The organism is Microbispora sp. H10836 (genome assembly GCF_012999525.1).
Lineage (GTDB): Bacteria > Actinomycetota > Actinomycetes > Streptosporangiales > Streptosporangiaceae > Microbispora.
The window spans coordinates 1-57,671 of the sequence record NZ_JABBWU010000009.1 but is presented as its reverse complement, the minus strand read 5'-3'; the positions used below and the strand labels follow the sequence as shown (position 1 = coordinate 57,671).

Here is a 57,671-nt window from a genome sequence, read left to right as displayed (position 1 = left end):
AAGGAGGCCGCCGCCGCCAAGGCCGCCCGTACGGCCAAGGAGCCCGTCTCCGCCGGCTCGCAGAACGTCACGGCTCAGGCGACGGACAAGCGCAAGAAGCGCTGATCGCGCTCGCCGCAGGCGCCCCCGGAACCTGTCAGGTTCCGGGGGCGTCTTCGTGTTCTCCGAGCCCGCCGGGGGCCCGCTAGGGTGAGCGTCGTGACTGACTGGACCGCTCTCATCAGGGATGTTCCCGACTACCCCAAGCCGGGCATCCTCTTCAAGGACATCACGCCGCTTCTGGCGGACCACGGCGCCTTCACCCGGGTCGTGGGCGAACTCGGGGACGGCCTGGAGTTCGACAAGGTGGTCGGCATCGAGGCCCGGGGCTTCATCCTGGCCGCGCCGGTGGCCTACCGCAGCGGCGCGGGGTTCGTACCAGTGCGCAAAAAGGGCAAATTGCCTGCCGACACGTTCGAGGCCTCCTATGATCTCGAGTACGGCTCCGCGACGATCGAGGTACACGCCGACGCGTTCGACCCCGGAGACCGGGTCCTGATCGTGGACGACGTCCTCGCCACGGGCGGCACGGCCCGGGCGGCCGTGGAGCTGGTCAGGAGGACGGGCGCGGAGGTCGTGGCCGTCTCCTTCCTGATGGAGCTGTCCTTCCTCTCCGGCCGCGACCGGCTGCCGGGCCTGGACGTCCGGACCCTGCTCACCGTCTGAGCGGAGCCGCCGCCCGGGGGGTACGTGGCCGAGAGTGCTGTGGCAGCACGGATACACTGTGGAATCTGGACTCGACGTGAGGAGTCTGTGTGCCCCGTGATGTGGTCGTGCCCGGCAGCGCGCGGGTCGATCGCGGAGTGATCTCCCGCGACGCCCCCGAGCCCGTCGCCGATGTGCCCCCTGACGCGGCGCGCGACCCGGCGGAGAGCCCGGAGGACAGGCCGGCTACGGCCACGCGACGAAGGCTCGCCCGGTTCGGGGGGCAGTGGGGTGCTATGAATCCGGTGTTGGAACCGCTCTTCAAGACGGTCCGTGCCACCCATCCCAAGGCCGACCTGCGGCTGATCGAGCGGGCGTACGACGTCGCGGCCTACCATCACCGCGACCAGAAGCGCAAGAGCGGCGACCCCTACATCACCCACCCGCTCGCGGTGGCGACGATCCTGGCGGAGCTGGGCACGGACGACGAGACGCTGTGCGCCGCCCTGCTGCACGACACCGTCGAGGACACCGCCTACAGCCTCGACGAGTTACGAGCCGACTTCGGCGACAACATCGCGTTGCTCGTCGACGGCGTGACCAAGCTCGACAAGGTGAAGTTCGGCGACGCGGCGCAGGCTGAGACCGTGCGCAAGATGGTCGTCGCGATGTCGCGCGACATCCGCGTGCTGGTGATCAAGCTGGCCGACCGGCTGCACAACATGCGGACCATGCGCTACATGCCCGAGCACAAGCGCCAGCAGAAGTCCCGGGAGACGCTGGAGATCTTCGCGCCGCTGGCCCACCGGCTCGGCATGAACACCATCAAGTGGGAGCTGGAGGACCTCGCGTTCGCCATGCTCTACCCGAAGCGGTACGACGAGATCGCCCGGATGGTGTCGGAGCGCGCGCCCCGCCGCGACCTGTTCCTGCACGAGGTCATCGAGAAGGTCTCCGCCGACCTGCGCGAGGCGAAGATCAAGGCGACCGTGCGCGGCCGGCCCAAGCACTACTACTCGATCTACCAGAAGATGATCGCCAAGGGCGTGGCCTTCGACGACATCTACGACCTGGTGGGCATCCGCGTCCTGGTCGACACGGTCCGCGACTGCTACGCGGCGCTCGGAACGATCCACGCCCAGTGGAAGCCGGTGCCGGGGCGGTTCAAGGACTACATCGCCATGCCCAAGTTCAACATGTACCAGTCGCTCCACACGACGGTCATGGGACCCGAGGGCAAGGCCATCGAGCTGCAGATCCGCACGCGGGCCATGCACAACCGCGCCGAGTACGGCGTGGCCGCCCACTGGAAGTACAAAGAGGAGATGACCGGGGCAGGGCCCGGCAAGGTCAAGCAGGTCAACGACATGGCCTGGCTCCGCCAGCTGCTGGACTGGCAGAAGGAGACCTCCGACCCCGGGGAGTTCCTGGAGTCGCTGCGCTTCGACCTGTCGGTGTCGGAGGTGTTCGTCTTCACCCCGCGCGGCCAGGTGATCGCCCTGCCCGAGGGCGCCACTCCGGTCGACTTCGCGTACGCCGTGCACACCGAGGTCGGTCACCGATGTATCGGCGCGCGGGTGAACGGCAGGCTGGTGCCGCTGGAGTCCCGCCTGGGCAACGGCGACACCGTCGAGATCTTCACGTCGAAGTCCCCGGACGCGGGCCCGTCGAGGGACTGGCTCAAGTTCGTGAAGAGCGGCCGGGCCCGCAACAAGATCCGCCAGTGGTTCACCAAGGAGCGCCGCGAGACCGCCATCGAGGCGGGCAAGGAGGCGATCGGGCGGGCCATGCGCAAGCAGGGCCTGCCGCTGCAGCGGCTGATGTCCGGTGAGGCGCTGCTGGCCCTGGCCAGGGACCTGCGTTACGCGGACGTGTCCGCGCTGTACGCGGCCGTCGGCGAGGGGCACATCACGGCCCAGGCGGTGGTGGACAAGCTCGTACAGGCCCTGGGCGGCGTCGAGGGGGCCGAGGAGGACATCGCCGAGGCCCAGGTCCCGACGCGGCTGAAAGGCCGTCTGAGGGCCAACTCGAACGCCGGTGTCATGGTCGCGGGCGATCCGGACGTGTGGGTCCGGCTGTCCCGTTGCTGCACTCCGGTGCCGGGAGACGAGATCGTGGGGTTCGTCACGCGGGGGCACGGCGTCTCGGTGCACCGCACCAACTGCCCCAACGTGGAGCAGCTCAGCGCCCACGCCGACCGGCTGGTGGAGGTCGCCTGGTCGCCAGGGGACGACTCGGTCTTCCTCGTCGCCATCCAGGTGGAGGCGCTCGACCGGCCCCGGCTGCTGTCGGACGTCACGCGGACCCTGTCCGACCAGCACGTGAACATCCTGTCGGCGTCGGTGACGACCAGCCGCGACCGGGTGGCCATCAGCAAGTTCACGTTCGAGATGGGCGACCCGAAGCACCTCGGCCACGTGCTCAAGGCGGTGCGCAACGTCGCGGGCGTCTACGACGTCTACCGCGTGACCAGCTGACCCCTCCACGGGCGTGATCGCGCGGTTTGCCGCAGCCACGGCGCGCGACGCGCACACTCCGTGATCTCGCACTGGACGTGGTCACAGCATGAACGAGCTGCGAACACACCGTGCGTGATCATGCGATCAACGGGCGCCTCGACCTCACCGCGTGATCACGAAGGCTGTCCGCCCAGGTCGGAGCGGGGTAGGGCCGAATTCCTGCACGATCACGGGCCGTGTCCGCCCGGCTCGGCCCCTCGGCGTGCGACAAACCGCACGATCACGCCGAGGGGGGAGCGGGAGGGAGGCGGTCAGGAGAACTCGGCGAGCGTGCGCTCGGCCTCCTGGAGCCAGGAGCGGCGGGCGGACAGGGCCTCCTCCGCCTCCTTGACGTCCTTGTCCCGTCCTGCCGCCTGGGCCTTGGCCAGCCGGGTCTCCAGCTGGCCGATGGACTTGAGGAGCTGGTTGACCGTGTCCTGGGCGCGGGCCCGGGCCTCGGGGTTGGAGCGCTTCCACTCGGCCTCCTCGGCCCTGCGGACCGCGTCGTCGACCTTGCGCAGCCCGCCCTCCAGGCGGTCGCGCTGGTCGCGCGGCACCGGGCCGGCGGCCTCCCAGCGCTCCAGGACGCCCCGCAGCGTCGAACGCGCGGAGCGGGCGTCGGTGACCGGCAGCAGCTTCTCGGCCTCGGCCAGCAGGGCCTCCTTCACCTCCGCGTTGGCGGCGAAGGAGGCGTCCCGCTCGGCGAAGACCGCCGAGCGGGCCTGGAAGAACTGGTCCTGGGCGCCCTTGAAGCGCGCCCACAGCTCGTCCTCGACCTCGCGGGAGGCGCGGCCCGCGGCCTTCCACTCGCGCATCAGCTCCCGGTAGGCCGCCGCGGTGGTGTTCCAGTCCGTGGAGCCCGCCAGCGCCTCCGCCTCGCCCACGATGCGCTCCTTGGTGCCGCGCACCGCGTCGCGCTGCTGGTCGAGCGAGGAGAAGTACGCCTTGCGCCGCTTGGCGAAGGCCGTACGCGCCGTGGACAGCCTCTTCCACAGCGTCGCCTCGGTGGCCCGGTCGACCCGCTCGGCGGCCTTCCACTCCTCGACGAGCTGCCGCAGCCGCTCGCCGCCGGACTTCCAGTGCGTCGTCTCCTCGGCGATGCGCTCGGCCTCGGCGACGATGCGCTCCTTCACCTCGCGCGCGTGCGCCCGGGCCTGGTCGCGCGCCGCCCGCAGCTCCTCGCGCCGCTTGCCGACCAGCTCGCTCAGCGCCGTCAGCCGGTCCTGCAGCGAGCCGAGGTCGCCGACCGCGTGCGCATCGGTCACCGACTCGCGCAGCTTGGCGATGCTCGCCTCGGCCTGGGCCGGCGCGAGGTCGGTGCCGCGCACCCGCTGCTCCAGGAGCTGCACCTGGCCCGCCAGCTCGTCGAACTTCCGGCGGTAGTAGGCCAGCGCCTCCTCCGGCTCGCCGGCCTGCCAGGACCCGACGGCCCGTTCTCCCTCAGCCGTACGCACGTAGACGGTGCCGTCCTCGTCTACCCGGCCCCACGGGTCGGTGCTCACCGTGTCCTCCCGCACTTGAATCAGCCTCCAGGGCTCGATGTGCCCTTGGTTGTATTACGTCAGCTCTTGCTGGTGATTGTCACGTCTTTGATGACCACAGGCTGCTTCGGGGCACCGGTGCCGTCCCCGCCGGCACTGGCGATGACGCCCTTCTTGGCGACCTTGTCCACGATTTCGAGTCCTTTGGTCACCGTACCGAAAGGCGTGTAGTCGGGCGTCAGCCCGGTGTCCCCGAACACGATGAAGAACTGGCTCCCGTTCGTGTTCGGGCCGCTGTTGGCCATCGCGAGCACGCCGCGCGTGTACTTCGCGCCCGCCAGGTTCTCGTTGACGAACCGGTAGCCCGGCCCGCCCTGGCCGTCGGTCGGGTTCTCGCCGTCGGCCTTGGCCAGCGGGTCGCCGCACTGCAGGATCGGGAAGTCCGTGCCCATCCGGTGGCACTTCGTGTCGTCGAAGTAGTCCTTGGAGGCCAGGAACCTGAACGAGTTGACCGTGCAGGGCGCCTTCTCGCTGTCCAGCCGCGCGACGATGTCGCCGAGGTTGGTCTTGATCGTCATCGTCGCCGGGGCGGTGCTCACCTTCTCCGGCGGCGTGCCGACGTTCTTGACCTGGCCGCTGCCCTCGTCGGCCACGTAGCCGCAGGTGCCCTTCGCCGGGTCGTACGGTTTGGGGTCGGCCACGGCGGGCTTGATGCTCGCCGACGGCTTCGCCGACGCCGTGGCGTCGTCGTCGCCGCGGCCGAGCAGAGTCGTGGCCGCCACGACGCCGCCGATCACCACCACCACGGCCGCGGTGGTGCCGATGATGGCGTTGCGCCGCGCCTTCTGCTCGTGTTCCGCGCGTGCCTGCAGTTGCCGCTGGTAGTGCTCCCGGGCCAGCTGCTTCTGCCGGTCCTTGCCGGTGACCACTTCGACCTCCCGACTCGTCCTGTTTCCCATGGTCGTACGCCCGGACGCGATCTCGCCGGCGCGTGCCCGCCACGCCCGGAGGTGCTCCGGGAATGGCGGCCCGTTCTATAGCATCCGGCTCGACTGCTCCAAGAATGACTATTGAGGTGGGCGAATCGTATCGGCTGACGGGTATTGGTTCGCAGCCTGCCGACCCGCACCGGTACCCTTCGGTTACATTCGCTCGCGCAATCCTTGATTGATCCGTAGAGACGCAGAGGCCGCTTCCGTGCTCGTCGCCGGGTTCCCCGCAGGGTCGTTCCAGACCAACTGTTATGTCGTCGCTCCCGCAGCAGGCGAGGAGTGCGTGGTCATCGACCCAGGTCAGGACGCCGTGGAGGATCTCGACGCGCTGCTGCGCGAGCACCGGCTGAAGCCGGTCGCGGTGCTGCTCACCCACGGCCACATCGACCACGTGTGGTCGGTGGCGCCGGTGTGCGGCGCCCGCGACGTGCCCGCGTGGATCCATCCCGAGGACCGCGACCTGCTGTCGGATCCGGCGAAGGGGTTCCCGCCGCAGGCGGGCCAGGTGTTCGGCGGGCTGAAACTTTCCGAGCCCGACGACGTGCGGGAGCTGGCCGACGGGGCCGTGCTGTCGCTGGCCGGGCTGGAGCTCACGGTCGAGCACAGGCCGGGCCATACCTGGGGGTCGGTGACGTTCCGGACGCCCTTCGAGGACTCCGAGGTCCTGTTCGCGGGCGACCTGCTGTTCGCCGGCTCCATCGGCCGTACCGACCTGCCCGGCGGCGACTACGCCGCCATCCTGCGCAGCCTCGCCAAGACGCTGACGCTGCCGGACGAGACCACCGTCCTGCCCGGCCACGGACCTCAGACGACCATCGGCCGCGAGCGCGCGACCAACCCCTTCCTCAGGGACGTCGCGCCGCACGCAGGCCCGACCAGGGGATTGTGATGACCTTTCAGGCGCCCAAGGGCACCTTCGACTGGATGCCCCCGCGTTCGGAGTGGGCTCTCGCCGTACGGGACGCCCTCGCCGCGCCGGCCCGCCGCGCCGGCTACGGCTACGTCGAGACGCCGGCCTTCGAGGACACGGCGCTGTTCGCCCGCGGCGTCGGCGAGTCGACCGACATCGTGACCAAGGAGATGTACACGTTCACCAGCCGGGGCGGGCAGTCGCTGACGCTGCGCCCCGAGGGCACCGCGAGCGTGATGCGGGCCGTGCTCGAACACGGCCTGTACGGCGGGCCGCTGCCGATCAAGCTCTGGTACTCGGGCAGCTACTTCCGCTACGAGCGGGCCCAGGCGGGCCGCTATCGCCACTTCTCCCAGGTGGGAGCGGAGGCCCTGGGGGCCGAGGACCCGGCGCTCGACGCCGAGCTCATCGTCCTCGCGATGGACGGCTACGCCTCGCTGGGCCTGCGCGGCGTCCGGCTGCTGCTGAACTCGCTCGGCTGCAAGGAATGCCGGCCGGCCTACCGCGCCGCGCTCCAGGACTTCCTGCGCGGCCTGGACCTCGACGAGGCCACCCGCACCCGGATCGAGATCAACCCGCTGCGCGTGCTCGACGACAAGCGCCCCGAGGTGCGCGCACAACTGGACGGCGCGCCGCTGGTCACCGACCACCTGTGCGGGGCCTGCAAGGCCTACCACGAGGAGGTCAGGGGCCTGCTGACGGCCGCCGGCGTGGCGTACGAGGACGACCCCCGGCTCGTGCGCGGCCTCGACTACTACACGCGCACGACCTTCGAGTTCCTGCACGACGGCCTGGGCGCCCAGTCGGCGGTCGGCGGGGGAGGGCGTTACGACGGGCTGAGCGAGCAGATCGGCGGCCCGGCGCTGCCCAGCGTGGGCTGGGCCCTCGGGGTGGACCGCACGGTGCTCGCGATGGAGGCCGAGGGCCTGCTCGCCGAGCGGCCCCGCGGCGTCGAGGTGTTCGCCGTACCGCTCGGCGAGGAGGCCAGGCGGCGGGTGTTCCCGCTCGTGAGCGAGCTGCGCCGGGCCGGCCTCGCCGTCGACATGGCATTCGGCGGCCGTGGCGTCAAGGGCGCGATGAAGGCCGCCGACCGCAGCGGCGCGCGGTACGCGCTCATCCTCGGCGACCGAGATATCGAGGCGGGAGCCGTGCAAGTGAAGGACCTGACCACAGCCGACCAGACCGCGGTTCCGCTCGCGGAGGTCGTCGAGTTCTTGAAGGGGAAACTCTCGTGATCCGCACCCACGAGGCAGGCACGCTCCGCAAGGAGCACGCGGGCCAGAAGGTGACGCTCGCCGGATGGGTGGCGCGCCGGCGCGACCACGGCGGCGTGGTCTTCATCGACCTGCGCGACGCCTCCGGCTCGGCCCAGGTGGTCTTCCGCGAGGAGGACCACGCCCACGACCTGCGCGCGGAATACTGCGTGAAGGTCACAGGCGAGGTACGCCAGCGCCCGGCCGGCAACGAGAACCCCGATCTGCCCACGGGCGAGATCGAGGTCGTCGCCTCCGAGGTGGAGGTGCTGAGCGAGTCGGCCCCGCTGCCGTTCCCGATCGAGGGCAGCTCGGGCGTGTCGGAGGAGGCGCGGCTGAAGTACCGCTACCTCGACATCCGCCGCCAGAAGATCGCCGAGGCCCTGCGTATCCGCTCGCAGGCGACCTACCTCGCCAACGAGGTCATGCGCGAGCGCGGGTTCGTCTACGTCGAGACCCCGAACCTGACCCGTTCGACGCCCGAGGGCGCCCGCGACTTCCTGGTGCCCGTACGGCTCCAGCCGGGCAGCTGGTACGCGCTGCCGCAGTCGCCGCAGCTGTTCAAGCAGCTGCTCATGGTCTCCGGCCTGGAGCGCTACTACCAGCTCGCCCGTTGCTTCCGCGACGAGGACCTGCGGGCCGACCGGCAGCCCGAGTTCACCCAGATCGACATCGAGATGTCGTTCGTGGACCAGGACGACGTCATCGAGCTGGGCGAGGCGCTCATCGGGCGGATCTGGAAGGAGACGATCGGCTACGAGCTGCCGGCGCCGCTGCCCCGGATGACGTACGCCGAGGCGATGGCGCGCTACGGCTCCGACAAGCCGGACCTGCGCTTCGGCGTCGAGCTGACCGACCTCACGGACTACTTCTCCGGCACCTCGTTCCGCGTCTTCCAGGCGCCGTACGTGGGCGCGGTCGTCATGCCGGGCGGCGCCTCGCAGACCCGCAAGGAGCTCGACGCCTGGCAGGAGTGGGCCAAGTCGCGCGGCGCGCGCGGCCTGGCGTACGTGCTGGTGCAGGAGGACGGCACGCTGGGCGGCCCGGTGGCCAAGAACCTGTCGGACAGCGAGCTGGGCGGCCTCGCCGGGGCGACCGGCGCCAAGCCCGGCGACGCGATCTTCTTCGCGGCCGGCGCGCGCGCTGCCTCCCGCGACCTGCTCGGCGCGGCCCGCCTGGAGATCGGCCGCCGCTGCGACCTGATCGACGAGTCGCAGTGGTCGTTCCTGTGGATCGTCGACGCCCCGATGTTCGAGGAGGACGGCGAGGGCGGCTGGACCCCGGTCCACCACCCGTTCACCTCTCCCAAGCCGGAGTGGGCCGACAACTTCCAGGACAACCCCGGCGAGGCCCTGGCGTACGCGTACGACATGGTCTGCAACGGCATGGAGATCGGCGGCGGCTCGATCCGTATCCACCGCGCGGAGATGCAGCAGCGCGTGTTCGACGTGCTCGGCATCTCCAAGGAGGAGGCCGAGAGCAAGTTCGGCTGGCTGCTGGAGGCGTTCAAGTACGGCCCGCCGCCGCACGGCGGCATCGCCTACGGCTGGGACCGCGTCTGCATGCTGCTGGCGGGCGGCGAGTCGATCCGGGACGTGATCGCGTTCCCGAAGACGGCGTCCGGCTTCGACCCGCTGAGCGGGGCGCCCACCCCGATCAGCCCGGACCAGCGCAAGGAGGCCGGCGTGGACGCCACGCCGAAGGCCGACAAGCCCGAGTCCGCGCAGTAGTAGAAGCGAGACGGCCCCCGCGACACCGGTCGCGGGGGCCGTCGTGCGTCCGGGGCCGCTCAGACGATGGCCACGTCCTTGATCACGACCTTCTTCTTGGGGGCGTTGGAGCCCTCGCCCCGCACGTCGGCGGTGGGGTCGCCGTTGAACGGGATGATCCCGCCTCTGGCGATCTTGTCGATCACGTTCATACCCTTGCTCACCACACCGATCATGGTGAACGCGCCGCCGGCGGCGGTCAGCTGGCTGTTCTCGTCGCTGAAGGAGATGAAGAACTGGCTGCCGTTGGAGTTGGCGTCCTCCGTGTTCTGCGCCAGTCCGACGGTGCCCCGGATGAGCGGCATGCCGCCGAGGTTCTCGTCGTCGAACAGGTAGCCGGGGCCGCCCGAGCCGTCCTCCTTGCGCTTGCCGTCGCCCGTGGCCAGGGGGTCGCCGCACTGCAGCATGCCCAGGCCGACGGTCTCCACGGTGGCGAGGCGGTGACAGACGGTGTTGTCGTAGAAGTTCTTACTCGCCAGGAACGCGAGCGAGTTCACCGCGCACGGCACGTCCTTGGTGGCCAGGTCGATGACGATCTCACCCTGGTTGGTCGTGATGATCATCTGCTTGGCCAGGATGACCCTCCTGGTCAGCTTGCCCGGCGGCGTGCCCACGGACTTCGTCGGGCTGCCCGAGTCGTCCTTACGGTACGTGCAGGAGATCTGACGCAGGTCGGTGGGCCTGGCCGTCGGCGCGTCCGGCGCGAGCGTGGTCTCGGTCACGGTGGGGCCGTCCGAGGGGGTCGCAGAAGAGCCGGCCGAGGCTGTGGCCTTGGCCTCGTTGGCCGTGCCGTCACTGCAGGCCACCAGGCCGCCCGCCAGCGCGAGGAGCCCGAGCCCGGCACCGAGGGTGCTCCCCAGGCGGCGACGTGCAGTGGTCGCGCGCCCGGCCGTGCTCACGCGCGAAGCCGGTTGCTTCTGCCGATCAGTGTCGGTCACCGCTATGCCTTCCCTTTTCCCATTTATTACGACTGGTGCGCCACTCTATCCGTGATCCCGTCGGCTTCGTGTAAAGCACGCGTCCCTTGGGTATCACCATGGTTTGCGCCGGCTGCGCTCATCTTGCTCTCAGATCTCCCTGGGAACCTCCTGACGATCGAATCCGTATACCGGGAGCGGCCCGCGATCCGCGCCCCCGGTAGCCGTGACAGGAGCGATGCACGATGTTCGACCAGGTCTTCGGACTCCCGGCCCATGCTCTGATCGTCCACGCGGCGGTGATCTTCGCGCCGCTGCTCGCGGCGCTGTCCATCGCGTACGCCGCGCTGCCCCGCCTGCGGCACAAGCTCGACTGGGCCCTGGTGGCGACCGCCGTGGTGGCGCTCGGCGCGGTGTTCGCGGCCGAGGAGAGCGGGGAGGCGCTGGAGCACCGGATGTTCCAGGGACGGCCCTCCGACGCGATCGAGGTCCACTCCGGGCTCGCCGAGGTCCTCGTTCCTGTGACCGCGCTCCTGACCGTCGCGTCCCTGGTGATGGTGTGGCTCACCCGGGCCCGCCGCGCTCCGCAGGGCGCCGGATCGCGGGCGGGCCTCCTGGTCGTGTCCGCCGCCGCCGTGATCCTCGCCGTGGTCGTCGGCTACTACGCCGTACGGACCGGGCACACGGGCGCGACGGCCGTGTGGGGCGGCTGACGGTAGTGTCGGCGACGTGGAGAGCCTGTTCGATTCGGCCGCGGAGGAGGCGCACCGGGGCCAGGAGCCGCTGGCCGTGCGCATGCGGCCGCGCTCGCTGGAGGAGGTGATCGGCCAGCGGCACCTGCTGGGACCCGGCACGCCGCTGCGCCGTCTGGTGGAGAGCGACGCCCCGATGTCGCTGTTCCTGTGGGGGCCCCCGGGCACCGGCAAGACCACGCTGGCGTACGTCGTGGCGGGCGCCACCAAGCGGAGGTTCGTCGAGATCTCGGCCGTCTCCGCCGGGGTCAAGGACGTGCGCGCCGCCATCGACCAGGCGCGCCGCGAGCTCGGCATGTCCGGCAGGCAGACCGTGCTCTTCGTGGACGAGGTCCACCGGTTCAACAAGGCGCAGCAGGACGCGCTGCTGCCCGCCGTGGAGAACCGCTGGGTCACCTTCATCGGCGCGACCACCGAGAACCCGTTCTTCTCGGTCATCTCCCCGCTGCTGTCCCGCTCGCTGCTGCTCACGCTCGAGCCGCTGACCGAAGACGACGTCCGCGCCGTCCTGGAGCGCGCGGTCGCCGACCCGCGCGGCCTCGGCGGGCGCGTCACGCTGCATCCCGACGCCCTCGACCAGCTCGTACGGCTGGCCGGCGGCGACGCGCGGCGCTCGCTGACCTACCTGGAGGCGGCCGCGATGCTGACCGACGGGGCCGCGGCCGAGGTCACGATCGAGGTCGTGGAGAAGGCCGTCGACAAGGCGGCCGTGCGCTACGACCGGCAGGGCGACCAGCACTACGACGTCGTCAGCGCGTTCATCAAGAGCATGCGGGGTTCGGACGCCGACGCGGCGCTGCACTACCTCGCCCGGATGGTGGAGGCGGGGGAGGACCCGCGGTTCATCGCCCGCCGGATCGTGATCTTCGCCAGTGAGGACGTGGGCATGGCCGACCCCACGTGCCTGCAGGTCGCGGTGGCCGCCGCGCAGGCCGTGGAGTTCATCGGCCTGCCCGAGGGCAGGATCAACCTCGCCCAGGCCGTCATCCACTGCGCGCTCGCGCCCAAGTCGAACGCGGTCGTGAAGGCGATCGGCGCGGCCTCCGACGACGTGCGGCGCGGCATGGTGGGGCGCGTCCCCGGCCACCTGCGCGACGCCCACTACCCGGGCGCGAAGAAGCTCGGCCACGGCAGGGGCTACCAGTACCCGCACGACTTCGAGCACGGCCTCGTCCGCCAGGACTACGCGCCGGAGGAGCTGCGGGAGCGCCGCTACTACGAGCCGACCACGCACGGCGCGGAGGCGCGGTTCGCCGAGCGCTGGGCGAAGATCCGGAGCTTCCTGCGCGGAGGCTGACCCCGCGGGCGTGGAATGCGGAGCGGCCGGTGTGTGGCGCGGAGCGCCCCCGTGTGCGTGGCGCGGAGCGCCCCCGTGTGTGTGGTGCGGAACGGCGGGCAGGTCGTTCGCGATAAGGTCTTGCCATTCCAGCTCCGTTGATCTAGGGAGATCGGCACATGCTTACCGCGGGAGAGCTGGCGGGCCTCGTGGTCGCCATTTTCTGGGTGATCCTGGTCTGCTTCATGGTCGTCGTGCTGGTCAGGCTGGCCAGACTGCTGACCGAGACCCGCAAGTCGGTGGCCGAGCTGAGCGACCGCATCGCCCCGCTCCTCGACGACATGAGCCAGACCGTCTCCGAGGCCAACCGGCGGCTGGTGGCGGCCGAGGAGATCACGGACAACATGCGCGACGTCAGCGGCAACATGGTGAGGATCACCGGGGTGGCGTCCACGCTGTTCGCCGGTCCGGTGCTCAAGATCTCCGCCTTCCGCGACGGCTTCCGCCTGGCGCTGGCCCGGCGCGGCGCCCGCAGGGTCCCGGCCCGCAGGGTCGCCCGCGGCGGCCCTCGAACCGGGGACAGGATCAGCGAGCGGCACGCGGCCGAGCGGGCCGCGGAGCGCCGGGCGATCGGAAGGGGACGCGGATGATCCGGCGGCTCTTCTACATGTCCCTGGGCGCGTTTGTGACGGTCTGGACGATGCGTAAGCTTCAGTCGTTGCGGCCCGACCACGTGGCCAGGCGCACCGCCGATCGCGCGGTGACCCTCGCCGACCAGCTCAGGGACTTCGCCGGCGAGGTGCGCCGCCTGTCGGCGAGCAGGGAAACCGAGTTGCGCGCCGAGTTCGGACTCGGCACGGTTGCTGGAACCACCACAGGCAAGAACAGAATCTACGACGTAAAGGACGGCCGCTGAAATGGAGTCGGCAGAGATCGCGCGCCGCTTCCTGCGCTTCTTCGAGGAGCGCGGGCACACAGTCGTGCCCTCGGCCAGCCTGGTCGCCGAGGACCCGACACTGCTTCTGGTGAACGCGGGGATGGTCCCGTTCAAGCCCTTCTTCCTGGCGCAGCAGACGCCGCCGTTCCGGCGGGCGACCAGCGCGCAGAAGGTCATGCGGACCCTCGACATCGACGAGGTCGGCAAGACCACCCGGCACGCCAGCTTCTTCCAGATGCTCGGCAACTTCTCCTTCGGCGACTACTTCAAGGAGCAGGCGATCCCGTTCGCCTGGGAGTTGCTGACGCGGCCCGAGTCCGACGGCGGCTTCGGCTTCCCGGAGGACCGCCTGTGGGCGACCGTCTACCTGGACGACGACGAGGCCCAGGACATCTGGCACCGCAAGGTGGGGCTGCCGCTCGACCGCATCCAGCGCCGTGACCTGGCCGACAACTACTGGCACATGGGCGTCCCCGGGCCGGGTGGCCCCTGCTCGGAGATCTACTACGACCGCGGCCCGGAGTACGGCCGCGAGGGCGGGCCGATCGCCGACGAGAACCGCTACCTCGAGGTGTGGAACCTCGTCTTCATGCAGTTCCAGCTCAGCAAGGTCCGCAGCAAGATCGACTTCGACGTGGCGGGCGAGCTGCCGGCCAAGAACATCGACACCGGCATGGGCCTGGAGCGCATGGCGGCCATCCTCCAGGGCGTCGACAACATCTACGAGATCGACACGACGTACAAGATCCTCGACACGGCGGCCGACCTCACCCGGTCCCGCTACGGGCGCGACAAGCGCGCCGACGTGTCGCTGCGGGTGATCGCCGACCACATGCGGGCGGGCGTCATGCTCGTCGGCGACGGCGTGCTCCCGTCCAACGAGGGCCGCGGTTACGTGCTGCGCCGCATGCTGCGCCGCGCGATCCGCAACCTCCGCCTGCTCGGCGCGGGCGAGGAGCGGCACATGCACGCGCTCACCGCCGTGACCATCGACGTGATGGGCCAGCAGTACCCCGAGCTCAGGGCCGACGCCGCCAACATCCACACGGTCATCGACGCCGAGGAGGCGTCGTTCCTCGGCACGCTCCGCACCGGAACGGCGATCTTCGACGTCGCGGTGGAGGAGAGCAAGCGCAAGGGCGCCTCGACGCTCAGCGGCGACCAGGCGTTCCAGCTCCACGACACCTACGGCTTCCCGATCGACCTCACCCTGGAGATGGCGGCCGAGCAGGGCCTCCAGGTGGACGAGGAGGGCTTCCGCCGGCTCATGAAGGAGCAGCGGGACCGCGCCAAGGCCGACGCCGCGGCGAAGAAGACCGGCAACGCCGACATCTCGGTGTTCACCGGCATCCTGGAGAAGGCCGGGAAGGTCGACTTCCTCGGCTACGACCACACCACCGCCGAGGGATCCGTCATCGGCCTGCTCGTCGACGGCGCGTCCGTCCCGGCGGCCGGCGCGGGGACCACGCTGGAGGTCGTGCTCGACCGCACCCCGTTCTACGCCGAGGGCGGCGGCCAGCTCTCCGACCAGGGCGTGATCCGCACCGGCGGTGCGGAGATCGACATCGTGGACGTCCAGTCGCCGGTGGCCGGCCTGGTCGTGCACCGCGGCAAGGTGCGCGTCGGCGAGGTGCGCGTCGGCGACCAGGCGCAGGCCGACATCGACCTGGAGCGGCGCCGGGCGATCTCCCGCAGCCACACCGCGACCCACCTGGTGCACCGCGGGTTCCGCAACGCGCTCGGCGAGTCGGCGGCCCAGGCGGGCTCGGAGAACTCCCCGGGCCGCTTCCGCTTCGACTTCACCGCGGCCGGGGCCGTCTCCCCGTCGATGCTGCGCGACGTCGAGGACGAGGTGAACGCCGTCCTGATCAACGACCTCAAGGTCAACGCCTTCTACACCAGCCAGGCGCAGGCCCGCGCGATGGGCGCGCTCGCGCTGTTCGGCGAGAAGTACGGCGACGAGGTGCGGGTGGTCGAGGTCGGCGACTACTCCCGAGAGCTGTGCGGCGGCACGCACGTGGCCAGCTCCGGCCAGCTCGGCCTGGTGAAGGTGCTGGGCGAGTCGTCCATCGGCGCGGGCGTGCGCCGCGTGGAGGCGCTCGTCGGCATCGACGCGTTCCGGTTCCTGGCCCGCGAGAGCGTGCTGGTCGCCCAGCTCAGCGAGCAGCTGAAGACCCGCCGCGAGGAGCTGCCCGAGCGCATCGAGGGCATCGTCACCCGGCTGCGGACGGCGGAGAAGGAGCTGGAGAAGCTGCGCTCGGCCCAGGTGCTCGCGGTGGCCGGCGAGCTCGCCGCGCAGGCCCGCGACGTCCAGGGCGTCTCCGTGGTGACCCACCGCGCGCCTGATGGCACCACCCCCGACGACCTGCGTAAACTCGCCCTCGATGTGCGCGGCAGGTTCCCTGGCGACCGCGCCGCGGTCGTCGTCGTCTCGGGCGTCCCCTCCGACCGGCCGGTCGTCGTCGCCGCGGTCAACGAGGCGGGACGCGAGCGCGGCCTGAAGGCGGGCCGGCTCGTCGGCGTAGCCGCCAAGGCACTCGGGGGTGGCGGTGGCGGCAAGGACGACGTGGCCCAGGGCGGCGGCACGCGGCCCGAGGCGATCGGCGACGCGCTTCGCGCGGTCGAGGAGGCCATCTCCTCCGTGGTGGCGTGAGCGGCCGATGAGGCACGGCGTCAGGATCGGGGTCGACGTCGGCTCCGTCCGCATCGGCGTGGCCCGCAGCGACCCGTCGGGTCTGCTGGCCACGCCGGTGGAGACCGTACGGCGTGGCCGGGGCGACCTGACGAGGATCGCGGAGATCGCCGCCGAGCACGAGGCGATCGAGATCGTGGTCGGCCTGCCCACGTCGTTGTCGGGTAGGGAGAGCCACGCCGCCGAGGCGGCACGGGCCTTCGCCACGCGGTTGGCCGCCCGGATGGCTCCGGTACCGATCCGGCTGGTGGACGAACGGCTCACCACGGTCAGCGCCCAGCAGGGCCTGCGTTCCAGCGGCGTGAAGGCCCGCAACCAGCGCGACGTGATCGACCAGGCGGCGGCCGTCGTGCTGCTGCAGGCCGCGCTCGACGGTGAGCGGGCCACCGGCAATCCCCCCGGCAGACCTCTCGAACCACCGCGGCCCGGCACCGGGCCCGGTGAGGAAGCGAGCGGCGGGACCGCACGGTGAGGCGGACCGCGGCCGTCGTGGCCGGGGCGCTCGCCCTGGTCGCGGCGGCGGTGGCGTACGGCGTGCACGAGGTCGTCGGGCAGCCCGACAAGGCCCCCGACTACTCCGGCGGCGGGTCGGGGACGGTCACGGTCGAGATCACGCCGGGCACGAGCGCCGGAGAGATCGGCAAGACGCTGGAGAGCGCCGGCGTGGTGGCCAGCGCCCAGTCGTTCATCGAGCAGGTGATCACGCGCTCCAAGGAGAGCAGCCTGCGCCCGGGCCGCTACGTCCTGCGGCGCCGTATGGCCGCCGCCGATGCCCTCGACCTGCTGCTCGCGCCCGCCAGCAAGGTCGTGCGCAAGGTCACCGTGCCCGAGGGGCTGCGCACGAGCGAGGTGCTCCGCACCCTCGCGGACGGGACCGGCATCCCGCTGAAGGACTTCACCGAGGCCGTCGCCGAGCCCGGGCGGCTGCGCCTGCCCGCGTACGCCGAGGGGACGGCCGAGGGGTTCCTGTTCCCCGCGACGTACGAGATCGAGCCGGGGATGACCGCCGTCGACCTGCTCGGGAAGATGGTGGCCCGGTTCCGCGTCGCCGCGCGGAAGGTGCGGCTGGAGGAGCTGGCGCCGCGCGTGCGGCTCACGCCCAAGCAGGCGGTGACGGTGGCGAGCATCGTCCAGGCCGAGGGCGGCGTCCCCGCCGACTACCCCAAGATCGCCAGAGTGGTGTACAACCGTCTCGCGCGCGGAGCGAAGCTGGAGATGGACAGCACGGTCAACTACGCGCTGGACCGCCACACGCTCAAAGTCAGCAACGAGGACACGCGGGTCGACTCGCCGTACAACACCTACGCGCGGACGGGCCTGCCGCCGGGACCCATCGGCAACCCGGGAGAGAGCGCGCTCGTCGCCGCCCTCCATCCTGCCGAAGGCACGTGGTACTGGTTCGTGACCACTGATCCTCGTCGTAAAATCACCAAATTCACTGACAAAGAGGCTGAGTTCAGGAAATATCGGGAGGAGCTGAACAGGTATCTCGGGACGAACTGATCGCCTCCCGGGGCATCCGCGCGGCGCCGTCCCGCGGGGTTCCGGAGCGCGCCCGGTGCGTCCGCACGGCCCCGCCGCCTCCGGGCGGGGCTCCATATATCGGGAACGCCCCCCGCGGAACCCCCTGTCCCGAACCCCCTCGGTTTGGCACACTCGCTTGACGGGAGGCCTCTCGTACCGAGAGATTGGCCAGCGCACTATGAATGATCTGGACATGGACTTCCTGCTCGGCGCCGAGGACGACGACGGTCCGCCCCGGCGCCGGCCCTCTGGCAGCCGCACCCAGCAGCGGCGCAGCCGCAGACGCCGCAAGAAACAGCGGCGCAAGGGCAGGGTCGCGACGCTGTTCGCCGTTGTGATCATCGTCGGCGTCCTCGGCGGCCTCGGCTACTTCGGATTCACCTGGGCGCGCAGCGTGATGATCCCCAAGGACTACACCGGGGAGGGGCGCGGGGAGGTCGTCGTCGAGATCGAGGAGGGCGCGAGCGCCACCGACGTCGCCCAGTTGCTGGAGGACGAGGGCGTAGTGGCCAGCGCGCGGGCGTTCATCAACGCCATCGGCGCCGCCGGGAAGAGCTCCTCGCTCCAGCCGGGCCAGTACGAGATGCGCAAGGGCATGTCCGCCGAGTCCGCCCTGGCCCTGCTCGACCCCAAGAACCGGATGCTCAACCGGCTGACCATCCGCGAGGGGCTGCGGCTGAGCAAGATCTACGAGGAGCTGTCCACCGCCACGGGCAAGCCGGTCGAGGACTTCAAGAAGGCCGCCCGCACCGACATCGGGCTCCCCGCGTACGCCAAGGGCCGCCTGGAGGGCTACGCGTTCCCGGCCACGTACGAGATCAGCAGCAAGCTCACCCCGGAGCAGATCCTCACCAAGATGGTCGACCGGTTCAACCAGACCGCGGACCGGGTCGACCTGGACGGCCAGGCGAAGCAGCTCGGCTTCACCGCCAGGCAGATCATCATCATCGCCAGCATCGTGCAGGCGGAGTCCGGCAGCGCCGAGGACATGCCGAAGGTCGCCCGGGTCATCTACAACCGGCTGGGCTCCAACCCCCAGATGAAGCTGGGCATGGACAGCACGGTCATGTACGGGCTCAACAAGTACGGCATCGCGGCCTCGCACGCCGACCTGGAGAGCACCTCGCGGTACAACACGTACAAGTACTTCGGCCTGCCGCCCGGCCCGATCGCCAACCCCGGCGACCACGCGATCGAGGCCGCGCTGCACCCGGCGGACGGCAACTGGCTGTACTTCGTGACGGTCGACCCCAAGCGGGGCATCACCAAGTTCACCGACAAGGAGTCGGAGTTCTGGAAGCTGCGCGACGAGTTCAACCGGAACAACAAATGACCGAGACCGGCGAGGGGACCGGCCGCCGGGCCGCCGTCCTCGGGTCCCCGATCGCCCACTCGCTGTCCCCGGTCCTGCACCGGGCGGCGTACGCGGAGATGGGCCTGGACGACTGGCGCTACGACGCGATCGAGTGCGCCGAGGACGGGCTGGCCGGCCTGATCGGCGGGCTCGGCCCGGAGTGGGCGGGACTGTCGCTCACGATGCCGCTCAAGCGTGCCGTGCTCCCCCTGCTGGACACCGTCTCCGACCTCGCGCTGGCTGTCGGCGGCGCCAACACGGTGGTCTTCCGTGAGGACGGCGCGCGGCACGGCGAGAACACCGACGTGTACGGCATCGTGCGGGCGCTCGCGGAGGCGGGCGTGCCCGCACCTGCCTCCGCGGTCGTCCTCGGCGGCGGCGCCACCGCGGCCTCGGCCGTCGCCGCCCTGCGGGAGACGGGGCTCGCGGAGGTCACGCTCGTCGTGCGCGACCCGGCCCGCGCGGGGGAGACCCTGCGGGTCGCCGAGCGCCTCGGCACGAGGGTGACCGTGCGCTCCTTCGACGACTTCGACCCCGCGGCCGATCTGGTCGTCTCCACGCTGCCGTCCGGCGCGGCCGACGCGCTGGCCGAGCGGGTCGCGGCCCGCCTGCCCGAGAAGGCGGCGCTGTTCGACGTCGTCTACGCGCCCTGGCCGACCGCGCTGGCCGCGGCCGTACGCGCGCGGGGATGTGCCGTGGTCGGGGGCTTCCCGATGCTGCTGCACCAGGCGGTGCGGCAGGTCGAGCTGATGACCGGGCGTGCGGACGTGCCGGTGGAGGCGATGCGCGCCGCCGGCGAGGCCGAGATCGCACGCCGGGCGGCCTCCTGAGCGGCGTCGCGCCGGGGCAGGAATACGTCGAGAGGCTGTCGGGTTTGTGGTAGCGTAGGAACTCGATCGGTCCGGCATGAGCTGGACGCGCAAGCGGAGGTCCACCTCCCACCTGCTCCGCCGAAAGGCGGACGGGTTCAGGATCACACCGGAGTTTTCGGCAGGAGAGCTCAGTGACCCCGCATGCGTGACGTGCGGGGTTTTTGTTTTGCCCCGCACGGTCGAGACAAGCGGAAGTCTTTTGGAGGTCCCATCAGCACCGAGCCCCGCATCAACGACCGTATTCGTGTGCCCGAGGTGCGCCTCGTCGGCCCGAACGGCGAACAGGTCGGCATCGTCTCCATCGGCGACGCGCTGAAGCTGGCCCAGGAGAGCGATCTCGACCTGGTGGAGGTCGCGGCCACGGCCCGCCCGCCCGTCTGCAAGCTCATGGACTACGGCAAGTTCAAGTACGAGTCGGCCATGAAGGCGCGTGAGGCCCGCCGTAACCAGGCGCACACGATCATCAAGGAGATCAAGCTCCGGCCGAAGATCGACCCGCACGACTACGAGACCAAGAAGGGTCACGTCGTGCGCTTCCTGAAGGCGGGAGACAAGGTCAAGGTCACGATCATGTTCCGGGGCCGCGAGCAGTCCCGGCCAGAGCTGGGCTTCCGGCTCCTGCAACGCCTCGCTGAGGACGTCACCGACCTGGGGTTCGTCGAGTCGCAGCCGAAGCAGGACGGTCGCAACATGATCATGGTGATCGGGCCGCACAAGAAGAAGGCCGAGGCGAAGGCCGAGAAGGCCGCCGCCAAGGCCCGCGGCACCGGCCAGCCGGAGGCGGAGCCCGCCGAGGAGCAGGCCGCGCAGCCGCAGTGACACCCGCCTGAACCACCAGGCGGGGCGCCGCAGACGTACACGGAAACCGAGACCGGGGCGGTCTCGCGGAGTAAGGCAGGCCGCCGGCCCGGGTCACCGGCCCGGGCCGTCGGCACGGACGAAAGAGGAGAGACGGCTGACATGCCGAAGATGAAGACGCACAGCGGTGCGAAGAAGCGGTTCCGGCTCACCGGATCCGGCAAGGTTGTCCGCCGCCGCGCCAACCGGCAGCACCTGTTCGAGCACAAGCCGTCCACTCGCACGCGCCGTCTCGAGGGAGTCGTCGTCATGTCCGACGCCGACACCAAGAAGATCAAGAAGCTGCTCGCGAAGTAACGACCCGGGGAGATAGAACAACATGGCACGCGTGAAGCGGGCGCTCAACGCCAAGAAGAAGCGCCGGGTCGTCCTCGAGCGGGCGAGCGGTTACCGGGGGCAGCGGTCGCGCCTCTACCGCAAGGCCAAGGAGCAGATGCTCCACTCGATGACCTATGCGTACCGGGACCGCAAGGACAAGAAGGGTACGTTCCGCCGGCTGTGGATCCAGCGGATCAACGCCGCGGCCCGGGCCAACGGCATCACCTACAACCGGTTCATCCAGGGCCTGCGCCTGGCCGGCATCGAGGTGGACCGCAAGATCCTCGCGGACCTCGCGGTGAACGACGCCCAGACCTTCGCCACGCTGGTCGAGTCCGCCAAGAAGGCGCTCCCGTCCGACGTGAACGCGCCGGTCGCCTGACACCTGCTTCGACGAGGGCCCGCCGCCTGCGGCGGGCCCTCGTCCACGTCGAGGGGGGAATGAGCGGGCATGGCGGAGCTCACCAACATCAAGTCGCCGCGCGTCAAGGCGGCCCGCAGGCTGACCAAGCGCGCGTTCCGGGATCGTGACCGGGCGTTCCTCGCCGAGGGGCCGCAGGCCGTCCGCGAGGCTCTCGCGATCAAGGACGTCACGGTCGAACTGTTCGTGACGGTCGAGGCGGAGACGCGGCACGCCGACATCGTGGCCGACGCCGTGGCGGCGGGCGTCCCCGTCCACCGTGCGAGCGGCGAGGTCATGTCGGAGCTGACCCAGACCGTCACCCCGCAGGGCCTGCTGGCCGTGTGCCGCTTCGTGCACGTCCCGCTGGCCGAGGCGGTGCCGCGGGGGACGCGGCTGGTGGCGATCCTCGCCCACGTGCGCGATCCCGGCAACGCCGGCACGGTCCTGCGCACGGCCGACGCCGCGGGCGCCGACTCGGTGGTGTTCACCGACGCGTCGGTGGATCCGTACAACGGCAAGTGCGTGCGGGCCAGCGCGGGAAGCCTGTTCCACCTGCCGGTCGTGACCGGCACTCCCGTCGCGGACGCCGTACGGCACGCCAGGGAGGCGGGGCTGCGCGTGCTCGCGGCCGACGGCGCGGGCACCCGGACGCTCGACGAGGTCGCCCTCGACGCGCCCACCGCCTGGCTGTTCGGCAACGAGGCGTGGGGGCTGCCGCCCGAGCTCCTCGCGCTGGCCGACGAGGTCGTCCGCGTCCCGATCTACGGACGGGCGGAAAGCCTGAATCTCGCCACCGCCGCGGCGGTCTGCCTGTACGCCTCCGCACGCGTTCAGCGGCAGACCTTACATTCCGTGGAAGATCCCACTACCCCCGCGCCCTGAGGCTGCTGCCGGGTCCGGGAAACCCGCTATTGTCGGCGAAGGAGTCGCGCAGAACCCGGCGGCGCGCGCAGTTCCGGAGCTCGAGGAGGCGGTCTCGTGCGAGGTGACGACACCCCCGGCGGCGCCCTTGAGGGGGACCCCGGAGGGCGGGCGCACATCGACGCCGACGACCTTCCAGACGGCCTCGTCGCCACCGACGCCGACGGCGTCATCCTCGTGGTCAACCGGGCCGCCGAGTGGCTCACCGGCGTGACCCGCGAGGCGGCCGTGGGCAGGCTCATCGGCGACGTGCTGCCGCTGCGCGACCAGGACGGCCGTGACTGGTGGAAGTGGCTCGACCCGCAGGGCGGGCTGTCCACGCGCAGCCGCCAGCCGGAACGGCCGCTGCACCTGCCCGGCCGCCAGGAGATGCTCGTCGCCGCGCGCTTCGTCCGCACCCCGCGGCGCGGCGGGCGGGTGGAACGCGTGGTCATCACGCTGCGCGACGCCTCGGCGCGCGCCCGGATCGAGCGCAGCCGCGCCGATCTCGTCTCGACCGTGGCCCACGAGCTGCGCTCACCGCTGACCAGCGTCAAGGGGTTCACCGCGACGCTGCTCGCCAAGTGGGACCGCTTCACCGACGCTCAGAAGCGCGTGATGCTGGAGACCGTCAACGCGGACGCCGACCGGGTGACGCGGCTTATCACCGAGCTGCTCGACGTCTCGCGCATCGAGTCGGGCAGGGTGGAGATCCACCGCCAGATCGTGGACGTGCCGGCCCGGGCCCGCAGGATCGTCGCGGGCCGGGTGGCGGCGGGGGAGCCGGAGGACCGCTTCCGGCTGGAGGTTCTCGGCGAGCTGCCCGAGATGTGGCTCGACCAGGACAAGATTGACCAGGTTCTCGCGAACCTGGTGGAAAACGCGGTGCGTCACGGACGCGGTACGGTGACCATAGTGGTGGAGCCGGTCGAATGGGGAGTGGCGGTGTCGGTGCGGGACCAGGGTGAGGGCGTGGCGCCCGAGCTGGTCGGCCGTGTGTTCCGCCAGTTCTGGCGGGGCAACGGCCGTCGCCGCGGGGGGACCGGTCTCGGCCTGTTCATCGTCAAGGGCCTCATCGAGGCTCACGGCGGCACGATCAGCGTGCAGCGCGCGCCCGGCGGCGGCGCGGAGTTCCGATTTACGTTGCCCACCGGCACCCCTGACTTCGCCTGAGCCTTTTCCACAGGCTCCCCGCGCGGAGGACGGCCCGGTGGGCTGATCGGACTAGACTCGTTGCCGCTGAGCGCAGGGCGCTCGCAGGCCCCTGGATACGGAGCTCTCTCTTGTCGAACACCTATGACCCGGTCGAGGTGACGCCGCTGCACGCCGACGAGGTCGCGCGGGCGCAGGCCGACGCTCTCGCCGCCATCGCCGCGGCGCGCGACCTCGACGATCTGAAGCAGGCCAGGCTCGCGCACGCGGGCGACCGCTCGCCGATCGCGCTGGCCAACCGTGAGATCGGCGCACTGCCGCCCGCCGCGCGCGCCGAGGCGGGCAAGCGGATCGGCACCGCGCGCAAGGCCGTCGGCGAGGCGCTCGCCGCCCGCCAGGCCGAGCTGGAGGCCGAGCGGGACGCGCGGGTCCTCATCGAGGAGACCGTCGACGTCACGCTGCCCTGGGACCGCGCGCCGCGCGGTGCCCGGCACCCGTTGACCACCCTTCAGGAGCGCATCGCCGACGCCTTCGTCGCGATGGGCTACGAGGTGGCCGAGGGGCCCGAGCTCGAAGGCGAGTGGTTCAACTTCGACGCGCTGAACATCGCCACCGACCACCCGGCCAGGTCCGATCACGACACCTTCTTCGTGGAGAGCGTCGAGTCGGGGAAGGTGCTGCGCACCCAGACGTCGCCGGTGCAGATCAGGGCCCTGCTGTCGCGCCCGCTGCCCGTGTACGTCGTGTCGCCGGGCAAGACCTTCCGCACCGACGAACTCGACGCCACGCACACACCGGTCTTCCACCAGGTCGAGGGCCTGGCGGTGGACAAGGGGCTGACGATGGCCCACCTGAAGGGCACGCTCGACCGGTTCGCCGAGGTGATGTTCGGTGCCGGGATCACCACCCGCTTCCGGCCGCACTACTTCCCCTTCACCGAGCCGTCCGCCGAGCTCGACCTGCGCTGCTTCGTCTGCCGCGGCTCCTCGGCGGTGCCCGGCAACCCGCCCTGCCGCACCTGCAAGTCGGAGGGCTGGATCGAGTGGGGCGGCTGCGGCATGGTCAACCCGCGCGTGCTGATCGCCTGCGGCGTCGACCCCGCCGTCTACTCGGGATTCGCCTTCGGCATGGGCGTGGAGCGGACGCTGATGTTCCGCCACAACGCCGAGGACATGCGTGACATGGTCGAGGGCGACATCCGGTTCACCCTGCCGTTCGGGATGGAGGTCTGATGAAGGTCCCGCTTTCATGGCTGCGGGAGTACGTCGATCTCCCCGCGGTCACCGCCCAGGAGGTGGCCGACCGGCTCACCGCCGCCGGCCTCAAGCTGGAGGCCATCCACTCGCACGGCCACGAGCTCAAGAACGTCGTGGTCGGCCGGGTCCTCGAGATCGAGGAGCTGACCGGGTTCAAGAAGCCGATCCGGCACTGCAAGGTCGAGGTGGGGGAGGCGACGCCGCGCGAGATCGTGTGCGGCGCGACGAACTTCTCCGAGGGCGCGGTGGTTCCGGTCGCGCTGCCCGGCGCGGTGCTCCCCGGCGGCTTCGAGATCGGCTCCCGCAAGACCTACGGGCGTCTGTCCGACGGCATGATCTGCTCGGAGGCCGAGCTCGGCATCGCCGAGTCCTCCCCGGGCATCCTGCTGCTGCCGCAGGACACCCCGATCGGCGCGGACGTGGTCGAGCTGCTCGGCCTGCGTGACGACGTGCTCGAACTCGAGGTCGCCACCGACCGCGGATACGCCCTGTCGATCCGCGGCGTCGCGCGTGAGGCGGCCGTCGCGTTCGGTGTCCCGTTCCGCGACCCCGCCACGGTCCCGGCGCCGGCGGACGGCGGCGAGTCCTGGCCGGCGGCGATCGCCGACCCGACCGCCTGCGACCGGTTCGTGCTGCGCTCGGTCACCGGGTTCGACCCGGCCGCCGAGTCCCCGCTGTGGATGCGGGTGCGGCTGGCCCGCGCCGGCATGCGCTCGGTCTCGCTGGCCGTCGACGTCACCAACTACGTGATGCTGGAGCTCGGCCAGCCGCTGCACGCCTTCGACCGGTCGCGCCTGTCCGGCCCGATCGTCGTACGGCGAGCCCGGCCGGGCGAGAAGCTCGAGACGCTCGACCACGTGGTGCGCACGCTCCACGAGGAGGACATCCTCATCACCGACGACTCGGGCCCGATCTCGATGGCGGGCACGATGGGCGGCCTGCACACGGAGATCTCCGGCACCTCCACCGACATCGTCATCGAGGCGGCGCACTTCTCCGCCACCGGCATCGCCCGCGAGTCGCGGCGGCACAACCTGGTCAGCGAGGCGTCCAAGCGGTTCGAGCGCGGCGTCGACCGGGAGCTGCCGCTGGCCGCGTCGTGGCGGGCCGTCCAGCTCCTGGCCGAGCTGGGCGGGGCCGTCGCCGACCCGGGAGTGACCCACGCCCAGGCGGAGGTGTCCCCGGTGCGGATCACCATCCCGGCCGACCACCCCAGCCGCGTGGCGGGCGTGACGTACGAGCGGGAGACCGTGATCCGCAGGCTGGAGCAGATCGGCTGCACGGTGACCGAGGGCGCCGCGCCCGCGGCCGCCGCCGGGACCGGCGTCGCGGCCACCGGCGTGCTCGCCTCCGGCGACCTCGCCGGCCGGCTTGCCGTCAACGGCGACGACCTGATCACCGTCACGCCGCCGACGTGGCGCCCCGACCTGACCGACCCGAACGACCTCGCGGAGGAGGTCATCCGGCTGGAGGGGTACGACCGCATCCCGTCGGTCCTGCCGCCCGCTCCCGCCGGCGGCGGGCTGACGGAGGAGCAGCGGCTGCGCCGCCGGGTGGGCCGGGCCCTGGCCCACGCGGGATACGTGGAGGTGCTCGCCTACCCGTTCATGGGACCGCGCGACCTCGACAACCTGCTGCTGGCCGAGCAGGACCCCCGCAGGCGGGCGACCCGGCTGGTCAACCCGCTCAGCGAGGACGAGCCGTACATGCGGACCACGCTGCTGCCCGGGCTGCTGAAGACCCTGGTGCGCAACGTTGGCCGCGGCTTCGCTGACGTGGCGCTGTTCGAGTCCGGCCTGGTCTACCGGCCCGAGCCGGACGCCCCCGCCACGGCTCCGGTCCTCGCGGTCGACCGCAGGCCCGCGGAGGAGGAGCTCGCGGCGATCGAGACGGCGCTGCCGAGGCAGCCGCTCAGGGTGGCCGTGGTGCTCGCGGGAGAGTTCGAGCGCTCCGGCTGGTGGGGCCAGGGGCGGCAGGCGTCCTGGGCGGACGCCGTCGAGGCGGCCCGCACGGTCGCACGTGCGGCGGGCGTGGAGCTCGGCGTCCGGGCCGACCAGCACGAGCCGTGGCACCCCGGGCGGTGCGCCGCGCTGACCGTGACCGACGTGGAGACCGGTGAGCAGGTCCTGGCCGGTCACGCCGGCGAGCTGCACCCCCGGGTCGTCGAGGCCTACGGGCTGCCGCCGCGCACCTGCGCGATGGAGCTGGAGCTGTCGCTGCTGGTCCCCGCAGGGCCGGTGGAGACGCCCGCGGTCTCGGCCTATCCGGTGGCGACGCAGGACGTCGCCCTGACCGTCTCCGCCTCGGTCCCGGTCGCCGAGGTCGAGGCCGCCCTCCGGGAGGGCGCGGGCGAGCTGCTCGAGTCGATCAGGCTGTTCGACGTCTACACGGGCCCGCAGGTGGGCGAGGGGAACAAGTCCCTGGCCTACACGCTGCGGTTCCGGGCCCCCGACCGCACGCTCACGGTCGAGGAGACCACGGCGGCGCGGGACGCCGCCGTCGCCGTCGCGGCGCAGCACACCGGAGCCCAGCTCCGCGGCGCCTGAGCACGATCATCGGCGGGTGCCGGCCCGGTGTGCGCAAGCACCGGGCCGGCACCCGCCGCCACGTCGCCCTCGGTGCCGGGGAGAACGCGGTGCCAGGGAGAACGCGGCGCCGGGCAGTCGGGCGCGGACGCCGGGGGAGCGATCGATTTCCGGAGGAGCGGTGCGTCACCTGCTGGTGTTCCCCGAGCGGGACAGCGCGGAGGAGTCCGCCGAGGCCGTGGCCGAGCTGTTCCCGGCACTGGGCGTTCCCACCGTCGTCCGTGAGCTGCTCGCCGGCGAGGACGACGCCGAGGACGCCCAGTGGGTGGTCGTGGTGGACGACCCGGACGGCGCACTCGGCCCGGCCGGCCTCGCCCGGCTCGACGCCCTCGCCGAGGAGGGCGAGGGCTGGCGCGAGCCGGGCTGACCGTCCTATCTTCCGTACACCTCGAAGGAGTACAGCGAGTAGCCGTAGCCGATGCCCCGCTTGACCCCCTGCATCCGCACGTGGCGCGCGCTGCCCGGCGCGAACGTGACGGTGTCCACGCCGCCGTCGCCCGAGGTCGTCTGCGCGACGGTGGTCCACGTCGCGCCGTCCGCCGAGGTCTGGATCCGGTACGACGAGGCGTACGCCGCCTCCCAGCGCAGGATCACCCGGCTCACGGTCTTCGCCGAGCCGAGATCGACCTGGATGTACTGGTTGTCGCTCCACGCGCTGGCCCATCGGCTCGCGGGGTCTCCGTCGACGGCCTTGGCGGGGCTGTAGGAGCCCTGCGTGCTCGACGCGCTCGCCGTACGGCCCAGGGCGAGGTCGGTCACGTCGTCGCCGCGGTGCGCGGGGAACGAGACCACCTGCTGGTAGGTCGGCCGGTTCTGCCACGAGATCAGCGAGTGTTTGACGCCGCCGAGCGGTGACTGCCGGACGGCGTCGGCGCACCACTGGTCGCCCGCGGAGCAGGAGTCGTCACCCGGGTAGGTCGTCGCCGCCGGTTCCGCCAGCGCGGCCGCCAGGCTGTCCAGCAGGACCGTACGGCAGGCCGCCACGGTGGCCCCGCAGTACTTCGCCGGGAGCGGAGCGGCCACCGGGTCGCCCAGCACGGCCCGGATGTCCTTGTCCACGTAGCCCCACCAGCCGTACTGGAACGACGAGCCCTTGTGGGGCTGCGTCTCGTTGGCCGAGCCGGGCAGCGAGGAGACGTCGCCCTGCTGGTGCCCGGAGGGCGACTCGTTGACCTGCAGCGCGTTGACAAGCGCCTGGTAGAGCCCGTCGCCCAGTCCGGGCCGGAACTGTGCCCGGACCAGCTTCGGCCACCACGCGTCGAAGATCCGGATGGCGTCGGCGTGGGCGTACGTCTTGCTGCCCTTCGAGGTCTCCTGCCGCGTGGCGCCCGCGGCGGCCCAGGCGGACAGCTTGGCGACGGCCGAGGCCAGAGCGGGATCGGAGACGGAGGCGCTGTTCACGACGCGCAGCAGCTTGGGCAGCACCTTCCACCCACGCAGGTCGGTGGTCGCGGCCGACGCCATGATCTTCACGACGCCGGCGCGGTCGAGGGTGCCCGAGGACAGGGCCGCTCTCACCGGGGCGTCGAGCAGGTCGCCCCGGTGGACCGCGCCGAAGCTGAAGTTGCCGTCCGACGCGCCGAAGTCCTTGGCCTGCTTGTTGTTCCAGCTCACGAAGTAGTCCTGGTTGACCGCCTGCGGATGCGCCGAGGGCGGGACGTAGGACGCCGTGTTGGCCGCCGGGTCGAAGCCGCTCCACTCGTGCGCGGCGTCACCCGCCATGGGCAGGTTCGGGTCGGACACCGCCGACCGTACGGGGACGTTGCCGGACATGAAGTACGCCGCGTCGGCGGAGTTCACGTAGAACCAGTTGAACGCGAAGCCGATGGTGGAGGCCGAGTCGCGGAACGCGGCCGCCGACCCCATCTCGGCCGGGTCGTTGAACATCTGGAACCCGATCGCGGAGTCCGCCTCGTGCTGGTAGGTGGAGCGCAGCGTGGTGAACGCCGTCGGCACGCCGCCGACCGTGCCCCGCCAGGTCACCAGGCCATACTTGGTGCGCTTGACGACCAGGTCGTACGACCCGGCGGCGGTGGAGTCGGCCGTGTTGGGCTTCCAGGAGTTGGTCTTCTTCAGCGTCTCCATCGCGGTGCAGGCGCCGTGGTAGAGGTAGTGGTCCGACGAGACCGTGGGCGTGCCGCCGTTCGGATCGCACAACGTCACCGCGTACGTGTCGGTGATGTCCTCGGCGGCGGAGGTGGCGCTCCAGGCGTAGTCGGTTCCGCGTCCGAGCAGCACGTAGAGGTTGAGCCCGGCGAAGGCCGCGCCGCGTGCCCGGATGCCGGGGCCGGACAGCTCCTCCAGCATGAGCAGTTGCGGCGCGAAGTAGCCGGTCTGCGGGCCGAACACGGCGATCGGGTGACCGCCGGTCGCCTTGGCGGCCGAGACCACGATGGCGTTGGACATGCCGGGTTTGGAGTTGTCGACCGTGAGCCCGGTCAGCGCGCTTTCGACCTGTGTGGTCGCGGAGGTGGCGGTGCCGGTCTCGTTGGCCGTGATGTCGACCGGCGCGGTCGTGCCGGCGTCGGGCAGCACCACTCCGGTCGCGCCGGCCGGGGCCGCCCCGAAGGGGAAGCTCTGCCCGTCGTGCAGGGTCAGTACGGTCTCCGGGTCGTTCTGGGCGCGCAAGGCCGTCCAGACCCTGTCCCCCTCGGCGGCCCCGTACTTCGCCCGCGCGGCCACGCGTACGAGGGCGGACTGCATCTCGGCGCCGCCGCCACCGCCGAACAGGCCGCCGATCACGCCGGAGATCGCGATCAGGTCGGTCATCCGGAAGTCCTCCGGGCCGCCCTTGTTCGTGATCGCGTCGAGGTGGCCGGTCAGCACGTACTCACCCGGGCAGTCGCGGTCGGCCATGCAGCGGTCGATGTACGCGTTGATGCCGGCGACGTAGTTCTGCACGTCCGCGTACAGCTGGGCCCCCCGGGGGCCGGCGGTCCGCAACCGGTCGATCTGCGCCTGGAGATCGGTCTCCGTGTAGGGGGAGTTGCGCCAGACGCTCTGCTCCAGCTCCCTGTTGCCGGCCGCACCGCCGGCGAACGGCGTCAGCTCGCCCCGGCCGACGTGGCGCATGAGGTCCATCAGCCACAGGCGGTCCTGCGCGCCGGCGTATCCGGCGCCGAACATGGTGCCCTCTCGGGTGGTGCCGGTGATGTGCGGGACGCCGGTCGACTTGTCGCGGACGATGGTGACGTCCGAACGAGGGCGCACGGTGCTGTCGACCTGGTTCGCCGGCACGCCGAAGCCGCTGTCGTTGAAGAACGCGGAGATCTGCTCGTCGGTGAGGCCGGTGTAGCCGGAGACGAGGTCGGCGTACCTGCCGAGCTGGTCCTTGCTGTGGGCGGGGTAGGTGCCGAGGGCCTGGTTGCCCAGGATGTCGACGAGCGTGGCGTTGCCGTTCTGGCCGGGCGGCAGGATGTCCGCGCACTGGCCCAGGCAGTAGTCGTCGGGCGGGTAGTAGGGGGCGGCGGCGGCCGGTGCCGCGGGCAGGCCGACGGCGACCAGGGCCAGCGCGGCGGCAGCGGTGATCGCCCGTCGAAGGCGCGCGTGCATGGGGGATCTTCCCTTCGCGGTGTCGGGGGGTGAAGGGACCGTGGTGGTGCTGTTCACGCGCGTGAATGTGAGCCAGGCTCAACTCCGGACGATACGCGCGGGTAACCGGACGGGCAATGCCCACTTCGTGGTCATCGTGCGCCCGCCTCATCCGCGGCCGGTGTGCCGGGTGCCGTGAGGCCGGGGAAGGTGGCCGCTCCCCGCGTGTGCCGCGTGCCATTTCGGCCGTGTCTTCTAGACGAAGTCTAGAGAAAAGGCGCATTTCCTATATGGCCCAGATCACGTCATTTCCGGGTGGACGCTGGTTATTTTGCGCCGATATATTCCGGTCGGTTATGTGAATCACACCGGTCTGGCGGACGGAATTCTCGGGGCGCTGGAACGGGAGTTTGGACTTTCTCGTTTTTCGGGCCGTATCGCAGGGGGACCAGTGCGCCTTTTCCGCCGTGCGCGTTTCGTGTCGGTGACGGTGTCGTCGGAGCGCGGGTCACCCGGGCGCCCGGCTCCGGCACGGCCAGGATCTCGACGCGGCCGGTGGTACGCCCGGGTCCGGATGCTGGCTCTGGCGGTGGCCCTGCCGGGGATCGTGCAGCTCACGCCCTCTCCCGCCGCGGCGCAGGCACTGTGGACGACGCTCGAGGCGCCCGCTTCCCCGGCCGGCTCTGTGGAGAAGCCGCCCGTCCAGCTGCCCGGTTCCGCCGCGGGGTTGCCGCACCTCGTCGACTCCGCCGCCACCCGGGCGTCGGGCGTGTCCCCGTCGCAGGAGAAGGCGGAGCGCCCGAAGGGCGGTCTGCCGCTCGACGAGCGCCACACGACGTCCGATGAGCCGGCCAAGGGCGGGCTGGCCTCCCCTCCGCCGTTACCCACGGAGCTGAATCCGTCGCCTACCCCGGACGCCGGGAAGCCCGCGAAGAAGACGGCGCCGGAGGGGGAGAAGGCGGAGGTCGCCGCCGCGCTGGAGACCGCGCGGCGCACCAAGTCTCAGGTGCTGGTCGAGAGCGCCACCACCGAGACCTCCCGGACCTACGCCAACAGCAACGGGACGCTCACCACCCAGGTGGCCGCCCCCGTCAGCGCGGACACCTACGTGGAGACCACGGTCTACCAGGACGGCACCTACCAGCTCGGGTCCGGTCACCCCTCCTCCTCCTCACTCGTGGTGGGGACGTCCGCCAACTACTACGAAAGTCCCACCAGCTATGTGCGCGACCGCGCGTTCGTGCGGTTCAACCTGTCGGCCGTCCCCGCGGGCGCCACGGTGACCGGCGCGGAACTGCAGCTGTGGAATTCGAGGAACACCGCGTGCAGCACCATGGCGGTGACGGCCGCGCGGGTCACATCGTCGTGGTCGTCGAGCGTCGCCTGGTACGACCAGCCGCCGGCCGACCGGTCGCAGATCGCGGGGACCAACGTCTCCCCGTCCTCGGGCTCGTGCGGCAGCTCCAGTCCCAAGGGCATGAAATGGGACGTCACCACGATGGCGAAGGGATGGGTCTCCGGTTCCTCCGGCAACTACGGCGTGCGGCTGATGGGCACGGAGGGGACCGGCACCGCGGTGCGGGAGTTCGCGTCCGCCGAGGCGTCCGACAAACCCGTCCTGACCCTGACCTACACCCCGCCGAACACCGCGCCGACGGTGGCGGCCCCGACGGCTGCCCCCACCGTGGCGGCGGAGACCGGGGGAGTGGTCACCTCGCTGACACCGGTGCTGTCGGCCGTGCTGTCGGACGTGAACGGCGACAGCCTCAGCGGGGAGTTCCAGGTGCAGGTGGGCAGCTCTCTGGTGTGGAGCGGCACCGCCACCGGGGTCGCGGCCGGCGGCAAGGCGACGGTGGCGGTCCCCGCCGGGAAACTGTCGGACGGGCAGACGATCCAGTACCGGGCCCGGGCCAACGACGGCTCGGCCTACTCGGCCTGGTCGGACTGGCAGACCGCGCGGGTGACCGCCATGCCGCTGGACACCGTGACCTTCCAGCAGTTCACCCCCGCCGACAACACCCAGGTCGGATCGCTCACGCCGGCCCTGTCCGCGTACGCGCAGGCGCCCGGCGAGGCGGCGACGTCGTACTGGTACCAGGTCTGCGCGGGCCCCAAGGACGACTGGACCTGGTGTGAGTCGTCGACATGGGTGAAGGGCGCGTGGACGGTCCCGGCCGGCAAGCTGCAGTGGGGCAAGACCTACTGGTGGTACGCGCAGGCGGCGACCAGTGCGGCGACGGCGACGTCGTCCTGGCGCAGCTTCACCGCGGTCCCGGAGCAGGACTCGATCAACGCTCTGCTCGCCGCGGGCACGGACGGCCGTGAGTTCAACCACGTGACCGGCAACTACACCCACACCGAGACCGATCTGGCGGTCGCCGCGGTGGGGCCGCCGCTGTCGGTGGTGCGCACCTACAACAGCCTCGATCCCCGCACCGACGGGGCGTTCGGGGCGGGCTGGACCACGCGCTGGGACACCCGGCTGGAGAACGAGCCGCTCAGGTCCACCGTGCTGATCACCTATCCCGACGGGCGGCAGTGGCGGTTCGCCGAGAAGGGGGACGGCACCTACGCGTCCCCGGCCGGGACATACGCCACATTGGCCACGCAGAGCGGGGGCGGCTGGCGGCTGATGGACAAGGAGTCCACCTCCTACTGGTTCGACTCCGCGGGACGGCTGGTCAAGGTCACCGACAGCCGGGGCCGTACGCAGACCCTCCAGTATGGGAGCAACGGGAAGCTGGCCACGGTCACCGCGACCGGCGGCCGGTCGCTCAGCTTCACCTGGGGCGGCGGGCACGTAACCGGCGTCGCCTCGGACGCGGTGAACGGCGCCCCGATCACCTGGACCTACGCCTACGACGGCGACCACCTCGTCAAGGTCTGCCCGCCGTCGTCGGGTAACGCCTGCGTCCGCTACGAGTACGGCGACCGCTCCCAGTACCGCAGCTCGGTCCTCGACGGCAGGCCCGTCGGATACTGGCGGCTGAACGAGACCGGCACCGGGATCGGTGGCGTGATCACCAACGCCATGAAGTCGATCTCCGGGATCGGCGACGCGAGGCTCGCCGGGAGCACCGCGGACGCGACCGGCGGCACTCCGGCTCCGCTGGACGGCTCGTCCGACACCGCGATGACCTTCAAGGGCGCGACCGGCTCCGCGTACGTCGCCCTGCCGGCAGGTGTGATCAACGGACTGGGCGGCGACACCACGATCGAGGCGTGGTTCAAGACCACCGGTTCCGGCACCATCCTCGGCTACCAGAACTCCGCGACCGACGCGCCGAGCGTGTACACCCCGGCGATCTACGTTGGCACCGACGGCAGACTGCGCGGCCAGTTCTGGACGGGAACGGCCGCCCCGATCACCAGTGCCACGGCCGTCAACGACGGAAACTGGCACCACGTCGCGCTGTCGGGAGCCGGGACCACCCAGACCCTCTACCTGGACGGCGGGCAGGTGGGCAGCCTCTCCCAGCAGATCACGCACCTGGGCCAGTGGGACGCCCGAATCGGGTACGGCTTCGCGTCCTCCAGCTGGCCGGGCACCGTGACCTCCAGCCGGCCCTTCCCCTTCGCCGGCTCCATCGACGAGGTCGCCGTCTACAACAAGCCGCTGCGTCTGGAGCAGATCCTCACCCACTACCGCACCCGGCAGGTCCGCCACCAGCTCACGAAGATCACCAAGGCGTCGGGCCGGGTCGCGGCGGTGAACACCTACGCCGCCGACGGCGGCCGCCTGATGACCCACACCGACGCGAACGGCGGCCTGTGGAAACTGTCGACCCCGGCATACGCCAAGGACGCCACCGGCGCGTCCCTCGCGACCATCACGGTCACCGACCCGCACAACGGCGCGCTCACCTACGTCAGCGACGCCTCACGCGACGACCGGCTCGTCTCCTCCGCCGACCAACTCGGCAAGAAGACGAGCTTCGACTACGACACCGGTGGTTTCGTCGCCAAGGTCACCGACCCCAACGGCAACGTACGGCAGTCGGTCAACGACGGACGAGGAAACGTGCTGGCGAAGACCGCCTGCAGGACGGCAGGGTCGTGCGGCACGGAGTACCGCACGTACCACGTGGACGGCGACGACCTGTTCGATCCCCGCAACGACCAGCCGGTCGAGATCCGCGACGCCCGGTCGTCGGGCTCCGCCGACGACACCTACCTGACGAGGATCGAGTACGACGAGCACGGTGAAAGGATCAAGCTGACCGGGCCGGCGACCCCCGGATTCCCCTCGGGACGGTCGGCGAGCTGGACGTACACCGACGGCACCGAGGCGGCCGTGGGCGGCGGTACAACCCCGGCCGGGCTGCTCAAGACGCAGACCGACCGCAAGGGCAACACGACGACTCTCGCCTACACCTCGGCCGGCGACCTCGCGACGACGACACAGCCGTCCGGGCTGGTCCTGAAGTTCGCCCATGACTCCGTCGGCAGGGTGACGGCCACGACGAAGGTCTCGTCGGCGGTTCCCGGCGGGGCGACCACCTCGTACGGCTACGACCCCGTCGGACGGCTGGTCCGCACCACCGGAGCCGGTGTCAGGAACGAGGTCACCGGAACGACCCACACCAGCGAGCAGCGCACGACCTACGACGCCGACGGGAACAAACTCACCGAGGTGTCGGCCGACCTCACCGGCGGCGACCCCGACCGGACGACGACCTATACCTACGACGACTACGGGCGCGTCGAAACCGTCACCGGGCCCGAGGGCGGTGTCAAGCGGTACGCCTACGACCACAAGGGCCGCAGGACGAGCTTCACCGACGAACGTGGCAGCGTCTATCACTACGCCTACACGGCCCGCGACGAGCTCGCCACCACGACCCTGGCCGGCTGGACCGGCAGCCCGGTCGATCCGGCCGCTGCCGAGGACGTCGTCGTCGAGTCCCTCGCGTACGACCCGGCGGGAAGGCTGGCGGGCAGGACCGACGCCATGGGACGGACCACCGTGTTCACCTACTACGCCGACGACAGCCAGGCCCAGAAGATCGCCAAGGGTGCGCGGCTCAACGGAGCCGCGACCGGTGCCGACGTGGTGCTCGAAGAGGACGTCTACGACGCGGTCGGCAACCTGATCAGGCAGGTCACCGACGGCGGCCTCACCCGGGTTGACGCGACCTACGACGCGGCCGGCCGGCTGGTCGCCAAGACCCTCGACCCCGCGAAGCTGGCCCGGACCACCACCTACGAGTACGACGCCAACGACAACATCACCGAGATCGCCCAGACCGCGGCCGGAGCGGGCCGTGCCGAGGTCACCGAGTTCGAGTACAACAAGCTCGACAAGCCGGTACGCAAGACGGTCCGGGGCGACGACGAGGACCTGGTGACCACCTACGCGGTCGACGACCGCGGCCTGATCGTGGGCATCACCGATCCTCGCGGCAACCGGCCCGGGACGGACGCGGACGACTACACCACGACCATTCGCTACGACCTTGCCGAGCGGGCGGTGGAAGCCGTCTACCCGCCCGTCATGGTGGAACGGGGCGGTGGCGCGCCGGCCCGCACCCGGCCCACGGCCACGATGGGCTACGACACCGCCGGGGAGCTCACGAACGTCGTGGACCCGGAGGGCCGCGCCTCGCTCGCGACGTACGACAGGGCGGGGCGGCTGACCTCCGCGTCAAAGCCCGCCTACACGCCGCCGGGAGGAGCGGCGATCACTCCGATCGTCAGGTACGGCTACGACGCGGCCGGTCAGCAGGTCAGCACCACCGACGAACGCGGTCAGGTCACCACGGCGGTGTTCGACGGACTCGGCCGCCGCGTTCGGGTCACTGATCCGAAGGCCGGTTCCGCGGCCGCCGGTCAATGGACCTACACCTACGACCTGGCGGGAGAGTTGCTGTCGACGACCGACCCGACGGGTGCGCGTACCGAGTCGACCTACGACGACCTGGGACGCGAGATCACCAAGACGGTCATCGAGCGGCGGCCGAGCCCGGCCGTCTACGTCACGCGGCTGGAGTACGACGCCGCCGGCCGGGTCACCAAGCAGACCCGGCCCGCGGGAGACGTCCTGACGCGCGATTACGACGCGGCCGGCGCAGTGACGGCCGAGACCGACGCGATGGGCGACACGAGCACCATCGCTTACGACTTCGCCGGGCGACCGGCCAAGGCCACGACGCCTACCGGGGCGAGCACGGTCAACGAGTACGACCGGGCGGGCCGCAAGGTGGCGATCAAGGAGTTCTCATCCTCCGGGGACCTGCTCCGCACCCAGGCGCTCGGCTATGACGCCGCGGGCAACCTGATCAGCCGGACGACCCCCGAAGGCCACACCCTGCGCCAGACGTACGACGCGGGCAACCGCCTTATCGAGGTCAATGAGCCGGTCTCGGCCGACGAGACGATCCTCACCCGTTTCGGTTACGACGCGATCGGATCGCGCACCCGGCTCACCGACGGGCGCGGAAACTCCACGATCTTCACCTACAACGCGCTCAACCTGGTGGAATCGGTGGTCGAGCCCTCGACCGCGGCACACCCCGGCGCCGCGGACCGCACCTGGACCACGATCTACGACAGCGCCGGCAACCCGGTCGTGGAGATCGAGCCCGGCGGAGTCCGGGTGAATCGCACCTTCGACGAGCTGAACCGGCTCACGAAGCAGACCGGCGGCGGCGCCGAGGCGGCGACCGCCGACAAGACCTTCGGGTACGACCTCGCGGGCCACCTCACCAGCGCGGGCGACCTCGCATTCGCCTACAACGACCGGGGTCTGCTGCTCAAGGTGACCGGCCCGGGCGGCGACCTCAACGCCTACGGCTACGACGCGAACGGCCGGCTGGTTCAGCGCCTCGGGGCGGCCGGTACGGCGTCCTTCTCCTGGGACGGCGACGACCGGCTCACCCAGGCCACCGACCCGGTGACCGGGACGACGGTCAGCTACGGGTACGACCGCGCCTCACGACTGACCAGCCTGGGCTACGGCGAGGGCGGCGCGAGCCGCACCTTCTCCTACGACCCCCTGAACCGGCTCATGAAGGACGAGCTGAAGTCGCCCTCGGGGGGTCAGATCGCGACCACCGAGTACGGCTACGACCGCGACGACAACGTGGTCTCCAAGACCACCAGCGGCACGGCCGGCGCGGGCGCCAACACCTACACCTACGACTGGGCCGGGCGGCTCACCTCGTGGACCGCCCCGGACGGAAAGAGCACCGAGTACGGCTGGGACGCGGCCGGCAACCGGATCCGGGCCGGTGACGAGACCTACACCTACGACGAGCGCAACCGCCTCGTCTCAGGGGGCGGTAGCACCTACACCTACACCGCACGAGGCACGCTCGCGGAGAAGAACACCGACGGCCGCGTCTCGATCACCAAGTTCGACGCCTTCGACCGGCTGGTGCAGGACGAGGACGTGCAATACGGCTACGACGCGCTGGACCGGATGACCACCCGCACAAAGGGCCAGGACACCGAGCGGTTCACCTACGACGGGCTGACCGACAGTCTGCTGACCGTCACCGGCGCCGACGGCGCCACGAAGCAGGCGTTCGGGCGCGACGCCCTGGGCAACCTGCTCGGTGTCTCCGGTGCCGGCGGGCCCCAGATGGCCCTGACCGATCTGCACGGCGACCTGGTCGGCACCTTCGCCGCCCAGGGGACGAGCCTGGCGGACTCCACCGCCTACGACCCCTTCGGGCAGGTCGTCGCCCGGACCGGAACCACCCGCGACCTGGGCTACCAGGGCGGCTACACCGACCCGGCGACCGGCAAGGTGAACATGGCGGCCCGCTGGTACCGGCCCGGCAGCGGCACCTTCGCTTCCCGCGACACCATGACCCTGGATCCGGTCCCCTCCGTCCGGGCCAACCGCTACACCTACGGCGACGCCACGCCTCTCACCAGCGTCGACCCCACTGGGCACTACGGTGTCGAGGTCTGCCTCGCCGGCTACGCCTGCGGCGGGGAAATCTGCAGCAACGGCACGTGCCACGTGACCGACTCCGCCTGGAACTGGTGGATCAACTACATGTACTCCCCGGAATTCCAGGACCGGCAGCCGAAGTTCACCGACGAGCGGGCCAGGGAGCTCGGCGTCATGCCCAACGGCCGGGAGGCGCCCAAGGGCTATTGGGACGCGTCGAAGGTACGGCGAGACGCCTACATGGCGGCGTACGACCCGAGGCTCAGCTACGACGAGCTCGACCTCATGTGGAAGATCGTCAAAAACGTGAGGATCTCCAAGGACGGCACGATCGACCCTGAGGCCATCCTGCCTTCGGGTAAGGCCGACGCCTTCATGGCCAAGCTCAAGGCGGCCTTCTCGAAGAAGGGCTGGAGCGAGGTCAAGGAGGCGTTCTGCAAGGTCATCACCGGCAGGGCGGGCAGTTGCGGCATGCTCGAAAGTGCGTCAAAGGCGATTTTCCAGAAGTACAAATACGGCCTCGGCAAGGCGGCGGAAATCCTCATGCGGGGCTTCGTGTCCCTGGCGGGCGCGGGGCTGAATTTCGGGTCCGAATATCAGCTCGCGGTCGTCGAGTCGAAACTCATCGATTGGGCGTCGAAGTACTTCGGGAGTCCCTGTGCACCCGCTTCCGGCCTGTTCGTCTGCGGAGGCCTGCCCGACTTCCTGTTTCCGGAGGGCCGTATCGGCTACACGATCGGCAGGGTGTTCCTGACGAAGCTTCCAATGAAGGTCGCTCTGGACAGTGATCACCGCGCACTGCTGCACCATGAATATCGTCACGCTCAGCAGTGGTATCACTATGCGGACATGACGGGTATCTGGTTCGCATTCGCTATCCTGTACTTTCTGGAGGGCGCAGATCCCTGCGGCAACGCGTTCGAGGAGCAAGCCGGCTGGAAGGACGGGAACTACACGCAATGTCTCTGACCAGGATCGTGCTTGTCGTCGCGACAGCCAGCACGCTGGTAGCCGTGCTCACCGCTTGCTCCCAGCGTGAAGGAGGCGCGGTCCGCGTGATGCGCTCGCAGGACGACGCGCCCTCCGTCGCCGTCACCTGGTGCGACGACTCCCCGCCCCGGCAGATCACGGTTTTCATCGAGGAGAAGGAGTCGGAGAAGCTGGTGGCGAAGTTCACCACCACGAAAGGCGGCGACCACTTCGCGACGCTGAACCTGAAGTCACCGGGATCAGACTGGACCCTTCTCTCCGGCGACCCCCGGTTGACGCCCGGCATCACCTACCGCCTCATGGCCTGGCCCGGTTCGGGTAAGGAAATTAACTTCGGGCAGTCGTCCTTCACATTGGAGAAATTGAACGAGCTGAAGCCGGGTCAGATCGCCGGCGGATATCCGGGGGAGACTCTCACGGAAAGTCAGTTCGTGGATTACGCGAGAAGCATCTGCGGCTGACGCTGCAGCCTGTACCCTCCGGCCGTACGACGACTCGGCTGCCGGGGGGCCAGGCCGGTCCTGCTCAGAGAGCGTCGACCTCCGTGAGGTCGATGTCGACCTCGAACGGCACCGACAGCTTGAGCCGGTCGTGGTAGATCCCGGTCAGCGCGTACGACGTGGTGGCCGGGTCGAGCCCGTAGACGTAGACCGTGGGCCGCCCGGTCTGGTTCTCGATACGCCAGAAGTGCGCGATACCGGCCTCAGCGTAGAGCTGCGGTTTGCGCTTGCGGTCCCGCTCCTCCGAGTCCGGCGAGACGACCTCGACGACCAGAAGCACGTCGCCCGCCTCGTACGCCGTCTGGTCCGGTCCGTGATCCGCCTCCACCTGAATGACACACACGTCGGGCTCGGGCCGTTCCGAGACGGTGCCGGGGCCATGGAGGAGACCTGGACAGCGGGAAGGTGCGGCGCTCCCGGAGAGCGCCGCACCGTTCCTGGCGGTCAGCCCACGCGGCAGGAGACCGACGGCCAGGTTCATACGACAAGGAGGCGGCCGGGTCGTGGCCCGCGGGGTGTTCCGCACCGCGGGCCACAGGTGCGGGCTACCTGTTCCAGGTCCACTTCTGGTTGTTGCCGCCGTGGCAGGAATACAGCTGGAGCTGGGTGCCGTTGCCGGTGCCGGCGCCGGCGGCGTCGAGGCACAGCCCGGACTGGACGCCCTGGATGGAGCCGTCGGAGTTGACGCGCCACTTCTGGTTGTCGCCGCCCCAGCAGCTGTAGATCTGCACCTTCGCGCCGTTGCCGGTGCCGGCCGCGTCCAGGCACTTGTTGCCGTACACCCGGATCTCACCGGTAGAGGTGGAGCTCCAGATCTGGTTGGTCTGGCCGTTGCAGTCCCACAGCTGTACCTGGGTGCCGTCCGAGGTGCTCGCGTTCGGCACGTCCAGGCAGCGGCCGGAGGCCACCCCCCTGATCGCCCCGCTGCCGCCACCGGAGGTGGGAGTCGCGCTGGGGGACTGGGGGATCGTCGGGGACGGGGAGACGGGGGTGCCGCCGTCGGGGGCGACCGCGCGGCCGGTCGTGGGGGAGATCATGCCGGCGCAGAGGTTGCGGCTGCGGAGGTTGGCGGCGATCTGGGGGATGGCCTGCACGGTGGTGGAGTACTGGTCGTGCATGAGGATGATCTGGCCGTTCTGGAGGCGGCCGGCGGCTTGGACGATGGCCGAGGTGCTGGCGCCGTTCCAGTCCTGGGAGTCGACGTCCCAGATGATCTCCCTGAGGCCGAGCTGCTGCTCGACGGACTTCAGCGTGGAGTTGGTCTCGCCGTACGGCGGGCGGAACAGCTTGGGCGCGGAGCCGGTGGCCTGCTGGATGGCCTGCTGGGTGCGCTGCAGTTCGGACTGGATCTGGGAGCTGCTCAGCTGGGTGAGGTGCGGGTGGGTGTAGCTGTGGTTGCCGACCCACATGCCCGCGTCCACCTGCGCTCGGACCAGGGACTGGTTGTTCTGGGCATTCTGGCCGATGTTGAAGAACGTGGCCCGCAGGCCGTTGGCCTTCAGCGTGTTGAGCAGGTTGGTGGTGTTGCTCGGATTGGGCCCGTCGTCGTATGTGAGGCCCACGTACCCGGCGCTGCAGTCGGCCGCCTCGGCGGCCGTGGCGGACAGGGTCACGGTCGCGAGCGCCGCGGTCAGGACGCCCGCGAGCGCGGTGGCGAGGGTTGTGCGTAAGCGTGCTCGTCGGGTGACGGGCGCGGCGCTGTCGGCCATGTGTGCTCCTCCAGTAGGGGGTGAGGGCTGGACGGCGCGGTTCGCCGGTTGGGGAGTGCCGCCCGGCCCCCGGGGTTCGCCGAGGATCATTGTGGGAAACGGCTCCGAAACATGTCAAAGGTTCAATAGAAACATTTCAGTATGTGAACCGATAAAGTAGGCCCTGTAGTGCTGAAAGTTCGGATGAACTTTTCATGCCGCCCCGGAATCCGGCTGCCGGAGGGCGAGCGCGTGCTCGTCGGTCCTCGCGTCATACCGGCGGAACCCTCGGCAGCGCGGCCGCCATCAGCCCGACCGCGGCCAGGCAGAGCAGTCCGCCCGCCCCCAGGGAGAAGCGGGTGCCGCCCAGCCGGGCCATGAACCCAGCCCGTGCGTCGCCCAGCATCGGCCCGGTCGAGTACGACAGCAGTTCGATCCCCGCCAGCCGTCCGCGATGGGAGTCGGGAATCGTCTGGGTCCAGATGGTGACGCGGAACAGGCCGCTCACCATGTCGGCGCCGCCGGCGACGGCGAGGAACAGGAAGACCAGCCAGACGTCCGGCATCAGGGCCGCGAGCGCCACGGCGACGCCCCACAGGGCGGCCGAGGCGATGACGGCGAGCTCGTGCCGATGGACGTGGGCCGTCCAGCCCGAGGTGAGTGAGGCGATCACCGCGCCCACGCCGCCCGCCGCGTACAGCACTCCGACGGCCTTGGACGCGCCGAGGTCCTCGGCCAGGAAGGGGAACAGCGCCGTGGAGCTGGCGAAGGCCATCGCGGCGATGTCCACGAGATAGGTGCCCATCAGGTCGGGGCGCCGCAGCGCGTACCGCACGCCTTCCAGCAGGGAGCGCAGCGACGCGGGAGTGGGTTCATCGGCACGGGCGACGGCGCCGACCCTGACCAGCAGCGCGAGGGACAGCAGGAATGTGGCGACGTCGACGCCGTAGGACGCGGCCGGGCCGAGTGAGGCCACGACGAGACCGCCCGCCGCCGGTCCGACGATCATGGCGGCGTTGCGGAACAGGCCCTGCAGGGCGAACGCGGCGGGCATCCGGTCCAACGGCAGCACACGGTTGATCATCGCCTGCTCGCTGGGCGCGCGTACGCTGCCGAGCCCGGCGGCCAGCGCCCCGGCGGCGTACAGCACCCCACACCTGCGGCCGGGGCAGCAGCGCGTTGACGAGCAGGAGTCCCGAGGAGAGGCACAACCCCAGCTCACTCAGGATCACTATCGAGCGCCGGTCGTGGGCGTCGGCGATGGCGCCGCCCCACAGGCCGCAGACCACCATCGGTACGAACTCGGCCATGCCCACCAGGCCCACCGCGACATAGGACTCGGTGAGCTGCTTCATCTGGTACGGCACGGCCACGGTCGTGACGATCGTGCCGAGCGTTGTGATCAGCTTGGAGCCGAGCAGCAGGCGGAAGTCGCGCAACTCGCGCAGTGGGCTGAGATCCAGCCGCAACCGGCGGGCGAGGGACACGAGGGAACGGGTGGGAGCGTCCGGTACGACGAGCCATCTCATCCGCTCGGGCCGGGAGAGGCAACCCGTTTTCCGGGCTCCCCCGGCCGGTCCGTTCCGGCCCTCCACGCCGTGTGAGGGTGCGGGCGTGGCGGGAATGCTGGTCCTGCGGCTCGGCCGGCGCGCCCCCGGAGGGACGCCCGGCCCCGGCGGAGGGAGTCGGCATGGGCGTCACCTGGTGCAGGACGATCATGCTTCGCTTCCTGACCGTGCCGGCTCTCGTCCTGGGCGCTGCACCCGTCGCTCCCGTGCCGGGAACGGCCGGCCCCGGATGGCGGCCGCGTGACGCGGAGGCGGCGCTGGGCGCCGTCCTCGACAGGGCGGTGAGCGAGGGATCTCCGGGCGCCCTGGCCCAGGTGTCCAGGGCCGGCCGTACGACGACGGTCACGCGCGGGTTCGCGGACACCGGAACCCGGCGCAGGCCCCGGGCGGACATGCGGTTCAGGATCGGCAGCACGACCAAGACGTTCGTCGCCACCGTCGTCCTGCAGCTGGTCGCCGAGGGCCGTCTCCGCCTGGACGACACGGTCGAACGGTGGCTGCCGGGGCTGGTCGCCGGCAACGGCAACGACGGACGGGCCGTCACTGTCCGGATGCTGCTCAACCACACCAGCGGGCTGTTCAACTACACGAAGGACGGCCGTGTGCCGGAGGGGCTCGAACGCGATCCGCTCACGACCTTCACGTCACGCCGGCTGGTGGCGTTCGCGCTCAGCCACCCTCCGGTGTTCCCGCCCGGGACGTCCTGGGAGTACTCGAACACCAACTACGCGCTGCTCGGCATGATCATCCAGCGGGTGACCGGGCACACGTACGCCGAGGAGATCACCAGGCGCGTGCTGGGTCCGCTGGGCCTGCGGGCGACCTACTTGCCCGGCACCTCGCCGGACGTCCGCGCCCCCTTCATCCACGCGTACAGCAAGGACGGCATCGAGCGCTTCAACCCCTCCTGGGCCGGAGCCGCGGGGGAGATGATCTCCACGGTCGGCGACCTGAACCGGTTCGACTCGGCGTTGCTGTCCGGGCGCCTGCTGCCTGCGCCCCTGTTGCGGGAGATGCTCACCCCGACGCCGAAGTCGGACGTCTTCCACGGGCCGGGCCCCTACCGCTACGGGCTCGGCGTCATGATGGTCACGCTGCCCTGCGGCGTCACCGTGTACGGGCACGGCGGCACCATCTTCGGCTCGCTCACCTGGATGGCCGGCACCCGTGACGGCCGCCACACGCTGTCCTTCGACCTGAACGGCGACAAGGTGAACCAGGGGGAGCTCACCACCGCGGCGAACGTCGCGGAGTTCTGCCCGGCGACCCTGGTCCCCTCGCAGCCGTCGGCTCCGAGGGGGACCGGGCTCCGAGAGGCACCGCGATCCGGGGCGGCCGATCAGGCGGGGACCTTGTCGAGGAAGCCGTACACGTCCCTGATCCGGCCGTCCTCGGTGAGCGTCACGACGTCGAAGCCGATCACGACCGGCTCGGCCGCCCCGCCGGGGCTTTCCGGGCCGAGGTGCCAGGTGAAGCGCGCGATGTCGTGATGGCCGTCCACGGGCCCGCCGAGGGTGAACACGAACCCGGGGAACATGTCCTGCGCACCGGCGATCACCGCGGCGATACCGTCGTGTCCGGTGACGGCGGCCAGCGGGTCGGTGTAGCCGCCGTCCTCGGCCCACAGCTCCGCCACCGCCTTCGCCCTGGCCTCGGCGTCGCGCTCGTTCCAGGCGGCGACATAACGCTCGGCCAGGGCGGTGTAGTCGGTCATCTTCCACTCCTTCGGGGATGTCTTCCGTGACGACACGTGAACGGTGTCACGGACCCCCGAGGAGGGGCGATTACGTGGCAGGTAACTCTAGAGGCCCAGGGTCTCCCTGCGCAGGTGGGTCTTGAGCACCTTGCCGCCGGGGTTGCGCGGGAGTTCGGCCTCCCTGAACCAGAACCGCACCGGCACCTTGAACGCCGCGATGCGGCCGCGCAGGAACTCCTGGAGCTCCTCGCCGGTGGCGCCGGCGCCCTGCTTGAGCCGTACGACCGCGCCGACCTGCTCGCCCAGCTCGTCGTCCGGGATGCCGATCACCGCCGCGTCGTCCACCGCGGCATGCTCGAACAGGGCGGCCTCGACCTCGGCGCAGTAGACGTTCTCGCCACCCCTGATGACCATGTCCTTGGCGCGGTCGACGATGTAGACGAAGCCGTCCTCGTCGATGCGGGCCAGGTCCCCGGTGTGCAGCCAGCCGTCCACGAACGTCTCGGCCGTGGCGTCCGGGCGGTTCCAGTAGCCCATGATGACGATCGGCCCGCGCATGCACAGCTCGCCGACCTCGCCGGGCGGCAGTTCGGCGCCGAGCGGGTCGCAGACCTTGACGTCCACGACGGCGAGCGGCAGCCCGATGCTGTCGGGCTTGGCCAGGTAGTCGGCGCCGCTGTTGTAGATCGCGAGCGCCGTCGTCTCGGTCATGCCGTACCCGTTGGCGGGCGTGCGGTTGGGGAGCGTCCGGGTGAGCCGCTCCAGCAGCTTCGGCGGGGCCGGGGCGCCGCCGTACGAGATGGAGCCAAGCGAGGAGACGTCGTGTTTGTCCAGGTCGGGGTGGGACAGCAGCTGCCAGGCGTTGGTCGGCACGCCACTCATCACGGTGACCTGCTCACGCTCGATGAGCTCCAGGGCCCGCTTGGGGTCCCACCTGTACATCAGCACGAGCCCGCCGCCGCTGAACATCGTGGTCATCAGTACGGCGAAGCACCCGGTGACGTGGAAGAGGGGCACGGTGAGCAGGGTGATCCTGCGCTTCTCGGCCGCCGCGGCCACGTCCCTGCCGGCCATGGCCACGGTCCGCATCATCGCGTACGCGACGGTCATCGGCGCCTGGCCGAGGTTGCGGTGGCTGCCGAGGGCGCCCTTGGACCTGCCGGTGGTGCCTGACGTGTAGAAGATCGTGGCGGGGTCGTCGGGGCCGATTTCGACCTGCGGCAGTGTCACGTCGGCCCGGACCTCGCCGAGGACCTCCGCCCAGTTGGCGCCCTCGCCGCGGGTGACGATCACCGGCAGGCCGCTGCCGGCCATGCGGGCGGCGCGCTCGCCGTCGGCGATCACGAGCTTGGCGCCCGAGTCGGCCAGTCCGTACTCCAGTTCCTGCTCGGTCCACCAGGCGTTGAGCGGCACGGCCACCGCGCCGGCGGCGAGCACGGCGGAAAAGGAGATGATCCATTCCGGGTAGTTGCGCATGGCGACGGCGACGCGGTCGCCCTTGCGCACGCCGAAGTCGTCCACGAGACGGTTGGCGAGCGTCGCGGCCAGCCGGAAGTGCTCCTCGTAGGTGATGCGCTCGTCCTCGTAGACCACGAACACCTTGTCCCCGTGGAACCGGGTGATCTCCAGGAGGGCCCGGAACGTGGCCGGAGCATGCTTCCATGCCCGGATCTTGTGACCGCCGACCTCGACCTCGTCCATCTCGAAGAGCTGCCCGGGCGCCGTGAGCTGGGCCTGGACCTGTTCGTTCGTGATCGTCATGCTGGCGCACTCCCGGATTCGTTCGTCAACCGGAGGTTTCACGATACCGACCGGTAGGTACGGCGGCTAGATGTCCATTCCTCGGAACGCTGCTTGCATGCTCATGCTTTGCGTTGCATACTCTCTACACCAGCAAGAACATGAGGTCTGCTGCATGACCATGCAGTGATCGCGGAGAATCGGGGGCGCGGATGAGGGCGGCGATCGCCGGAGCCAGCGGCTATGCGGGAGGAGAGCTGCTCCGCCTGCTGCTCGGCCATCCCGACGTCGAGATCGGCGCGCTGACCGCGGCGTCCAGCGCGGGCACGAGGCTCGGCGCCCACCAACCCCACCTGCCGTCGCTGGCCGACCGGGTGATCGAGCAGACCACCTCCGACGTGCTCGCCGGTCACGACGTCGTCTTCCTCGCCCTCCCGCACGGCCAGTCGGCCTCGGTCGCCGCCGAACTCGGCGACGGCACGCTCGTCGTCGACTGCGGCGCCGACTTCCGGCTGACCAGCGCGCAGGAGTGGACAGCATTCTACGGCGGTGCCCACGCCGGCACGTGGCCCTACGGCCTGCCCGAGCTGCCCGGTCAGCGCGAGGTCCTGCGCGGCGCCCGGCGCATCGCCGTCCCGGGCTGCTACCCGACGGCCGCGACGCTGGCGTTGTTCCCCGCCTTCGCGGCCGGGCTGGCCGAGCCCGACGTCGTGGTGGTCGCCGCGAGCGGCACCTCCGGGGCCGGCCGGGCGCCCAAGGCCCATCTGCTCGGCAGCGAGGTCATGGGCTCGGTCAGCGCGTACGGCGTGGGCGGGGTGCACCGGCACACTCCGGAGATGGAGCAGAACCTGTCGGCGGTCGCCGGACGGCCGGTCCGGGTGTCGTTCACGCCGACCCTCGCACCCATGAGCCGAGGCATCCTCGCCACCTGCACGGCTCCCGCCGCCTCCGGTGTCACCGCGGCCACGCTCCGCGAGGCGTACGAGACGGCGGTGAAGGACGAGCCGTTCCTCCACCTGCTGCCCGAGGGGGTCTGGCCGGCGACCGCGATGACGGTGGGGGCCAACACGGCGGTCCTGCAGGTCACCCTCGACGAGCGGGCCGGGCGGATCGTCGCCGTCGTCGCCATCGACAACCTCACCAAGGGCACCGCGGGCGGCGCGATCCAGAGCGCCAACCTCGCTCTCGGCCTGCCGGAAGAAGTCGGACTTCCCACCAATGGAGTCGCCCCGTGAGCAAGATCGTCCCTATGGAGGCGCGCATGAGCGAGCGAACCGATAGGCAGAGCGCGGTTCGCGCGGTACTGACCTGCGTGCCTTCGGCACGACGTGATTCCGAGCTTTCAGACAGGGGGGCGGCATGAGCGTCACCGCACCGCTGGGCTTCCGCGCCGCCGGAGTCGCCGCCGGGATCAAGAGCGGCGGCGCCCGCGACCTCGCCCTGGTCGTCAACGACGGTCCCTCGCGCGCCGCCGCGGGCGTCTTCACCCGCAACCGCTTCAAGGCCGCACCGGTCCTGTGGTCGGCCCAGGTCCTCAGCGGAGGCCAGGTCAGGGCCGTCGTCCTCAACTCCGGCGGCGCCAACGCCTGCACCGGTCCGCTGGGTTTCCAGGACACCCACGCCACCGCCGAGAAGGTCGCCGAGGTCCTGGACGACTCCGCGGCCGAGGTCGCGGTCTGCTCCACCGGCCTGATCGGCGAGCGGCTGCCGATCGACGCGCTGCTCGGCGGGGTGGGGACCGCGGCCGCCCAGCTCAGCCGCGACGGCGGCTTGGCGGCGGCCGACGCGATCCGGACCACCGACACCGTCAGCAAGATCTCCTTCCGCCGTGGGGAGAACGGCTACATGGTGGGCGGCATGGCCAAGGGCGCGGGGATGCTCGCGCCGGCACTCGCCACGATGCTGTGCGTGCTCACCACCGACGCCGACCTCACCTCCGAGGAGCTCGACACGGTGCTGCGCAGGGCCACCTCCGTGACGTTCGACCGGCTCGACACCGACGGATGCATGTCGACGAACGACACGGTGCTGCTGCTCGCGAGCGGCGCGTCTGGCGTGCGCCCCGACCTCGCCGAGTTCGAGAAGGTCGTCACCGCCGTCTGCGCGGACCTGGCCCGGCAGCTTCTGGTGGACGCCGAGGGCGCCACGAAGGCGATCGCCATCGAGGTCGTCGGCGCGGCGACGGAGGAGGACGCGGTGGCCGTGGGCCGCGCGGTGGCCCGCTCCAACCTGCTCAAGTGCGCCATCCACGGTGAGGACCCCAACTGGGGCCGGGTGGTCAGCGCGGTCGGCACCACCGACGCCGTGTTCGACGCAGAGCGGGTCAACGTAGCGGTCAACGGCATCTGGATCTGCCGCGGCGGCGCGGCGGGGGACGACCGCGCCAAGGTCGACCTGCGGCCCCGCGACGTGACCATCACCGTCGACCTGTCCGCGGGCCCGCACACCGCGACCGTGCACACCACCGACCTCACGGCGGCGTACGTGCACGAGAACTCGGCGTACTCGTCATGAGCGTCAGGCGGAACGGCGCCCTGGACAAGGCGCACACCCTGATCGAGGCGCTGCCCTGGCTGGCGCGCTTCCACGGCGCGACCGTCGTCATCAAGTACGGCGGGAACGCGATGACCGAGGAGCACCTGCGGGCCAAGTTCGCGGCCGACGTGGTGTTCCTGCGTTACGCCGGCCTGCGCCCGGTGATCGTGCACGGCGGCGGGCCGCAGATCCAGTCGCACCTCGACCTGCTCGGGATCGACAGCCACTTCGTGTCCGGGTTGCGGGTGACCACCCCCGAGGCGATGCAGGTCGTGCGGATGGTCCTGGTCGGCCAGGTCAACCGCGACGTGGTCGGCCTGATCAACGGGCACGGCCCGTTCGCGGTCGGTATGTCCGGCGAGGACGCCCACCTGTTCACCGCCGAGCGCAAGCACGTCGTCGTGGACGGCGTCAAGGTCGACATCGGCCAGGTCGGAGAGATCGTCCGGGTCGAGGCCGGAGCCGTGCGGGCCCTGCTCGACGACGGCCGCATCCCGGTGGTGTCCTCCGTGGCCCGCGGAGAGGACGGCGGGATCTACAACGTCAACGCCGACACCGCCGCCGCCGCCCTCGCCGTGGCGCTCCAGGCGTCGAAGCTCATCGTCCTCACCGATGTCGAGGGGCTGTACGCCGACTGGCCCAACAGCGAGGAGGTCGTCAGCCGCATAGGGGCGTCCGAACTCGCCGCGTTGCTGCCCTCGCTGTCCAGTGGCATGGTGCCGAAGATGGAGGCATGTCTGGCCGCCGTGCGCGGCGGCGTTCCGCAGGCCCACGTGCTCGACGGACGGGTGCCGCACGCGCTGCTGCTGGAGGTCTTCACCGACGAGGGCATCGGAACGCTGGTCGAGCCCGACGCCGCCGTTCCGGCGGCGCCGGACGGGATCGGGGCGACGGCGGACGGCGCCGTCAACGGGGAGGTTGCCAGATGACCACCAACGACGAACTGCGCGGACGCTTCGAGGCGGCGTTCATGCGCAACTACGGCGTGCCGCCCGTCGCCATCGCCCGCGGTGAGGGCTGCGCCGTCTGGGACGTGGACGGACGCCGCTACCTCGACCTCATCGGCGGCATCGCGGTGACCTCACTCGGGCACAACCACCCCGCCCTGGTCGAGGCGGTGTCCCGGCAGGTGGCCACCCTCGCGCACACCTCGAACCTGTTCCTGCACGAGCCCGAGGTGCTGCTCGCCGAGAGGCTGCTCACCCTGCTCGCAGAGCCGGCGCGGGTCTTCCTCGCCAACTCCGGCACCGAGGCCAACGAGGCGGCGGTCAAGATCGCCATCAAGTACGGCAGGACGCACGGCCGCGCCTATATGGTCGCGGCGGAGAACGGCTTCCACGGTCGCACGCTCGGCGCGCTGTCGCTCACCGGCAAGCCGTCGATCCGCGACCAGTTCGGGCCGTTCCCGCTCGACGTGCGGTTCGTCCCGTACGGGGACGCGGACGCGCTGAAGAACGCGGTGACCGAGGACTGCGCCGCGGTCTTCCTTGAGCCCACCCAGGGCGAGGCCGGGGTCGTCCCGCCGCCCGAGGGCTACTTCCGTGCCGCCAGGGAGATCTGCTCCTCGGCGGGGGCGCTGCTCGTCGCCGACGAGATCCAGTCGGCCATCGGCCGCACGGGGCACTGGTTCGCACACCAGGCGGAAGGGGTCGTCCCCGACGTGCTGACGCTGGCCAAGGGCCTGGGCGGGGGCTTGCCGATCGGCGCCTGCGTGGGCTTCGGCGAGGCCGGCGAGGTCTTCGCCAAGGGCGACCACGGCTCGACCTTCGGCGGCAACCCGATCTCGTCCGCGGCGGCGCTCGCCGTGCTGGACACGATCGAGCGCGACGGACTGCTCGGCAACGTCGTCAAGGTGGGGGCGCTGCTGTCCGAGGGCATCTCCGCTGTGCGGCACCCGCTGCTCAAGGGGGTCAGGGGGCGAGGGCTCTGGCTGGCCGCCGTGCTCACCGCGCCGAAGTCCGCGCAGGTGCAGGCGGCGGCGCAGGAGGCCGGCTTCCTGGTCAACGCCCTTCAGCCCGACGCGGTACGGCTCGCGCCGCCGCTTGTGATCACCGAGTCCGACGTACGGACCTTCCTCGACGCGCTGCCCGGCATCCTGGAGACCGCAAATGCCTGACGACGACCTCCTGACCCCTGACGACGGCCCGAGCCAGGGCGGCTACCCGGCGCGAGTCAGGCACTTCCTGCGGGACGACGACCTGTCGCCGGAGGAGCAGGCACAGGTGCTCGACCTGGCCGAGGCGATGAAGAAGGACAGGTTCGGCTACCGGCCCTTCGCGGGCCCCCGCACGGTCGCCGTGCTGTTCGACAAGCCCTCCACCCGCACCCGGGTCTCCTTCACCGTCGGCGTCGCCGAGCTGGGCGGCCAGCCACTGGTCATGGACCTCGGCACGTCGCAGCTGGGACGGGGCGAGCCGGTCGAGGACACCGCGCGGGTGCTGTCCCGGCAGGTCGCGGCGATCGTGTGGCGGACGGCGGGCCAGGAGCGCATCGAGGCGATGGCGGCTCATTCGTCGGTGCCGGTGGTGAACGCGCTGACCGACGAGTTCCACCCCTGCCAGATCCTCGCCGACCTGCAGACGATCCGGGAGCACAAGGGGTCGCCGAGGGGTCTCACGCTCGCCTACCTCGGCGACGGTGCCAACAACATGGCCCACTCCTACCTGCTGGGCGGGGCCACGGCCGGCATGCACGTCCGGGTCGGGGCGCCGGTGGGCTACCTCCCCGACGCCCTGGTCATGGAGCGGGCGGCCGAGATCGCGGCGGCGACGGGCGGGTCGGTCACAGCGGTGAGCGACCCGGAGGCCGCGGTGGCCGGGGCGCATGTCGTCGCCACCGATACCTGGGTGTCCATGGGCCAGGACGGCAAGGACGAGCGGGTCGCGGCCTTCGCCTCCTACCAGGTGTCCACCGCCCTGCTCGGCCTCGCGGCCCCGGACGCGATCGTCCTTCACTGTCTCCCGGCCTACCGGGGGATGGAGATCGCCGCGGATGTCATCGACGGGCCGCAGAGCGTTGTGTGGGATCAGGCGGAGAACCGGCTGCATGCCCAGAAGGCGCTGCTGCACTGGCTGGCGACGCGGGGCGCGGAGGCGTCGTGACCATCCCGCTCACCAAGGCGGCTCGGCACGCTCGCATAGTGGAGCTGCTGACCAGGCACAAGGTGCGCTCGCAGCCCGAGCTGGCCAAGCTCCTGGCGGAGCAGGGAGTGGAGGTCACCCAGGCCACGCTCTCCCGGGATCTCGACGAGCTGGGCGCGCTGAAGCTGCGGGCCGACGACGGCACGCTGGTCTACGCGCTGCCCGGCGAGGGCGGGGGACGGATCCCCCTCTACCGCACCGGCGCCACGAACGGGCTGCCGGAGAACCCCGACGCGCGGCTGCGGAGGATCGCGGAGGAGCTTCTGGTGTCGGCCGAGGCGTCGGCCAACCTCGTGATCCTGCGCACGCCGCCGGGGGCGGCGCAGTTCCTCGCCTCGGCCATCGACCACGCGGGCTGGGAATCCATCCTCGGCACGGTGGCCGGCGACGACACGATCCTCGTGATCAGCCGTGACCCCATCGGAGGGCAAGGGCTGGCGGAGTCTCTGCTCAACCTCGCCACTCGCCGCACGCCCGATGTGAGCAGGCACAAGCTCGCCGCAGAGGTCCGCGCCCACGACAGCGAAGAGCGGGAACAGTGACGGACAGGGCAGCGCGCGCATCCTCCGGCGAAGTCGCCGTCGCCAAGGGGAAGGGCCTGCCGATGGACGTCGTCGAGAGGTCGAGGCACTCGATCGACGAGCACGAAATCGCGGCCGCGCGGGACGCCCGCCAGGCCTGATCGACTCGGTGTACGCCCCGGTTCCGGTGCAGGGACCGGGGCGTACGTCGGCTAAGGTCGCGGATTAGTCCCGCAAAGGATCCGCGTGAAGAAACGCGCCGAGGGTTCATTTGAGGGAGCCGGACCAGGCGCGATGATCTACGTACGACGGCCCGGGCGGGAACGGCGCGCGGTCATCTTTTCGGCAGGGACTCGAATATCGGAGGGAGAAGACGGTGGCGGACAACAAGCCGATGAGGCTCTGGGGTGGCAGGTTCGAGGGGGGACCCGCGGACGCCCTCACGCGCCTGTCGGTGAGCGTGCAGTTCGACTGGCGGCTCGCGCCGTACGATCTGCTTGCCTCGCGCGCGCACGCGCGGGTGCTGCACCGCGCCGGGCTGCTGACGCAGGAGGAGCTCGACCGCATGCTGGGTGCGCTCGACGACCTCGACCGTGCCTGCCGCGCGGGAGAATTCCGCCCCACCGTGGCCGACGAGGACGTGCACACGGCATTGGAGCGCGGCCTGCTCGAACGGCTCGGCTCGCTGGGCGGCAAGCTCCGTGCCGGTCGCAGCCGCAACGACCAGATCGCCACCGACCTGCGCCTCTATCTGCGTGACCACGTCCGCACGATCGTCTCCCGGCTCGCCGAGCTGGAGACGGCGCTGATCAGCCAGGCCGAGGAGAACGCCGACGTCGCCGCCCCCGGTATGACCCATCTGCAGCACGCCCAGCCGGTGTCGTTCGGCCACCAGCTTCTGGCCCACGTCCACGCGCTCACCAGGGACGTGGACCGCCTTCGCGACTGGGACAGGCGCGCGGCGATCTCGCCGCTCGGCTCGGGCGCGCTGGCCGGTTCCTCCCTGCCGCTCGACCCCGCCGCCGTCGCCGCCGAACTCGGGTTCGACGCTCCCGCGCCGAACTCGATGGACGCGGTCGCCGACCGCGACTTCGCGGCGGAGTTCCTGTTCTGTGCCGCGCTGATCGGCGTGCACATCTCCAGGCTCGGCGAGGAGATCGTGCTGTGGGCCTCGCAGGAGTTCCGGTGGATCGAGGTGGACGACGCCTACTCCACCGGCTCGTCGATCATGCCGCAGAAGAAGAACCCCGACGTCGCCGAGCTGGCCCGGGGCAAGAGCGGCAGGCTGATCGGTTCGCTGATGTCGCTGCTGACGACCCTCAAGGGCCTGCCGCTCACCTACAACCGGGACCTGCAGGAGGACAAGGAGCCGGTGTTCGACGCGGTCGACACACTGCTCCTGGTGCTCCCGGCGGTGTCGGGCATGGTCTCCACGATGCGGGTGAACAAGGCCAAGCTGGAGTCCAGCGCGCCCGATGGCTTCGCCCTGGCGACCGACCTCGCCGAACTGCTGGTCCGCCGCGGGGTCCCGTTCCGTGACGCGCACGAGGCCGTCGGCCACCTCGTCGTGTGGTGCCAGGTGAACGACAAGGACCTCGGCGAGCTCACCGACGACGAGCTGGCCAAGGTCTCGCCGCACTTCGCCGTCGACGCCACGGGTGCGAGCGTGCGCGACGTGCTGAACGTGCACGGCGCGCTGGCCGCCCGCAGCGCCTTCGGCGGCACCGCGCCCGACCGGGTCCGCGACCAGATCGCGAACCTCCGGGAGGTCGTCGACGGTCAGGCGGCATGGGCGAACGAGAACTGATCGAGGGCGTCGCGGGCGCGCCGCTCGGCCGCGACTTCTTCGACCGGCCTTCTGACGTGGTCGCGCCCGACCTGCTCGGCCGCGTGGTCGTGCACGGGTCGGTGGCGGTGCGGCTGAGCGAGGTCGAGGCGTACGGCGGGCCAGGGCAGGACCCCGCCTCCCACACCTACCGGGGGCGCACGCCGCGCAACTCGGTCATGTTCGGGCCGCCGGGGCACGTCTACGTCTACTTCACGTACGGCATGCACTACTGTGCGAACCTCGTGTGCATGCCCGCGGGCACCGGCTCGGCCGTCCTGTTACGCGCCGGCGAGGTGATCGCGGGTGTGCACACCGCCCGCGTCCGCCGTATGCCGCACGCCGCCGGCCCGGACCTGGAAGGGCTGGTGCGGCGGGTCCCGGACCGTGACCTCGCGCGTGGGCCGGCCCGGCTCACGGTGGCGCTCGGCCTGGTGCGGGAGCACAACGGGACGGACTGCTGCTCTGGCGGCCCGATTCGGGTGCACGAGGGCCGGCCCGTGCCGTCCGGGCAGGTCAGGACGGGCCCCCGCACCGGGGTGTCCGCGGGCGCCGACACGCCCTGGCGGTTCTGGATCGACGGGGACCTCACCGTCTCGCCGTACCGCGCCCACGTTCCCCGGCGCCGGGGCCGCACCACGAGCTGACGCGCCGGGTTGAAGTGGCGATAAGGTTTCGTGATCAGGCAGGCTTGTACGGAAGCCCGTACACCCACCATCGATAAGCGAAAGCCACGACCGTGACCGCAACTTCAGGCAACCTCGTGCCTACGTCGGAGATGGCTGACATCCTCGACGAGCTCGAGTGGCGCGACGTGATCGCGCAGACCACCGACATCGACGCGCTGCGCAAGGCACTCGCCGACGGTCCGATCACCGTGTATGCGGGCTTCGACCCGACCGCACCCTCATTGCACGTCGGCAACCTGGCCACGCTGCTGATCCTGACCCGCTTCCAGCGAGCGGGCCACCGGCCCATCGGCCTGGTCGGAGGCGCCACCGGTCTGATCGGCGATCCGAGCGGGCGCAGCACCGAGCGGGCGCTGAACTCCAGCGACATCGTCGCGGAATGGGTGGCTCGAATACGCGTGCAGGTCGAGAAGTTCCTGTCGTTCGAGGAGGGGCCGACGGCGGCGACGCTGGTCAGCAACCTCGACTGGACGGCGCAGCTGTCGGCGATCGATTTCCTCCGGGACGTCGGCAAGCACTTCCCCGTCAACCGCATGCTGGGCAGGGAGTCGGTCTCCGCCCGGCTGGCCGGTGAGGGGCTGAGCTACACCGAGTTCAGCTACCAGATCCTGCAGGCCAACGACTACCTGGAGCTGTACCGGCGGCGTGGATGCACCCTGCAGCTCGGTGGCAGTGACCAGTGGGGCAACATCACCGCCGGCGTCGACCTGATCCGGCGGGTCGAGGGCGGGCACGTCCACGCGCTCACCGGCAAGCTGATCACCAAGGCGGACGGCACGAAATTCGGCAAGACGGCAGGCGGGGCGATCTGGCTCGATCCCGCACTGACCTCGCCGTACGCGTTCTACCAGTTCTGGCTGAACGCGGACGACCGCGACGTGGTGCGTTTCCTCAAGGTCTTCACCTTCCGCACACGGGAGGAGATCGAGGAGCTGGAGAAGTCCGTGGCCGAACGACCGGCGGCTCGCGAGGCGCAGCGGGCCCTGGCCGAGGACCTGACCACTCTGGTGCACGGCTCCGACGAGCTGGCCCGCGTGATCGCCGCTTCGCGTGCGCTGTTCGGCCAGGGCTCCCTGGCCGAACTCGACGCCCGGACGCTGGAGTCCGCCCTCGCCGAGGTGCCCAAGGCCGTCGTGCCGGCTCTGGGTGCGCCGTACGTCGAGCTGCTCGCGGAGAGCGGGCTGGTGGAGTCGAAGTCCGCGGCGCGGCGTGCCGTCAAGGAAGGCGGCGCGTACCTGAACAACACGAAGATCACCGACGAGGAGTACGTGCCCTCGGCGGACGACCTGCTGCACGGCCGGTTCCTCGTGCTGCGCAGAGGCAAGAAGACGGTCGGCGGCGTCGAGATCGCCTGACCCTCCGAACCGAACAGCCGCCCTGGCCTGTGGCCAGGGCGGCTGTTTCTTGGTCAAGTGTTGTTGTGACGAGGGTAACAATCCTGTGGCGTTCATGGCGGCCGGCGTCGGAAGTTCCCGTCTGGCCTGGGGTTTCGGCCATCTCGCCGTGATTTGACGGCCAGGCCCGGGTTGCCTAATGTTTTCTTCGCCCCCGGGGAGAGCGGGACGCCGACAGGCGGCCGGACCCCGACGGGCAAGCCACTCTGACAACCACCCAGACGAGGCGCTCGCGTCAGGTCAGGGTCGTTCGTGGCGCGGCCAAGCCGAAGGGTTTGACGCGAAGCGGGCGAGGGTTTAAGATGGAGTGGTTGCCCCGAAAGGGGCGGTCACTCTAACAAGAGCATCGGCTGGGATCGCATGGCCCTCCAGGTCTGCGGTACGGCGATCGCCGCGGAGTCGGCCGAACGGAAGTTATCGCCCTGGATCTCGGGACCCGTTGATCGGGTTCTGGGTGATGGTGGTCGCGTCCGTTTCTTGAGAACTCAACAGTGTGCTAAAAGCCAGTGCATGAAATCATGCATGACCCCGTCATGACAGCACTTCGGTGTTGGTGACGGATTCCTTTGAA

The 57,671-nt window shown here is 70.7% G+C and carries 44 protein-coding genes and 2 pseudogenes (1 of these 46 running past the window's edge); 36 read left to right on the top strand and 10 right to left on the bottom strand.

The annotated features are described in order from the left end of the window. The 3 genes from secF to HHX30_RS17955 all read left to right on the top strand — a co-directional run. Window positions 1–105, top strand: the 3' portion of a protein-coding gene (gene secF, locus HHX30_RS17965; RefSeq protein WP_169983123.1) for a protein translocase subunit SecF. It extends 942 nt beyond the left edge of the window; 105 of the gene's 1,047 nt are visible here — the last part of the coding sequence; the start codon falls outside the window, past its left edge; its stop codon occupies window positions 103–105. A gap of 93 nt (window positions 106–198) precedes the next feature. After that, window positions 199–705 carry an adenine phosphoribosyltransferase gene (locus tag HHX30_RS17960; RefSeq protein ID WP_169983122.1) on the top strand — a complete coding sequence of 169 codons (507 nt, stop codon included), beginning with the start codon at window positions 199–201 and terminating at the stop codon, window positions 703–705. A 275-nt stretch (window positions 706–980) separates the two neighbouring features. Beyond that, window positions 981–3,161 carry a bifunctional (p)ppGpp synthetase/guanosine-3',5'-bis(diphosphate) 3'-pyrophosphohydrolase gene (locus tag HHX30_RS17955; protein ID WP_169983322.1) on the top strand — a complete coding sequence of 727 codons (2,181 nt, stop codon included), beginning with the start codon at window positions 981–983 and terminating at the stop codon, window positions 3,159–3,161. A 293-nt stretch (window positions 3,162–3,454) separates the two neighbouring features. Here the strand turns inward: HHX30_RS17955 and HHX30_RS17950 are convergent, their stop codons facing one another. Both HHX30_RS17950 and HHX30_RS17945 read right to left on the bottom strand, forming a co-directional pair. Further along, the gene (locus tag HHX30_RS17950; RefSeq protein ID WP_169983121.1) at window positions 3,455–4,684 is read right to left on the bottom strand and encodes a DUF349 domain-containing protein; all 1,230 of its coding nucleotides are present in this window, start codon (window positions 4,682–4,684) and stop codon (window positions 3,455–3,457) included. Window positions 4,685–4,743: 59 nt separating this feature from the next. Further along, on the bottom strand, window positions 4,744–5,622 hold the full coding sequence (locus HHX30_RS17945) for a peptidylprolyl isomerase (protein WP_169983120.1): 879 nt from the start codon (window positions 5,620–5,622) through the stop codon (window positions 4,744–4,746). 238 nt (window positions 5,623–5,860) lie between these two features. On the opposite strand from HHX30_RS17945, the gene HHX30_RS17940 reads away from it, so the two are divergent. The 3 genes from HHX30_RS17940 to aspS are packed head-to-tail and all read left to right on the top strand — an operon-like array spanning window position 5,861 to window position 9,548. Continuing rightward, window positions 5,861–6,544, top strand: a complete 684-nt coding sequence (locus tag HHX30_RS17940) for an MBL fold metallo-hydrolase (protein WP_169983321.1) — start codon at window positions 5,861–5,863, stop codon at window positions 6,542–6,544. Further along, the gene (gene hisS, locus HHX30_RS17935) at window positions 6,544–7,800 is read left to right on the top strand and encodes a histidine--tRNA ligase (protein ID WP_169983119.1); all 1,257 of its coding nucleotides are present in this window, start codon (window positions 6,544–6,546) and stop codon (window positions 7,798–7,800) included. The genes HHX30_RS17940 and hisS overlap by 1 nt, the downstream gene beginning before the upstream one ends. After that, window positions 7,797–9,548, top strand: a complete 1,752-nt coding sequence (aspS, locus tag HHX30_RS17930; protein WP_169983118.1) for an aspartate--tRNA ligase — start codon at window positions 7,797–7,799, stop codon at window positions 9,546–9,548. The genes hisS and aspS overlap by 4 nt, the downstream gene beginning before the upstream one ends. A 59-nt stretch (window positions 9,549–9,607) precedes the next feature. On the opposite strand, the gene HHX30_RS43285 is transcribed toward aspS, so the two are convergent. Then, complete coding sequence (locus HHX30_RS43285) at window positions 9,608–10,525, bottom strand: peptidylprolyl isomerase (protein WP_169983117.1); 918 nt, start codon at window positions 10,523–10,525, stop codon at window positions 9,608–9,610. 224 nt (window positions 10,526–10,749) lie between these two features. Here HHX30_RS43285 and HHX30_RS17920 point away from each other — a divergent pair, with 224 nt between their 5' ends. From HHX30_RS17920 to HHX30_RS17840, 17 genes are all read left to right on the top strand, one after another. Further along, entirely contained in the window at window positions 10,750–11,217 is a 468-nt protein-coding gene (locus HHX30_RS17920; protein WP_169983116.1) for a DUF2231 domain-containing protein, read from the top strand. A gap of 16 nt (window positions 11,218–11,233) precedes the next feature. Next, complete coding sequence (locus tag HHX30_RS17915; protein ID WP_169983115.1) at window positions 11,234–12,553, top strand: replication-associated recombination protein A; 1,320 nt, start codon at window positions 11,234–11,236, stop codon at window positions 12,551–12,553. Between the two features lie 158 nt (window positions 12,554–12,711). Then, complete coding sequence (locus tag HHX30_RS17910; protein WP_169983114.1) at window positions 12,712–13,182, top strand: DUF948 domain-containing protein; 471 nt, start codon at window positions 12,712–12,714, stop codon at window positions 13,180–13,182. Further along, window positions 13,179–13,448, top strand: a complete 270-nt coding sequence (locus HHX30_RS17905) for a hypothetical protein (protein WP_169983113.1) — start codon at window positions 13,179–13,181, stop codon at window positions 13,446–13,448. Before HHX30_RS17910 ends, HHX30_RS17905 begins: the two co-directional genes overlap by 4 nt. A 1-nt stretch (window position 13,449) precedes the next feature. Continuing rightward, complete coding sequence (gene alaS, locus HHX30_RS17900) at window positions 13,450–16,122, top strand: alanine--tRNA ligase (RefSeq protein ID WP_169983112.1); 2,673 nt, start codon at window positions 13,450–13,452, stop codon at window positions 16,120–16,122. A 7-nt stretch (window positions 16,123–16,129) separates the two neighbouring features. After that, window positions 16,130–16,633 (top strand): Holliday junction resolvase RuvX, encoded by a 504-nt coding sequence (gene ruvX / locus HHX30_RS17895; RefSeq protein ID WP_169983111.1) that lies wholly within the window; start codon window positions 16,130–16,132, stop codon window positions 16,631–16,633. Next, window positions 16,630–17,664 carry an endolytic transglycosylase MltG gene (gene mltG / locus HHX30_RS17890; protein ID WP_169983110.1) on the top strand — a complete coding sequence of 345 codons (1,035 nt, stop codon included), beginning with the start codon at window positions 16,630–16,632 and terminating at the stop codon, window positions 17,662–17,664. Before ruvX ends, mltG (HHX30_RS17890) begins: the two co-directional genes overlap by 4 nt. 199 nt (window positions 17,665–17,863) lie before the next feature. Continuing rightward, on the top strand, window positions 17,864–19,018 hold the full coding sequence (gene mltG / locus HHX30_RS17885) for an endolytic transglycosylase MltG (RefSeq protein WP_169983109.1): 1,155 nt from the start codon (window positions 17,864–17,866) through the stop codon (window positions 19,016–19,018). Further along, entirely contained in the window at window positions 19,015–19,869 is an 855-nt protein-coding gene (locus HHX30_RS17880; RefSeq protein WP_169983108.1) for a shikimate dehydrogenase, read from the top strand. Before mltG (HHX30_RS17885) ends, HHX30_RS17880 begins: the two co-directional genes overlap by 4 nt. 252 nt (window positions 19,870–20,121) lie before the next feature. Then, window positions 20,122–20,730: a translation initiation factor IF-3 gene (gene infC, locus HHX30_RS17875; RefSeq protein ID WP_396704428.1), complete on the top strand. Its 609-nt coding sequence runs from the start codon at window positions 20,122–20,124 to the stop codon at window positions 20,728–20,730. 141 nt (window positions 20,731–20,871) lie between these two features. Beyond that, a complete protein-coding gene (gene rpmI, locus HHX30_RS17870; protein WP_030504936.1) occupies window positions 20,872–21,066 on the top strand; it encodes a 50S ribosomal protein L35 in 195 nt (64 codons plus the stop codon). Window positions 21,067–21,088: 22 nt separating this feature from the next. Continuing rightward, entirely contained in the window at window positions 21,089–21,469 is a 381-nt protein-coding gene (gene rplT, locus HHX30_RS17865; protein WP_169983106.1) for a 50S ribosomal protein L20, read from the top strand. A 69-nt stretch (window positions 21,470–21,538) separates the two neighbouring features. Continuing rightward, the gene (locus HHX30_RS17860) at window positions 21,539–22,372 is read left to right on the top strand and encodes an RNA methyltransferase (RefSeq protein ID WP_169983105.1); all 834 of its coding nucleotides are present in this window, start codon (window positions 21,539–21,541) and stop codon (window positions 22,370–22,372) included. A gap of 96 nt (window positions 22,373–22,468) precedes the next feature. Beyond that, window positions 22,469–23,563: an ATP-binding protein gene (locus HHX30_RS17855; protein ID WP_169983104.1), complete on the top strand. Its 1,095-nt coding sequence runs from the start codon at window positions 22,469–22,471 to the stop codon at window positions 23,561–23,563. Between the two features lie 110 nt (window positions 23,564–23,673). Continuing rightward, entirely contained in the window at window positions 23,674–24,774 is a 1,101-nt protein-coding gene (gene pheS / locus HHX30_RS17850; protein ID WP_169983103.1) for a phenylalanine--tRNA ligase subunit alpha, read from the top strand. Beyond that, window positions 24,774–27,344 carry a phenylalanine--tRNA ligase subunit beta gene (locus HHX30_RS17845; RefSeq protein WP_169983102.1) on the top strand — a complete coding sequence of 857 codons (2,571 nt, stop codon included), beginning with the start codon at window positions 24,774–24,776 and terminating at the stop codon, window positions 27,342–27,344. Before pheS ends, HHX30_RS17845 begins: the two co-directional genes overlap by 1 nt. A gap of 160 nt (window positions 27,345–27,504) precedes the next feature. Next, a complete protein-coding gene (locus HHX30_RS17840; protein ID WP_169983101.1) occupies window positions 27,505–27,750 on the top strand; it encodes a hypothetical protein in 246 nt (81 codons plus the stop codon). Window positions 27,751–27,755: 5 nt separating this feature from the next. Here HHX30_RS17840 and HHX30_RS17835 read toward each other — a convergent pair whose 3' ends face one another. Then, window positions 27,756–30,935 carry a penicillin acylase family protein gene (locus HHX30_RS17835; RefSeq protein WP_169983100.1) on the bottom strand — a complete coding sequence of 1,060 codons (3,180 nt, stop codon included), beginning with the start codon at window positions 30,933–30,935 and terminating at the stop codon, window positions 27,756–27,758. Window positions 30,936–31,488: 553 nt separating this feature from the next. On the opposite strand from HHX30_RS17835, the gene HHX30_RS17830 reads away from it, so the two are divergent. After that, window positions 31,489–39,783 carry a DNRLRE domain-containing protein gene (locus HHX30_RS17830; protein WP_169983099.1) on the top strand — a complete coding sequence of 2,765 codons (8,295 nt, stop codon included), beginning with the start codon at window positions 31,489–31,491 and terminating at the stop codon, window positions 39,781–39,783. Window positions 39,784–39,791: 8 nt separating this feature from the next. Further along, window positions 39,792–40,265, top strand: coding sequence for a hypothetical protein (locus HHX30_RS17825; protein ID WP_169983098.1), 474 nt, complete (start codon window positions 39,792–39,794; stop codon window positions 40,263–40,265). A gap of 64 nt (window positions 40,266–40,329) precedes the next feature. Here the strand turns inward: HHX30_RS17825 and HHX30_RS17820 are convergent, their stop codons facing one another. The 4 genes and pseudogenes from HHX30_RS17820 to HHX30_RS42730 form a co-directional block, all read right to left on the bottom strand. After that, the gene (locus tag HHX30_RS17820) at window positions 40,330–40,785 is read right to left on the bottom strand and encodes a Uma2 family endonuclease (protein WP_169983097.1); all 456 of its coding nucleotides are present in this window, start codon (window positions 40,783–40,785) and stop codon (window positions 40,330–40,332) included. Between the two features lie 64 nt (window positions 40,786–40,849). After that, complete coding sequence (locus HHX30_RS17815; protein WP_169983096.1) at window positions 40,850–42,013, bottom strand: polysaccharide deacetylase family protein; 1,164 nt, start codon at window positions 42,011–42,013, stop codon at window positions 40,850–40,852. 250 nt (window positions 42,014–42,263) lie between these two features. Then, complete coding sequence (locus HHX30_RS17810; protein ID WP_311922528.1) at window positions 42,264–43,142, bottom strand: MFS transporter; 879 nt, start codon at window positions 43,140–43,142, stop codon at window positions 42,264–42,266. 64 nt (window positions 43,143–43,206) lie between these two features. After that, window positions 43,207–43,521, bottom strand: a pseudogene (locus HHX30_RS42730) (MFS transporter); the annotation flags it as partial. A gap of 161 nt (window positions 43,522–43,682) precedes the next feature. Here HHX30_RS42730 and HHX30_RS17805 point away from each other — a divergent pair. Continuing rightward, window positions 43,683–44,714 (top strand): annotated as a pseudogene (locus tag HHX30_RS17805) (serine hydrolase domain-containing protein); the annotation flags it as partial. Between the two features lie 185 nt (window positions 44,715–44,899). On the opposite strand, the gene HHX30_RS17800 reads toward HHX30_RS17805, so the two are convergent. Together HHX30_RS17800 and HHX30_RS17795 are read right to left on the bottom strand one after the other, a co-directional pair. After that, window positions 44,900–45,274: a nuclear transport factor 2 family protein gene (locus tag HHX30_RS17800; RefSeq protein ID WP_169983095.1), complete on the bottom strand. Its 375-nt coding sequence runs from the start codon at window positions 45,272–45,274 to the stop codon at window positions 44,900–44,902. 87 nt (window positions 45,275–45,361) lie between these two features. After that, a complete protein-coding gene (locus HHX30_RS17795; RefSeq protein ID WP_169983094.1) occupies window positions 45,362–47,017 on the bottom strand; it encodes a class I adenylate-forming enzyme family protein in 1,656 nt (551 codons plus the stop codon). Window positions 47,018–47,208: 191 nt separating this feature from the next. On the opposite strand from HHX30_RS17795, the gene argC reads away from it, so the two are divergent. The 10 genes from argC to tyrS all read left to right on the top strand — a co-directional run bounded on the left by argC (window position 47,209) and on the right by tyrS (window position 57,061). Then, the gene (gene argC / locus HHX30_RS17790) at window positions 47,209–48,231 is read left to right on the top strand and encodes an N-acetyl-gamma-glutamyl-phosphate reductase (protein ID WP_169983093.1); all 1,023 of its coding nucleotides are present in this window, start codon (window positions 47,209–47,211) and stop codon (window positions 48,229–48,231) included. Between the two features lie 124 nt (window positions 48,232–48,355). Beyond that, a complete protein-coding gene (gene argJ / locus HHX30_RS17785) occupies window positions 48,356–49,510 on the top strand; it encodes a bifunctional glutamate N-acetyltransferase/amino-acid acetyltransferase ArgJ (protein WP_169983092.1) in 1,155 nt (384 codons plus the stop codon). Then, window positions 49,507–50,460 (top strand): acetylglutamate kinase, encoded by a 954-nt coding sequence (argB, locus tag HHX30_RS17780; RefSeq protein WP_169983091.1) that lies wholly within the window; start codon window positions 49,507–49,509, stop codon window positions 50,458–50,460. Before argJ ends, argB begins: the two co-directional genes overlap by 4 nt. Then, the gene (locus HHX30_RS17775; protein WP_169983090.1) at window positions 50,457–51,647 is read left to right on the top strand and encodes an acetylornithine transaminase; all 1,191 of its coding nucleotides are present in this window, start codon (window positions 50,457–50,459) and stop codon (window positions 51,645–51,647) included. The genes argB and HHX30_RS17775 overlap by 4 nt, the downstream gene beginning before the upstream one ends. Further along, window positions 51,640–52,632, top strand: coding sequence for an ornithine carbamoyltransferase (argF, locus tag HHX30_RS17770; protein WP_169983089.1), 993 nt, complete (start codon window positions 51,640–51,642; stop codon window positions 52,630–52,632). The genes HHX30_RS17775 and argF overlap by 8 nt, the downstream gene beginning before the upstream one ends. Beyond that, on the top strand, window positions 52,629–53,213 hold the full coding sequence (locus HHX30_RS17765) for an arginine repressor (RefSeq protein WP_310741933.1): 585 nt from the start codon (window positions 52,629–52,631) through the stop codon (window positions 53,211–53,213). Before argF ends, HHX30_RS17765 begins: the two co-directional genes overlap by 4 nt. Continuing rightward, the gene (locus HHX30_RS17760; protein ID WP_169983088.1) at window positions 53,210–53,353 is read left to right on the top strand and encodes a hypothetical protein; all 144 of its coding nucleotides are present in this window, start codon (window positions 53,210–53,212) and stop codon (window positions 53,351–53,353) included. The genes HHX30_RS17765 and HHX30_RS17760 overlap by 4 nt, the downstream gene beginning before the upstream one ends. Window positions 53,354–53,586: 233 nt before the next feature. Next, window positions 53,587–54,999, top strand: coding sequence for an argininosuccinate lyase (gene argH / locus HHX30_RS17755; protein WP_169983320.1), 1,413 nt, complete (start codon window positions 53,587–53,589; stop codon window positions 54,997–54,999). Further along, window positions 54,981–55,664: a DNA-3-methyladenine glycosylase gene (locus tag HHX30_RS17750; RefSeq protein WP_169983087.1), complete on the top strand. Its 684-nt coding sequence runs from the start codon at window positions 54,981–54,983 to the stop codon at window positions 55,662–55,664. Before argH ends, HHX30_RS17750 begins: the two co-directional genes overlap by 19 nt. A 131-nt stretch (window positions 55,665–55,795) precedes the next feature. After that, on the top strand, window positions 55,796–57,061 hold the full coding sequence (tyrS, locus tag HHX30_RS17745) for a tyrosine--tRNA ligase (RefSeq protein WP_169983086.1): 1,266 nt from the start codon (window positions 55,796–55,798) through the stop codon (window positions 57,059–57,061). Window positions 57,062–57,671 lie beyond the last annotated feature (610 nt).

Coding starts and splice junctions, on each gene's coding strand:
- HHX30_RS17955 (WP_169983322.1), top strand. CDS start 981: ATGAATCCGGTGTTGGAACCGCTCTTCAAGACGGTCCGTGCCACCCAT.
- HHX30_RS17945 (WP_169983120.1), bottom strand. CDS start 5,622: ATGGGAAACAGGACGAGTCGGGAGGTCGAAGTGGTCACCGGCAAGGAC.
- hisS (WP_169983119.1), top strand. CDS start 6,544: ATGACCTTTCAGGCGCCCAAGGGCACCTTCGACTGGATGCCCCCGCGT.
- HHX30_RS17920 (WP_169983116.1), top strand. CDS start 10,750: ATGTTCGACCAGGTCTTCGGACTCCCGGCCCATGCTCTGATCGTCCAC.
- HHX30_RS17910 (WP_169983114.1), top strand. CDS start 12,712: ATGCTTACCGCGGGAGAGCTGGCGGGCCTCGTGGTCGCCATTTTCTGG.
- HHX30_RS17905 (WP_169983113.1), top strand. CDS start 13,179: ATGATCCGGCGGCTCTTCTACATGTCCCTGGGCGCGTTTGTGACGGTC.
- alaS (WP_169983112.1), top strand. CDS start 13,450: ATGGAGTCGGCAGAGATCGCGCGCCGCTTCCTGCGCTTCTTCGAGGAG.
- ruvX (WP_169983111.1), top strand. CDS start 16,130: ATGAGGCACGGCGTCAGGATCGGGGTCGACGTCGGCTCCGTCCGCATC.
- mltG (WP_169983109.1), top strand. CDS start 17,864: ATGAATGATCTGGACATGGACTTCCTGCTCGGCGCCGAGGACGACGAC.
- HHX30_RS17880 (WP_169983108.1), top strand. CDS start 19,015: ATGACCGAGACCGGCGAGGGGACCGGCCGCCGGGCCGCCGTCCTCGGG.
- rpmI (WP_030504936.1), top strand. CDS start 20,872: ATGCCGAAGATGAAGACGCACAGCGGTGCGAAGAAGCGGTTCCGGCTC.
- rplT (WP_169983106.1), top strand. CDS start 21,089: ATGGCACGCGTGAAGCGGGCGCTCAACGCCAAGAAGAAGCGCCGGGTC.
- HHX30_RS17860 (WP_169983105.1), top strand. CDS start 21,539: ATGGCGGAGCTCACCAACATCAAGTCGCCGCGCGTCAAGGCGGCCCGC.
- HHX30_RS17845 (WP_169983102.1), top strand. CDS start 24,774: ATGAAGGTCCCGCTTTCATGGCTGCGGGAGTACGTCGATCTCCCCGCG.
- HHX30_RS17835 (WP_169983100.1), bottom strand. CDS start 30,935: ATGCACGCGCGCCTTCGACGGGCGATCACCGCTGCCGCCGCGCTGGCC.
- HHX30_RS17830 (WP_169983099.1), top strand. CDS start 31,489: ATGCTGGCTCTGGCGGTGGCCCTGCCGGGGATCGTGCAGCTCACGCCC.
- HHX30_RS17820 (WP_169983097.1), bottom strand. CDS start 40,785: ATGAACCTGGCCGTCGGTCTCCTGCCGCGTGGGCTGACCGCCAGGAAC.
- HHX30_RS17815 (WP_169983096.1), bottom strand. CDS start 42,013: ATGGCCGACAGCGCCGCGCCCGTCACCCGACGAGCACGCTTACGCACA.
- HHX30_RS17800 (WP_169983095.1), bottom strand. CDS start 45,274: ATGACCGACTACACCGCCCTGGCCGAGCGTTATGTCGCCGCCTGGAAC.
- HHX30_RS17795 (WP_169983094.1), bottom strand. CDS start 47,017: ATGACGATCACGAACGAACAGGTCCAGGCCCAGCTCACGGCGCCCGGG.
- argC (WP_169983093.1), top strand. CDS start 47,209: ATGAGGGCGGCGATCGCCGGAGCCAGCGGCTATGCGGGAGGAGAGCTG.
- argJ (WP_169983092.1), top strand. CDS start 48,356: ATGAGCGTCACCGCACCGCTGGGCTTCCGCGCCGCCGGAGTCGCCGCC.
- argB (WP_169983091.1), top strand. CDS start 49,507: ATGAGCGTCAGGCGGAACGGCGCCCTGGACAAGGCGCACACCCTGATC.
- HHX30_RS17775 (WP_169983090.1), top strand. CDS start 50,457: ATGACCACCAACGACGAACTGCGCGGACGCTTCGAGGCGGCGTTCATG.
- argF (WP_169983089.1), top strand. CDS start 51,640: ATGCCTGACGACGACCTCCTGACCCCTGACGACGGCCCGAGCCAGGGC.
- argH (WP_169983320.1), top strand. CDS start 53,587: ATGAGGCTCTGGGGTGGCAGGTTCGAGGGGGGACCCGCGGACGCCCTC.
- HHX30_RS17750 (WP_169983087.1), top strand. CDS start 54,981: ATGGGCGAACGAGAACTGATCGAGGGCGTCGCGGGCGCGCCGCTCGGC.
- tyrS (WP_169983086.1), top strand. CDS start 55,796: ATGGCTGACATCCTCGACGAGCTCGAGTGGCGCGACGTGATCGCGCAG.